The 57,671-nt window shown below is 60.9% G+C and carries 54 protein-coding genes, 1 tRNA gene and 1 pseudogene (2 of these 56 running past the window's edge); 25 read left to right on the top strand and 31 right to left on the bottom strand.

From position 1 onward, the window contains the following. On the top strand, window positions 1–716 hold the 3' portion of the coding sequence (locus tag N554_RS0104115) for an SDR family oxidoreductase (protein WP_029582316.1). 19 nt of this gene lie to the left of the window's left edge; 716 of the gene's 735 nt are visible here — the last part of the coding sequence; its start codon lies beyond the left edge, outside the window; the stop codon is at window positions 714–716. A 118-nt stretch (window positions 717–834) separates the two neighbouring features. Further along, window positions 835–1,581 (top strand): SDR family NAD(P)-dependent oxidoreductase, encoded by a 747-nt coding sequence (locus N554_RS0104110; protein ID WP_029582315.1) that lies wholly within the window; start codon window positions 835–837, stop codon window positions 1,579–1,581. An 11-nt stretch (window positions 1,582–1,592) separates the two neighbouring features. Here the strand turns inward: N554_RS0104110 and N554_RS0104105 are convergent, their stop codons facing one another. Next, on the bottom strand, window positions 1,593–2,492 hold the full coding sequence (locus N554_RS0104105) for a DMT family transporter (protein WP_029582314.1): 900 nt from the start codon (window positions 2,490–2,492) through the stop codon (window positions 1,593–1,595). A 97-nt stretch (window positions 2,493–2,589) separates the two neighbouring features. Between N554_RS0104105 and N554_RS0104100 the strand changes: the two genes are divergently transcribed. From N554_RS0104100 to N554_RS0104090, 3 genes are all read left to right on the top strand, one after another. Beyond that, the gene (locus N554_RS0104100) at window positions 2,590–3,495 is read left to right on the top strand and encodes a LysR family transcriptional regulator (protein WP_051677300.1); all 906 of its coding nucleotides are present in this window, start codon (window positions 2,590–2,592) and stop codon (window positions 3,493–3,495) included. A gap of 18 nt (window positions 3,496–3,513) precedes the next feature. Beyond that, a complete protein-coding gene (locus tag N554_RS0104095; protein ID WP_029582312.1) occupies window positions 3,514–4,200 on the top strand; it encodes a site-2 protease family protein in 687 nt (228 codons plus the stop codon). A gap of 61 nt (window positions 4,201–4,261) precedes the next feature. After that, window positions 4,262–4,666, top strand: coding sequence for a hypothetical protein (locus N554_RS0104090; RefSeq protein WP_029582311.1), 405 nt, complete (start codon window positions 4,262–4,264; stop codon window positions 4,664–4,666). A 37-nt stretch (window positions 4,667–4,703) separates the two neighbouring features. Here the strand turns inward: N554_RS0104090 and N554_RS0104085 are convergent, their stop codons facing one another. The 4 genes from N554_RS0104085 to N554_RS0104070 all read right to left on the bottom strand — a co-directional run bounded on the left by N554_RS0104085 (window position 4,704) and on the right by N554_RS0104070 (window position 9,660). Next, entirely contained in the window at window positions 4,704–5,498 is a 795-nt protein-coding gene (locus tag N554_RS0104085; RefSeq protein WP_029582310.1) for an energy transducer TonB family protein, read from the bottom strand. An 18-nt stretch (window positions 5,499–5,516) separates the two neighbouring features. Then, window positions 5,517–5,990, bottom strand: coding sequence for a TonB system transport protein ExbD (gene exbD / locus N554_RS0104080; protein ID WP_029582309.1), 474 nt, complete (start codon window positions 5,988–5,990; stop codon window positions 5,517–5,519). A 3-nt stretch (window positions 5,991–5,993) separates the two neighbouring features. Further along, on the bottom strand, window positions 5,994–6,968 hold the full coding sequence (gene exbB, locus N554_RS0104075) for a tonB-system energizer ExbB (RefSeq protein WP_029582308.1): 975 nt from the start codon (window positions 6,966–6,968) through the stop codon (window positions 5,994–5,996). Window positions 6,969–7,206: 238 nt separating this feature from the next. After that, window positions 7,207–9,660, bottom strand: a complete 2,454-nt coding sequence (locus N554_RS0104070; protein WP_081851097.1) for a TonB-dependent receptor — start codon at window positions 9,658–9,660, stop codon at window positions 7,207–7,209. 293 nt (window positions 9,661–9,953) lie between these two features. Here N554_RS0104070 and N554_RS40790 point away from each other — a divergent pair, with 293 nt between their 5' ends. Next, a complete protein-coding gene (locus N554_RS40790; protein ID WP_029582306.1) occupies window positions 9,954–10,190 on the top strand; it encodes a hypothetical protein in 237 nt (78 codons plus the stop codon). A 62-nt stretch (window positions 10,191–10,252) separates the two neighbouring features. Here N554_RS40790 and N554_RS0104060 read toward each other — a convergent pair whose 3' ends face one another. Next, on the bottom strand, window positions 10,253–10,714 hold the full coding sequence (locus N554_RS0104060; RefSeq protein WP_029582305.1) for a MarR family winged helix-turn-helix transcriptional regulator: 462 nt from the start codon (window positions 10,712–10,714) through the stop codon (window positions 10,253–10,255). A 144-nt stretch (window positions 10,715–10,858) separates the two neighbouring features. Here N554_RS0104060 and N554_RS0104055 point away from each other — a divergent pair, with 144 nt between their 5' ends. Together N554_RS0104055 and N554_RS0104050 are read left to right on the top strand one after the other, a co-directional pair. Then, window positions 10,859–12,031, top strand: a complete 1,173-nt coding sequence (locus N554_RS0104055; protein WP_029582304.1) for an efflux RND transporter periplasmic adaptor subunit — start codon at window positions 10,859–10,861, stop codon at window positions 12,029–12,031. Then, complete coding sequence (locus tag N554_RS0104050) at window positions 12,028–15,174, top strand: multidrug efflux RND transporter permease subunit (RefSeq protein WP_029582303.1); 3,147 nt, start codon at window positions 12,028–12,030, stop codon at window positions 15,172–15,174. Before N554_RS0104055 ends, N554_RS0104050 begins: the two co-directional genes overlap by 4 nt. Window positions 15,175–15,210: 36 nt before the next feature. Here N554_RS0104050 and N554_RS0104045 read toward each other — a convergent pair whose 3' ends face one another. Then, window positions 15,211–15,393 carry a hypothetical protein gene (locus N554_RS0104045; RefSeq protein ID WP_029582302.1) on the bottom strand — a complete coding sequence of 61 codons (183 nt, stop codon included), beginning with the start codon at window positions 15,391–15,393 and terminating at the stop codon, window positions 15,211–15,213. A gap of 202 nt (window positions 15,394–15,595) precedes the next feature. Here N554_RS0104045 and N554_RS0104040 point away from each other — a divergent pair. Continuing rightward, window positions 15,596–15,669: transfer RNA gene (locus tag N554_RS0104040), tRNA-Gln, on the top strand. A gap of 311 nt (window positions 15,670–15,980) precedes the next feature. Here the strand turns inward: N554_RS0104040 and N554_RS37835 are convergent. The 5 genes and pseudogenes from N554_RS37835 to N554_RS0104015 all read right to left on the bottom strand — a co-directional run. Then, window positions 15,981–16,133, bottom strand: a pseudogene (locus tag N554_RS37835) (SDR family oxidoreductase); the annotation flags it as partial. Window positions 16,134–16,146: 13 nt separating this feature from the next. After that, window positions 16,147–16,326 (bottom strand): RNA polymerase sigma factor region1.1 domain-containing protein, encoded by a 180-nt coding sequence (locus tag N554_RS0104035; protein WP_029582301.1) that lies wholly within the window; start codon window positions 16,324–16,326, stop codon window positions 16,147–16,149. A 158-nt stretch (window positions 16,327–16,484) separates the two neighbouring features. After that, window positions 16,485–17,744, bottom strand: coding sequence for an MFS transporter (locus N554_RS0104030; RefSeq protein WP_029582300.1), 1,260 nt, complete (start codon window positions 17,742–17,744; stop codon window positions 16,485–16,487). Window positions 17,745–17,951: 207 nt separating this feature from the next. Beyond that, a complete protein-coding gene (locus N554_RS0104020; protein WP_156041764.1) occupies window positions 17,952–18,149 on the bottom strand; it encodes a hypothetical protein in 198 nt (65 codons plus the stop codon). Window positions 18,150–18,221: 72 nt separating this feature from the next. Next, window positions 18,222–20,264: a protein-L-isoaspartate(D-aspartate) O-methyltransferase gene (locus N554_RS0104015; protein WP_029582298.1), complete on the bottom strand. Its 2,043-nt coding sequence runs from the start codon at window positions 20,262–20,264 to the stop codon at window positions 18,222–18,224. Between the two features lie 107 nt (window positions 20,265–20,371). Here N554_RS0104015 and N554_RS0104010 point away from each other — a divergent pair, with 107 nt between their 5' ends. From N554_RS0104010 to N554_RS0103980, 6 genes are all read left to right on the top strand, one after another. Continuing rightward, window positions 20,372–20,902 (top strand): hypothetical protein, encoded by a 531-nt coding sequence (locus tag N554_RS0104010; protein WP_245283514.1) that lies wholly within the window; start codon window positions 20,372–20,374, stop codon window positions 20,900–20,902. Between the two features lie 152 nt (window positions 20,903–21,054). Beyond that, a complete protein-coding gene (locus N554_RS0104000; RefSeq protein ID WP_029582296.1) occupies window positions 21,055–21,462 on the top strand; it encodes an Hsp20/alpha crystallin family protein in 408 nt (135 codons plus the stop codon). A gap of 8 nt (window positions 21,463–21,470) precedes the next feature. After that, window positions 21,471–23,873: an endopeptidase La gene (gene lon / locus N554_RS0103995; protein WP_029582295.1), complete on the top strand. Its 2,403-nt coding sequence runs from the start codon at window positions 21,471–21,473 to the stop codon at window positions 23,871–23,873. A 253-nt stretch (window positions 23,874–24,126) separates the two neighbouring features. Next, window positions 24,127–25,884, top strand: coding sequence for an ATP-binding protein (locus tag N554_RS0103990; RefSeq protein WP_029582294.1), 1,758 nt, complete (start codon window positions 24,127–24,129; stop codon window positions 25,882–25,884). Window positions 25,885–25,989: 105 nt separating this feature from the next. Further along, window positions 25,990–26,568, top strand: coding sequence for a peroxidase-related enzyme (locus N554_RS0103985; protein WP_029582293.1), 579 nt, complete (start codon window positions 25,990–25,992; stop codon window positions 26,566–26,568). 23 nt (window positions 26,569–26,591) lie between these two features. After that, a complete protein-coding gene (locus N554_RS0103980; protein WP_156041763.1) occupies window positions 26,592–27,098 on the top strand; it encodes an MgtC/SapB family protein in 507 nt (168 codons plus the stop codon). A 48-nt stretch (window positions 27,099–27,146) separates the two neighbouring features. On the opposite strand, the gene N554_RS0103975 is transcribed toward N554_RS0103980, so the two are convergent. Continuing rightward, complete coding sequence (locus N554_RS0103975; RefSeq protein WP_029582291.1) at window positions 27,147–27,773, bottom strand: ParB-like protein; 627 nt, start codon at window positions 27,771–27,773, stop codon at window positions 27,147–27,149. 377 nt (window positions 27,774–28,150) lie between these two features. Between N554_RS0103975 and N554_RS0103965 the strand changes: the two genes are divergently transcribed. The 7 genes from N554_RS0103965 (at window position 28,151) to N554_RS0103935 (ending at window position 34,022) form a co-directional block, all read left to right on the top strand. Next, complete coding sequence (locus tag N554_RS0103965; RefSeq protein ID WP_029582290.1) at window positions 28,151–28,498, top strand: protein kinase family protein; 348 nt, start codon at window positions 28,151–28,153, stop codon at window positions 28,496–28,498. Window positions 28,499–28,691: 193 nt separating this feature from the next. Beyond that, a complete protein-coding gene (locus tag N554_RS0103960; protein WP_002711294.1) occupies window positions 28,692–28,973 on the top strand; it encodes an acyl carrier protein in 282 nt (93 codons plus the stop codon). A 9-nt stretch (window positions 28,974–28,982) separates the two neighbouring features. Next, a complete protein-coding gene (locus N554_RS0103955) occupies window positions 28,983–29,456 on the top strand; it encodes a 3-hydroxyacyl-ACP dehydratase FabZ family protein (protein ID WP_029582289.1) in 474 nt (157 codons plus the stop codon). Further along, entirely contained in the window at window positions 29,449–30,657 is a 1,209-nt protein-coding gene (locus N554_RS0103950) for a beta-ketoacyl-ACP synthase (protein ID WP_029582288.1), read from the top strand. The genes N554_RS0103955 and N554_RS0103950 overlap by 8 nt, the downstream gene beginning before the upstream one ends. Window positions 30,658–30,684: 27 nt before the next feature. Beyond that, window positions 30,685–31,971 (top strand): beta-ketoacyl-ACP synthase, encoded by a 1,287-nt coding sequence (locus N554_RS0103945; protein WP_029582287.1) that lies wholly within the window; start codon window positions 30,685–30,687, stop codon window positions 31,969–31,971. A 96-nt stretch (window positions 31,972–32,067) separates the two neighbouring features. After that, on the top strand, window positions 32,068–33,090 hold the full coding sequence (locus tag N554_RS0103940) for a zinc-binding dehydrogenase (RefSeq protein ID WP_029582286.1): 1,023 nt from the start codon (window positions 32,068–32,070) through the stop codon (window positions 33,088–33,090). Next, window positions 33,090–34,022, top strand: coding sequence for a lipid A biosynthesis lauroyl acyltransferase (locus N554_RS0103935; protein ID WP_029582285.1), 933 nt, complete (start codon window positions 33,090–33,092; stop codon window positions 34,020–34,022). Before N554_RS0103940 ends, N554_RS0103935 begins: the two co-directional genes overlap by 1 nt. Window positions 34,023–34,163: 141 nt before the next feature. Here N554_RS0103935 and N554_RS0103930 read toward each other — a convergent pair whose 3' ends face one another. The 13 genes from N554_RS0103930 to N554_RS0103865 form a co-directional block, all read right to left on the bottom strand. Next, window positions 34,164–35,258, bottom strand: coding sequence for a polyamine ABC transporter substrate-binding protein (locus N554_RS0103930; protein WP_197033407.1), 1,095 nt, complete (start codon window positions 35,256–35,258; stop codon window positions 34,164–34,166). A 29-nt stretch (window positions 35,259–35,287) separates the two neighbouring features. Beyond that, the gene (locus N554_RS0103925; RefSeq protein WP_029582283.1) at window positions 35,288–36,451 is read right to left on the bottom strand and encodes an aminotransferase; all 1,164 of its coding nucleotides are present in this window, start codon (window positions 36,449–36,451) and stop codon (window positions 35,288–35,290) included. 7 nt (window positions 36,452–36,458) lie between these two features. Further along, window positions 36,459–36,785, bottom strand: coding sequence for a rhodanese-like domain-containing protein (locus N554_RS0103920; protein ID WP_029582282.1), 327 nt, complete (start codon window positions 36,783–36,785; stop codon window positions 36,459–36,461). A gap of 138 nt (window positions 36,786–36,923) precedes the next feature. After that, window positions 36,924–38,849 (bottom strand): potassium transporter Kup, encoded by a 1,926-nt coding sequence (locus N554_RS0103915; protein WP_029582281.1) that lies wholly within the window; start codon window positions 38,847–38,849, stop codon window positions 36,924–36,926. A gap of 118 nt (window positions 38,850–38,967) precedes the next feature. Beyond that, window positions 38,968–40,866 (bottom strand): potassium transporter Kup, encoded by a 1,899-nt coding sequence (locus N554_RS0103910; protein ID WP_029582280.1) that lies wholly within the window; start codon window positions 40,864–40,866, stop codon window positions 38,968–38,970. A gap of 156 nt (window positions 40,867–41,022) precedes the next feature. Continuing rightward, window positions 41,023–41,850 carry a flagellar motor protein MotB gene (locus N554_RS0103900; protein WP_029582279.1) on the bottom strand — a complete coding sequence of 276 codons (828 nt, stop codon included), beginning with the start codon at window positions 41,848–41,850 and terminating at the stop codon, window positions 41,023–41,025. Window positions 41,851–41,883: 33 nt separating this feature from the next. Then, entirely contained in the window at window positions 41,884–42,657 is a 774-nt protein-coding gene (locus N554_RS0103895) for a motility protein A (RefSeq protein WP_029582278.1), read from the bottom strand. Window positions 42,658–42,950: 293 nt separating this feature from the next. Beyond that, window positions 42,951–43,778: an SDR family NAD(P)-dependent oxidoreductase gene (locus N554_RS0103890; protein ID WP_029582277.1), complete on the bottom strand. Its 828-nt coding sequence runs from the start codon at window positions 43,776–43,778 to the stop codon at window positions 42,951–42,953. 24 nt (window positions 43,779–43,802) lie between these two features. Continuing rightward, the gene (locus N554_RS0103885; protein WP_029582276.1) at window positions 43,803–44,771 is read right to left on the bottom strand and encodes a Bug family tripartite tricarboxylate transporter substrate binding protein; all 969 of its coding nucleotides are present in this window, start codon (window positions 44,769–44,771) and stop codon (window positions 43,803–43,805) included. 129 nt (window positions 44,772–44,900) lie between these two features. After that, window positions 44,901–45,620, bottom strand: a complete 720-nt coding sequence (locus tag N554_RS0103880; RefSeq protein WP_029582275.1) for an RraA family protein — start codon at window positions 45,618–45,620, stop codon at window positions 44,901–44,903. A 156-nt stretch (window positions 45,621–45,776) separates the two neighbouring features. Then, complete coding sequence (gene pssA, locus N554_RS0103875) at window positions 45,777–46,652, bottom strand: CDP-diacylglycerol--serine O-phosphatidyltransferase (protein WP_029582274.1); 876 nt, start codon at window positions 46,650–46,652, stop codon at window positions 45,777–45,779. Window positions 46,653–46,736: 84 nt separating this feature from the next. Further along, window positions 46,737–47,435, bottom strand: coding sequence for a phosphatidylserine decarboxylase (locus tag N554_RS0103870; RefSeq protein WP_029582273.1), 699 nt, complete (start codon window positions 47,433–47,435; stop codon window positions 46,737–46,739). A 57-nt stretch (window positions 47,436–47,492) separates the two neighbouring features. After that, window positions 47,493–49,451, bottom strand: a complete 1,959-nt coding sequence (locus tag N554_RS0103865; protein ID WP_029582272.1) for an ABCB family ABC transporter ATP-binding protein/permease — start codon at window positions 49,449–49,451, stop codon at window positions 47,493–47,495. Window positions 49,452–49,667: 216 nt separating this feature from the next. Between N554_RS0103865 and N554_RS0103855 the strand changes: the two genes are divergently transcribed. Next, window positions 49,668–50,273 carry an LOG family protein gene (locus N554_RS0103855; protein WP_029582270.1) on the top strand — a complete coding sequence of 202 codons (606 nt, stop codon included), beginning with the start codon at window positions 49,668–49,670 and terminating at the stop codon, window positions 50,271–50,273. A 2-nt stretch (window positions 50,274–50,275) separates the two neighbouring features. Here N554_RS0103855 and N554_RS0103850 read toward each other — a convergent pair whose 3' ends face one another. The 4 genes from N554_RS0103850 to cysS all read right to left on the bottom strand — a co-directional run bounded on the left by N554_RS0103850 (window position 50,276) and on the right by cysS (window position 54,433). Beyond that, window positions 50,276–50,671, bottom strand: a complete 396-nt coding sequence (locus N554_RS0103850; protein WP_029582269.1) for a VOC family protein — start codon at window positions 50,669–50,671, stop codon at window positions 50,276–50,278. 136 nt (window positions 50,672–50,807) lie between these two features. Continuing rightward, a complete protein-coding gene (gene cimA / locus N554_RS0103845) occupies window positions 50,808–52,406 on the bottom strand; it encodes a citramalate synthase (RefSeq protein ID WP_029582268.1) in 1,599 nt (532 codons plus the stop codon). After that, complete coding sequence (locus N554_RS0103840; RefSeq protein ID WP_029582267.1) at window positions 52,403–52,915, bottom strand: GNAT family N-acetyltransferase; 513 nt, start codon at window positions 52,913–52,915, stop codon at window positions 52,403–52,405. The genes cimA and N554_RS0103840 overlap by 4 nt, the downstream gene beginning before the upstream one ends. Window positions 52,916–53,029: 114 nt before the next feature. Then, window positions 53,030–54,433: a cysteine--tRNA ligase gene (gene cysS / locus N554_RS0103835; RefSeq protein WP_029582266.1), complete on the bottom strand. Its 1,404-nt coding sequence runs from the start codon at window positions 54,431–54,433 to the stop codon at window positions 53,030–53,032. Window positions 54,434–54,705: 272 nt separating this feature from the next. Between cysS and N554_RS0103830 the strand changes: the two genes are divergently transcribed. Together N554_RS0103830 and N554_RS0103825 are read left to right on the top strand one after the other, a co-directional pair. After that, the gene (locus N554_RS0103830; RefSeq protein WP_029582265.1) at window positions 54,706–55,011 is read left to right on the top strand and encodes a hypothetical protein; all 306 of its coding nucleotides are present in this window, start codon (window positions 54,706–54,708) and stop codon (window positions 55,009–55,011) included. A gap of 153 nt (window positions 55,012–55,164) precedes the next feature. Beyond that, a complete protein-coding gene (locus N554_RS0103825; RefSeq protein ID WP_029582264.1) occupies window positions 55,165–56,310 on the top strand; it encodes a DUF2865 domain-containing protein in 1,146 nt (381 codons plus the stop codon). A gap of 96 nt (window positions 56,311–56,406) precedes the next feature. Here the strand turns inward: N554_RS0103825 and N554_RS0103820 are convergent, their stop codons facing one another. Continuing rightward, window positions 56,407–57,671 carry the 3' portion of an NAD+ synthase gene (locus N554_RS0103820; protein ID WP_029582263.1) on the bottom strand. The gene runs 493 nt beyond the window's last position, so the window shows 1,265 of its 1,758 coding nt (coding positions 494–1,758); its start codon lies off the right edge, out of view — the gene reads right to left on this strand; its stop codon occupies window positions 56,407–56,409.

Below are 57,671 nucleotides of genomic sequence, written 5' to 3'. Positions count from 1 at the left end.
GCAAACGCGCATTCGTGACCGCGGGCGCGGCTGGCATTGGCCGCGCATGCGCGATCGCCTTTGCGCGCGAAGGCGCCACGGTTTTTGCAACCGACATCGACGAAAAAGGTCTCGCGCCGCTTGCCAAAGAGGGCGTGTCGGAAGTGGCACGGCTCGACGTGCGTGATACCGCTGCGGTGGCGGCGATGGCGAAGCGCGTCGGCAAGATCGATATCCTGCTCAACGCGGCGGGTTTCGTGCATCACGGCACCGTGCTTGAATGTTCCGACGACGACTGGGATTTTTCGTTCGACCTCAATGTCAAATCGATGCACCGGACGCTGCGGGCATTTCTGCCGGGGATGCTGGAGGCCGGCCGCGGCTCGATCGTGAACGTTTCCTCCGCCGCAGGCGTGTTCAAGGCGGCGCCCAACCGCTACGTCTATGGTGCCACCAAAGCCGCGGTTGCAGCGCTGACTCGCGCGGTCGCTGTCGACTTCATTACCAAGGGCATCCGTTGCAACTGCATTTGCCCCGGCACCATCGAGACGCCGTCAATGCTCAACCGCGCCGCCGCGGCAGGTCCTGGGGGCCGCGAGATGTTCATCAGCCGGCAGCCGATGGGGCGGCTTGGCACGGCGGAGGAGATCGCTTCGCTCGCGGTCTATCTCGCCAGCGACGAGAGCGCGTTCACGACCGGCGTCGCGCATATCATCGACGGCGGCTGGACGCTTTAGACGGAAAGAACCCTCATCCTGAGGAGCGGCGTCTTCGCCGCGTCTCGAAGGATGAGGCCGCGCTGCCCTCATGGTTCGAGACGCGCGCAAGGATCATAAACCGAAAGGATCTTACCCCATGAACAAGATCGATCTGAGCGGCCGATGCGCTGTCGTCACTGGCGGCGCGCAAGGGTTTGGGCGCGCGATCACGGAGCGATTTATAGCCTCCGGCGCCAAGGTCGCGATCTGGGATCATGACCAGACGCTCGCCGAGAAGACGGCGAAAGAAATCGGTGCCGGCGTCACCGCGTTTAAGGTCGATGTTTCCGATCTTGCCGCGGTCGAAAAGACGCGAGACGCAACGCTCAAAGCATTCGGCAAGATCGACATCCTCGTCAACAATGCCGGCATCGCCGGCGTCAACAAGACGGTGTGGGAAACCGACCTCGATGAATGGCGCAAGGTCCTGCGCATCAATCTCGACGGGCCCTTCATCTGCTGCAAGGCGATCGTGCCCTCGATGGTCAAGCAGAATTACGGTCGCATCGTCAACATTGCCTCGATCGCCGGCAAGGAAGGCAACCCCAACGCCGCGCATTATTCAGCGTCAAAGGCTGGCTTGATTGCGCTGACGAAATCGCTCGGCAAGGAACTCGCCGGATATGAGATCGCCGTCAATGCGGTGACCCCCGCCGCGGCCAGGACCGCGATCTTCGACCAAATGACGCAGCAGCATATCGACTTCATGCTGTCGAAGATTCCAAAGGGACGTTTCGTTCTGGTGGAAGAGCTGGCGGCGATGGTGGCGTGGCTGGCCTCCGAAGACTGTGCCTTCTCCACCGGCGCGGTGTTCGATATTTCCGGCGGCCGCGCGACGTATTAGTCAAGCGTCGCTCAAGATAGTTGCGTTGCCGGTTTGGGACGCCGGCTCGCCGTCGTCGCGATCCAGATGCCTATGAAAACCGTCACGATGCCGCCGACGAGATTCCAGCGCAGGGGTTCGTGGAGCAATGCAGCGCCAACCAGCGACGCGGTGATCGGATTAACGGTGACGGAGATTGCCACGCGGGTCGGCGTCGTGCGCTCCAGCGCGAACGCCCACAGGTAAAACGTAAGCGCGCTGCCGAAGGCGCCGAGATAAGTGGCAGCCAGCCATTGCGGAATCCCGAAGTCGGCAACAGGCGCAAAGCTGCCGTGCCAGCACGATATCAGGATGAGGCATGCAGCGCCGACACCCATGGACATGGTGGTGAAAGCAATGGGGCCGGAGCGACCGATGAACGGCTTGGACCAGATGCTGTAGAGCGCCATGCACAGGGCGGCGCCGACCATGAGAAGATCGCCGCGCCAGGCGCCCGGCGGCGCAGCGGCCAGCCCCGACAGAAGCGCGATGACGACCCCAAGCATCGCGATCAGGACCCCGACGGACTTGCGCGCCGTCAGGGCTTCGCTGCCCAGTACCGCGCCGACGACCATTGTCAGCAGCCGAAGGGTCGACAAGGCGAGCGCGCCCCGTGCTGCCGTGGTGAAGATCAGCGAGGCGTTGAACAGGATCGGGAACAGGCCAAAATACAGCACGCCCAATCCCGCCACACCGGACCAGTCGCGGCGCGCCGGCCAGCGGCCGCCTTGCAAAAGCGCCACCGGCAGCAACAGCAGAAAACCGATGCCGAACCGGAAAGAACCGATCGCAAGAGGATCAATCGCGTTCACCAGATAACGTGTGGCGCCGATCGAGGTCCCGCCGAGGCCGCTCGATAGTACCGCGGCCAATACACCCCAGCCCTCTCCCATTCCGTCAGTCCTCACTTTTCCAGCTTGCGCGCGAGGATACGGGGGCGCTACTAATCAAGAAATGGAATTTACTTGATAAAGAAAATAACGTTTCGTTATGAATGTGCCCAGCCTTGACCCGGAATTGTTGAAGGCTTTTGTCGCGGTGGCGGACCACCGCTCCTTCACGCGCGCCGCCGCCACGCTCAACCGGACCCAGTCGGCCGTGAGCATGCAGATCAAGCGGCTGGAAGATCGCCTCGGCGTAGAGCTGTTCAGCCGGACCAAGGCGAACGTCGATTTGAGCGCTGCGGGCGAAGGGCTGCTCGGATACGCTCGACGTATCCTGACGCTGAACGAAGAGGCTGTCGGCAGGCTGGCCGAGCGCAAGGTCGAAGGCGTGGTCCGCCTCGGCGTGATGGACGACTACGGCACCTTCATCGTTCCGCCTTTGCTGGCAAACTTCCTCGCCGGTTATCCGCGAATCCATGTCGAAATGGAGACGGGGCTCACTTCTTCGATGCCGGCCCGGCTTGGCGAAACTTATGACCTCGTCATCGCCATGCATCCGGAAGGACGTGGCGATGGTGAATTCCTGCGGCGCGAACAAGCGGTCTGGGCGACCGGCCCTTCGCAGGCCATCGAGGAGTTGGAGCCGCTGCCCGTCGCGCTCTACCCGCAAGGCTGCCTGTTCCGGAAATGGGCGATCGAGGCGCTCGACGCGGCCAAGCGACCCTGGCGACTGGCTTTCGTCAGCCACAGCCTCGCAGCCGTCGAGTCGATCGCGGCGCAGGGTCTCGCTGTGACCGTCGTGAAGGCCGGTACCTTTCCGCCGAAGCTGCGTCCCCTGTCGGATCGCGACGGCATGCCGCGACTGCCGGCTGCGGACATCTGCCTGCATCGCGCCGCCAACCTGTCACGGGCAGCCGCGCTTCTCGCGGATCACTTGCGAACGAACATCTCGAAGCGTCCTGATGAGATGTTGTTAGGGCGCGCAGGTGATAGCATCGCCCGAGTGGCTTGAACTGAGCGGGATGGTCTATTGCCCCTAAACATTTCCCTTTACGACGTGTCCGTCTGGGTGCTGCCGCTGGTGATCGCCATCACCTTCCATGAGGCAGCCCACGGGTTCGTGGCGCGCCACTTCGGCGACAACACCGCCTGGGAACTGGGCCGGGTCAGTTTCAATCCGCTCAAGCATATCGATCCGTTCGGCACCCTGGTGTTGCCGGCAATCCTGTTGCTGTCCCACTCGCCCTTTCTGTTCGGCTACGCCAAGCCGGTGCCGGTGAATTTCCGCGCACTTCGCAACCCACGGATCGACATGGTCTGGGTGGCGCTGGCCGGACCTGCCACCAATATTATCCTCGCTTTGTTCGCGGCCTCGGCGTTTCATCTCCTCGGTTTTATCCCCGCGAGCGCGGCGCAATGGCTTGCCGACAACCTCAAAAACGCTGTCGTCATCAATGTCGTACTCGCGATCTTCAACATGCTGCCAATTCCTCCACTCGACGGCGGGCGGGTCGCGGTGGGATTGCTGCCCAAGGTGCTGGCCTACCCGCTGTCCCGGCTGGAGCCGTACGGGTTACTGATCCTGATCGGAATTCTGATCGTTCTACCCTTGGCGGGTTCGCAGTTCGGTCTAAATCTTGATGTTATTTCGGCGATACTGCGGACATCCACCGGCTACGTGATCCGGCTGCTTCTCCTGGTAACCGGCAACGCCTAGTCCAAACGCAAAGAAACGCAAGGGAAAAGGCTTGGGGGTCATCTTGATCAAAGCAGCCGACATGTTGATCGCGCGACGTGCCGATACCAGGGCCAGGGCGGATTTTGCGACTTGGAAAATGATGGCCAAGCTGAACGGCACCTCCTCCTTGCCTGCTGAGGCCCAGAATTTCCTTGTCAGATACAAGGCGCTTCTCAAGGAGATGCCGGAGCCGGAGGCAACCGAGGCCACCATCCAGCTCATTTACAGAAGTTATTACGGTGAAATGGGCGGGGCTGGCCCACCGCCCGATATCCCCGCTCATTCGAAGTCTCAGGTCACCGACAATGTGACGGCCTTCAAACGTCCACCAGCGCGACGGCCCAAAACGGCGAGCAGTTCGAACGCAAAGCCCCGGCTTCCCGTGGCGCTGATATTCGCCTGCCTCGTCGTCGTATATGTCGGGATTCGATATCTTCTGCAGTGAGGCGAGCGCCGGTCAGCGATAGTTCCTGCCACTGAATTCAGCTCCGCCCCTTGATCCGGAAAATCACCGGCAGAGTGAAGTTCAACCCCTCATCGGCGACCAGCGGCGGCGGCTGCGGTACCGGATCCGAGCGCCGCACCATCGCGAGCGCCGCCTCGTCGAACGCCGCGTCGCCGGACCCTTTAGCGATGCTGGCCGAGAGAATATGACCCATGCGGTCCAGCGCGAAGCTGACGAGGATCTCGGCGCTCTTTTGCGAGCGCTGCGCCGGATAGCGCTTGTGCTTGTCCAGATGAGCGATCAGCTCCTTCTGCCAGGTCGCACGCATGCGCCGCAGGCTTTCTCCGGTGCCCTGTGCGGGGGCGACCGAACGTGGCCCTTGCTGAATGGCTTCGGAGCTCGGTGTCGCGGTTGCCTCCGCCGCAACGGATTCCGTTGAAGCGGAAGTTTGCACGGCGGCAATTTTCGGATCGTCTTCCTTGGGCTTGTTCGAATCGTTCGGCGCCACCACCCGATCGGGATCGTCGGTCTCGGTGGGTACGTCCTTCGGCAGCTCGGTCGCCTTGACCTCGGCCTTCTGCTCGGAAAGCGCGGGCGAAGCGACCGAAGCATCGGTGTCCGGACCGGGCGGCAGATCAGTTGCTTCAAGACGAGGCGACATCAGCTCGAGCCCGATCTCGATTGCCGGCGCGCCGAGAGATTCATCGAGATCGTCGGTCTGCAAATGCGAAACCGCAAGCGCGCCGCCACCGATGTGAAGCGCGAGCGCGCCCAATGCGGCAAGGACCCATAGCCGTCGGGAAGGTTTTTGCTCGGTGTCGAGGTCGGGCATCTCGCTTAAGTCAGTCGCTCATGGTTTTGGGTTTTCAGACGCTGACGGCGGCACGGAGGTATCTGGAACGCCCTCCAGCGCTACCAGCTTGATCTTCGCGTAGCCTCCCGCACGCAGGATTTCCAGCACGTCCATCAGCTCGCCATAGGGCACGCCGCGGTCGGCACGCAGGAAGATAAAGCGATCCTTGCTGGCGTCGGCCATCGCATCGAGCGAGCGAACCAGATCGACGCGTTTGACCGGAGTTTCTCCGATAGCCACCGCGAGATCCGGCTTGATGCTGACATAGGTCGGCTTGTCCGGCTTCTTCTGCGGGGTCGCGGTCGAGGACGGCAAGTCGATCGGCAGATCGACGGTCGACAGCGGCGCCGCCACCATGAAGATAATCAGCAGGACGAGGATGACGTCGATAAAGGGCGTGACGTTGATCTCGTGCGTTTCCGAGAAATCGCCGTCGTCATCAGTCTCGGTGTCTGCGATTGAAGCGCCCATCGCCTACTCCGCCGCGCGCGAATGCGAGCTGCCGTGGGTGCGGTCGAGATCGCGCGACAGCAACCGCGCCGCGGCGCCCGACGAACGGCCGACCAGCTCGAGGTAACCCTTCGTCACGCGCGTGAAATGATTGTAGATGATCACGGCCGGGATCGCCGCGGCAAGACCGAACGCGGTGGCGAGCAGCGCTTCCGCGATACCCGGCGCAACCACGGCAAGATTGGTCGTCTGCGATTTCGAGATGCCGATAAAGCTGTTCATGATGCCCCACACCGTGCCGAACAGCCCGACGAACGGCGACGTCGCGCCGATAGTTGCAAGCAGTCCCATGCCAAGCCGAATCCGTCGCGCTTCGCCGCGCACGATTTCGGCAGAGCTCGATGCTGCCCGTTCCTTGATGCCCGCGTCGCTGGAGATTCCCGCCGATAGCCGCGCCTCGCGCATCGCGGCAGCCAGCAGGGACGACAACACGCTTTGTTTGGCGCCCAGCGCGAATTGCGCCTCGGCCAGCGATCTTGCATCGCTGATCGTGCCGAGTGCCGCGCGCAGCTTGCGCTGAATGACGGACAATTCGATCATTTTGGCGATGAAGATGGTCCACGTCAGCAGCGAGGCGAAGGCTAGGCCGATCATCACAGCCTTGACCAGAACATCCGCCGACAGGAACATCGACCACGGCGACAGTTCGCGTACCGCCGCCGCCGTCGATTTCAGCAATCTGCTTTCGCTGGAGCTTGCGGTCGCATCGGAGGCCGCGGGAGCCGTAGCGGACGGAGCGGCCGCCGGCGGTGCCGGGACCTGCACCGCGGGTGCGGCTTGCGCCGGGTTCGCCGGCGGCTGCGACGATTGTGCGGCCGGCTGGGCCACCGGCGCAGGTGTTTGCGGCCGCGGCGCGACAGTTCCCTGCTGAGCAATCGCAGCCGAAGCCGACGCCACGACAGTCAACGCGGCCAACAACTTAAGAATCGATCTGAACATCGTCACGCTTATCCCTCGCCTCGGCAGCAACCGAGTCTGTGGTAGTGCTGTTGACCGTTTCAAGGTCATCTCGCCGAAGGCGCTCGATAACAGGCCAATCAGCCTTATCAAGGCCTCAATCAGGTCGCGAGCGTGACATGGCGTACCATGCCCCGGCGCCTGAAAAAAGACGCTAGTCGTGCAGCTCACGTCTTCGGCATTGCCGGACGCAAACCGCCCTTCACCTCGGTTTCGGCACTCAGAACTTGGCGAACGCAGTGAGGCGGAACGCACGCGGCTGACCCGGCGAAATATTGTTGTTGCCGTCGGCCGTCGCCCAGTAGCCCTTGTTGAAGATATTGTCGACGTTGAGCTGCACCCGCCAGGTCTCGTTCACCTGCGCATAAAGGGCCGCATCGACACGGACGAAGCCGGGCAGTCGGACACTGTCGTCCGAGGAGGCAAAAGAATCCGAGAAATAGATCACGCCAAGTGCCGCCGCCCAGGTCGGGTTGATCTGGTATTTGTTCCACAGCGAGAGCTGACTGTAGGGAACGAGCTGCACACGGTTGCCGGCAACGATCGGCGGCGTCACGCCCGGCGCGGTCAAATCGTTTGCGATGCGCGCGTCGGTATAGGCATAGCCGAGCACGGATTTCCATTCCGGCGTGATATAGCCGGTCAGCGCGGTCTCGAAACCGCGGATAGTTTGCGAGCCGCCGGGGATAGACAATCCGGCCCCGATATTAATCGGTACGTTGGCGCGAAGGATTTGATAGGCCGCCGTGGTAAACAGTAGCTTTGGATTGATGTTCCATTTCGCGCCGATCTCCGTGCTCTCAAACCTTTGCGGCTCAAGAATGATGGTGCTGGGATTCAATGCGCTGAACTGATCGCCCGAGGCCGGCAGATACGAAACACTCCAGGCCGAATACAACGACACGGTATCCACCGGCTTCACGATCACGGCGGCGCGCGGCGAGATAAAGTTGTCGACCCTGGTGCGTGTAATGTTGGTATTCTGGTCGAGCGCCGTCAGATCGAAACTGTCGTAACGCGCGCCGACCAGGAATTGCAGCCAGCGTGTCACTTCGATCTGGTCCTGCGCATAGCCAGACGCGATGTTGAGCCGGTATTTGCTGTTGGCGTCGCTGGCAATGTGGTTGAAGGTGAGCGGGCCGAAATAGGTCGGATTGAACGGATTGACGATGACGTAGGGCTGGCCTCCGTTGGCAGGGAATTGTCCGCTGTCCCGCAGCGACAGGCCGGTCTGACGGCCGAACTCGGTGCCGAAAGCGACGGTGTGCCGCACCGGACCGGTGATCGTCTTGTAGACAAAGTCGGTCTGGTTGAAGGCGTTTTCGCGCGGCGTATAATTCTGGTACGCGTTCAGGGAAAGCTGCGTTTGATCCGGCGTCACCGCTCCGCCGCCGGCCGAGGCCGGTGCGCCTGTGCCACCAGGATAAACGTTGCGGTATCCTCTGTTGTAATCGGCATAGATCGATCCGTTCCGGACGGTCAGGCCGTTACCGAAATCATGCTCGATCACGGCCATGGCGGTCTGCACCTCGACCTTGGCGCTGTTATAGATCGGACTGCCAAAGAAGGTCGTGAGGCCGCCATTCGGCGCGAACGGCGTGGTTGGATTGAAGCGCGTTGCGCCGCCCGGAAGCCCTTGCGAGGGGTTGCCGCGATCGGCCAGGCGGAAGTCGTGATAGAATTCGTAGCTCAGCTTGACCTTGGTATCGTCCGTCGGCTTCAGGGTCACTGTCGGGTTGATGCCGTAGCGTTCGAGGTGACCGAAGTCGCGAAAAGTATCGCTGCCCTCGTAGAAGGCATTCAGACGCACCGCGACGTTTTCGTTGACGGCCTGGCCCGCGTCCAGCGCAACGCGCCGATCGGCGTAGGATCCGGTCTGCATCGTCGCTTGGTAGAATCGCGTGCCGTCGGCGTCCTTGAGCGTGCGGTTGACTAGTCCGCCGCCGGCGCTGCGCCCGAAGGTCAGGGCGCTCGGTCCCTTCACAATTTCCAGACTCTGCGTGTTGTAGAGGTCACGGAAATATTGGACGTCATCGCGAAATCCGTTGACGAAGAAATTGGCGCTGGAATCGACGCCTCGAATGACGAGTTCATCGCGATTTCCCTCGCCCTGATGGATGGCGACGCCCGGAACGTAACGCGTGACGTCGGTGAGGCTTTGAAAGCCCTGATCGCTGATGAAATCCTTGGTCACGACGGAAACCGACTGCGGAATATCGACCAACGGGGTGTTGGTCTTGGTCGCAATCGAAGTACTGTTGGCGTAGACGCCGACCGTGCCGGTACGCGCGTCCTGCGATACGCCGAATGCCTTTGATGCGGCCTGCGGCGCGGGGTTTCGCGCGGCTTGCGCCGGGCGCCGCTGCACGGCGCGAGCGGCACGCTGGGCGGGCGCGCTGCTGGCGCGAGGCTTCGCTTCGGGCTCTGTGACCTGAATAGGCGGAAGCGTCGCCCCCGTCTGCCCTTGTTGCGGGGCCGTTTGCGCTCGCGTTTCGGTCAAGGACAGGAGGCCGAGGGCGACATAGCTCGCCGAAAACAACGCCGCCCGCAGCGCAACGGCCCTCGAAATCTTTCGACCCCGATTGCGGTCCAACTTGTTGCCGACCGAGTTGACTGTTCCGATGTTGACTGTTGCGATCGAACGCAACGATCCAAGTGCTTTTGACTTGGTCATCCCACGCTCCTGACCGAATTCTGCTTCTGTCAACGAGATGCGGCGAACTTTTCCAGCGGCGTGGTATCGAGCGAAAAAATTCAGGTCAATGCGATTGCAGCATTGGGATTTTTGAATCCATCCAAATCAAAACGATTCTAAATCGTAAGTTTGAAATCGTTCTAAGAATATTTTTGAAAGGTTCTAAACCGAATGCAGGAAATGCCCGTATATCAGGCATTTCTCTGTTCCCGCATCGTCGGCCGATCAATCCGCGCTGAGCGGATTCATCAGCGAAAGCAGCTCGTCGACGTTTGCTGCGCCGTCAGCCGCACGCGGTCGGTGTCATCCATGCCGGCGACGTTGACGCCTTTAACGACGGCTTTGACCTGGTCGCGGAAGTCGGTGAGAAATCGCAACGGATCATGCGTCCGTTCAATTCATCGGTCATGGGCTCCGAATGGTTGCGCCCCCGCGACGGCGATGATGCTCGGTGTGAGATGAACGACATGCCGCGCGGTTACAACGACGTCGCCGGTGGTGCGATTTAGAACGATCTTGTCCGCCGTCGCTGATCGACCCGGAACGGACGCATGCATTGCGGCCGATCAGATTACTTGATCGCGATGTCGGCCGGGGTCTCGCCAGCACCCTTGATGCGCTCCTTAATGTCCACCAGCGTCCTGAGACTGGTCTCGATCGCGTGCGCAGGGACGTCTCGCAGAACGTCGCTCGCAATGGCGTCGCGCAAACTATCGAGATCATCGACGAGTTGACGGCCGCTTGCCGTCAGAAACAGCTGGTTGGCGCGTCGGTCGCGAGGATCGGGGCGTCGCTCGAGCAGAGCGTGCTCGACAAGACGGTCGAGCAGGCGCACCAGGGAGATCGGCTGCAGTTCCAGCACATCGGCCAAATCGACCTGCGATAGTCCTTCCTGCTGCCGCAATCGGAACAGTACGATCCACTGCGCGCGCGTGGTGCCGCGGCCCTTGGCGCGATGATTGATGTAGTTGCGCAGCAGGCGCGAGCTTTCCACAAGTTGGGCAATCAGCTGCCGTTTCAGATCGAGGGACATGAGCTGCTGCATCCTCAAAGGTTTCGAAAAGTTTAGAATCTTCAAGGCATAGTATGTGTACACATTAAGTGCACGAGTATTATATCTACGAACTCCGGGAACCGTTTTGAAGGCCCCTACTTATTGTTGAGCCCATGAGTTCACATGACCAAGTCACGGACTATCCGTTGGGTATTGCTGACCGCCGCCGTCTGTTTGCTGGGCTATTTCGGCTGGCAGAGATTTCACGACCCTGATGGAACGGCGAAGTCAGAAAGGGCTCAAAAGCAACTCACCGGCCCAGCCGTTCGCGTCACCATCGCACCGGTCGAGAAAGCCGATTTTCCGGTCTATCTGACCGGGCTAGGGACGGTTCAGGGGTTTAATACCGTGGTCGTCCGGACTCGCATCGACGGCCAGATTGAAAAAATCGCGTTTCGGGAAGGCCAGCTTGTCAACCAGGGCGACCTGCTCGCCCAAATCGATCCCAGGCCGTACCAGGCAGTGCTGGATCAGGCCAAGGCCAAGAAGGCTCAGGACGAGGCCAATCTCGCCAACGCCAAACTGGACTTGCAGCGCTTCACCAGGCTCGGCGAATTCGCGACCCGCCAACAGACCGACACCCAGCGTTCCACGGTTGCGCAATTGACCGCGCAGCTTGCGGCCGACGATGCGACCATCTTCAATGCGCAAACTCAAGTCGACTATACCTCGGTCAAAGCGCCGATTTCAGGCGTCGCCGGCCTGCGGCAGGTCGACGTGGGCAACATCGTCAATGCCTCGACGCAAACCGGAATTGTGACGATCGCCCAGGTCGAACCGATCGCGGTGATTTTCACGGCGCCGGAGGACCAGCTGCCGTACATCAGCGAAGCGCAATCGAAAGAGCCGTTGAAAGTGATCGCGCTGACGACGGACGGCAAGAAGACCCTCTCCGAGGGGCATTTGGCCGTCATCAACAATCAAGTCGACACGACAAGCGGGACTATTCGCCTCAAGGCGGTGTTCGACAATAAAGACCACGCGTTGTGGCCGGGCCAATCAGTTTCGACGCGGCTCCTGGTGAAGACGTTGAAGGAAGCCACAGTGGTTCCCGACGACGCGATCCAGCACTCGACCAATGGCCTCTACGCCTATGTCGTCAATCAGGACAACAAGGCGGAGTTCCGCAAGGTCACGGTAAGCCAATCGATCGACGGACGCTCGGTGGTCGATGACGGCCTGTCACCCGGACAGCAGGTGATCACCGGAGGCCAGTACAAGGTTCAGCCTGGCACCCTCGTCAGCACGGCGGTGGCGAGTTCGGATGCGGCGCAATCCAAGGTCAAGCACGAATGAGCGAGGGCATTTCCGCACCATTCATTCGCTATCCGATCGGCACGTCGCTGTTGATGGCCGGCATTCTCTTTGTCGGTCTCGTCGCCTACCCGCTGCTGCCGGTCGCGCCGCTGCCGCAGGTGGATTTCCCAACCATTCAAGTCACCGCAACCCTGCCGGGCGGCAGCCCCGAAACCATGGCCTCCTCGGTGGCGCAGCCGCTGGAGCGGCAGCTCGCGCAGATTCCCGGCGTGGCCCAGATGACCTCGACGAGCTACCTGGGAACGACGGCGATCACGATCCAGTTCGACCTCAACCGCAATATCGACGGCGCCGCTAACGACGTGCAGTCCGCCATCAATGCCGCCAGCGGCCAATTGCCGAAGAACCTTCCCTCACCGCCCACCTACCGCAAGGTCAATCCGGCGGATTCGCCGATCCTGCTGTTGTCGGCGACCTCAGATACCCTGCCGCTCACCACGGTCAGCGACGCGGTCGACGCCCAACTCGCGCAACAGATCAGCCAGATTTCCGGCGTGGCGCAGGTCACGATCGGCGGCCAGCAAAAGCCGTCGATCCGGATCCAGGTCGATCCAGCCAAACTGGTCGACAAAGGTCTGTCACTTGAGGATGTGCGTGCGCAAATCGCGATTGCGACGGTCGACAGTCCGAAAGGCAATATCGACGGCGCAACCCGCGCCTACACGATCTACGCCAACGATCAGATGCTGGAGGCAAAGGACTGGAACGACGTCATCATCGCCTATCGCAATGGCGGCCCCTTGCGGATCCGAGACATCGGCCGGGCCGTTACCGGACCGGAAGACGCCAAGCAGGCGGCCTGGGCAAACGGCAAGCGCGGCGTGTTCCTGGTGGTCTTTAAACAGCCCGGCGCCAACGTCATCGAGACGGTGGACAAAATAAAATCGCTGCTGCCACGACTGGTGACCGCGATACCGCCGGCAATCAAGATCGACGTCATCAGCGATCGCACCCAGACCATCCGCGCCGCCGTCGAGGACGTTCAGTTCACGTTGCTGCTGACCATTGCGCTCGTCGTCATGGTCATTTTCATCTTTCTGCGCAGTTTCTGGGCAACCGTCATTCCAGCGGTAACCGTGCCGCTCGCGTTGCTCGGCGCCTGCGCCTTGATGTGGGCGTTCGGCTATACCCTGGATAACCTGTCACTGATGGCGCTGACCATCGCCGTCGGTTTCGTCGTCGACGATGCCATCGTCATGCTCGAAAACATCACCCGCTATATCGAAGAGGGCGAGAAGCCGCTTGCCGCGGCGTTCAAAGGAGCCCGCGAAATCGGGTTTACGATCGTGTCGATCAGTATTTCGCTGGTCGCCGTGCTGATCCCGCTCTTGCTGATGGGCGGCATCATCGGACGCCTGTTCCGCGAATTCGCAGTCACGCTGGCGATGACGATCTTCGTCTCCATGGTAGTGTCGCTGACGCTGACGCCGATGATGGCATCGCGTTTCCTGCGCCCGCACGGCCAAACTCAGCACGGCCGGCTTTATCAATTGAGCGAGCGTGCATTCGACGCGATGCTGCATGCCTATGAGCGCGGTCTCGACCTTGCCTTGCGGTGGCGATTTACGACGCTGATGATTTTCTTCGCGACCCTGGGATTGTCGGTCTATCTGTTTGTCATCATTCCCAAAGGATTTTTCCCGCAACAGGATACTGGCCTGATCACCGCCACCTCCGAGGCCGGGCAGGACATTTCCTTTTCCGCCATGAAGCAACGGCAGGAGGCGCTTGGCAAGATCGTGCAGGCCGACCCCGATGTCGCCAGCGTGGCGATGGCGATCGGCGGCAGTGGCCGCGCGGGCAATAATGGCAGTCTGTACATCACCCTGAAACCGCGCGATGAACGTAGCGCATCAGCCCAGCAGATCATTGCCCGCCTCCGCCCCAAGCTTGAAAAGGTCGAGGGCGCCCGCCTCTACATGCAGGCGGCCCAGGATGTGCGGCTCGGTGGCCGGCCGACGCGGACGCAGTTCGAGTTCACGCTGCAGGATGCCAACCTTGCCGAGCTGAACGAATGGGCGCCGAAGATTCTCGCCAAGATGCAAACCTTGCCTGAACTGCGCGATGTCGCGACCGACCAGCAGACGCAGGGCACAACGCTTGAGCTGAAGATCAATCGCGACACCGCATCGCGCTATGGTATCCAGCCGCAGGTGATCGACGACACGCTTTACGACGCGTTCGGCCAGCGCCAGGTCACCCAGTATTTCACGCAGCTCAACAGCTACCACGTGATCCTGGAAATCCTGCCCGAGATGCAGGGCAACATCGACACGCTCAACAAGATCTATGTCAGATCCCCGACGACGGGTGCTCAGGTGCCGTTATCGACGTTCGCGACCTGGACCAGCGTACCGGTCCGTTCACTCTCGATCAGCCACCAGGGCCAGTTTCCGGCAATCACGATCAGCTTCAACCTGGCGCAGGGCGTGGCCCTTGGACAGGCCGCCAACGCCGTTCAGAGCGCGATGGTCGATCTCGGCGCGCCAGCCACCCTTAACTCAAGCTTCCAGGGCACTGCACAGGCCTTCCAGCAATCGCTCGGCACCGTGCCGCTGCTGATCCTGGCGGCGCTTGTGGTCGTCTATCTGATCCTCGGCATTCTCTATGAAAGCTACATCCACCCGCTGACAATTTTGTCGACATTGCCCTCGGCAGGCATCGGCGCGCTGGCGATATTGATGGCGTTCGGATTCGACTTCAGCCTGATCGCGTTGATCGGCATCATCCTCCTGATCGGCATCGTCAAGAAGAACGGCATCATGATGGTCGACTTCGCGATTTCGGCCGAACGCGACGAGCATCTTCCGCCTCTCGAGGCGATCCGCAAGGCGGCGGTGCTGCGGTTTCGCCCGATCATGATGACGACGATGGCGGCCTTGCTCGGCGGCGTGCCGCTGATGCTGGGTACCGGCACCGGATCGGAAATCCGCCAGCCGCTCGGCTACGCGATGGTCGGTGGCCTGATCGTCAGCCAGGCGCTGACGCTGTTCACAACCCCCGTTGTCTATCTCTATCTCGACAGGCTTTCCAATGCGTTTGCCGACTGGGGACGCGCGAAGAATGTCGAAGACGAACAGAGGGCGACAGAGCGCGGCTCTATCAAGGAAGCCGCCGAGTGACTTGGCATCGACCGCATACCGGCAGATCCGCGGGCCTTACGCGTTCGATCGCATCAGCGGCCGATGTCCGCAGCATGAGACGTCGAAGCCGTTAGCGGAATACTGAGATGAACTCGTCGCCGAATTGAATTCGCGGGTGTCGATGGCGGAAACGTCTGCTTCGGCGCCGAATGCGAAGCACACCAAGCGGGCAAAACGAAAATCCAGTTCTTTGTGCATCCGCGCTCCTGCGCCAACCGCTATATATGCATATGCTTGACCCGCGCCGCATGGTTCCTCCGCAAGAGCCCAGCGCCGCGCGCTTGCCAAGATCGGGATCGAGCGAGTAGAACGGCACCAAGCCTGACGGGACCTGCAAATTCCCGTCGCAGGCACTTGTTCAACATAATCCTGTAAGTCATTGGATTTGCTGATCAATTATTGGGGAATGGTGTAACGGTAGCACAACAGACTCTGACTCTGTTTGTCTAGGTTCGAATCCTAGTTCCCCAGCCAGAATTGGATAAACACTAAATATCTTGTGAAATCAATATTTTACATCTGGGCGCAAAGGAGTGCGTACCCAACTGCGTACCCATGACCCCTGTTTTCGTAACGTGCTTTCGCAAGAAGTCATATGGTGGCTGCGGGGGTGCCATGTCACAATCGTCCCGACTCAGGTTCTGGGTTTGAGCGCCGATACCAAATTTAAACATGCGCGGTGACCGGGCCTGTCCCGGTCATTCACGTCGTTACGCGATGCAAGGGAGTGGATGCCCGCGACAAGCGCGGGCACGACAGCGCAAAGATCGCGCCAGGTTGCGCGGTTACAGCGCGCCGCCGTCGAGCAGCAGGTTCTGCCCTGTGATGAAGCCCGCATGCACGCTGCACAGAAAGGCGCAGGCAGCGCCGAACTCCGCTGGATCACCGAAGCCGCCGGAGGATGCTCCTTGCGCGCTGCTCGTCGCAGCCTGCCGGGGGCGTTAGCTCGTTTCAACCGTCCTCGACGATGTGAATGCCTCGCTCGGACAGCCGGTTGAGAAGGGTTTCAACCTGCTCGGTCGTGAACGTAGGGTTCGGAAGAAGGGCGTTGAGCTTCTCGAACGTGAGAGTGCCGGTCGTGTCAGCGGCCTCAGACGCTCTTCTCACGGCTTCTTCTACTTGCTTGTCCATGGGCCTCTCCGAGATGCAACTCTCATAATCGCGAACTTAATTCGATCTGGCGGCCTCCGACCAACGAGGTCGATTTCGATCAGGGCGTCGTAGGCGAGACCAGCGGCATTTCTCGCCAATCTGGCGCTGACCATCGCGAATAGGGATGACGCCCGTCCTTACTTGGCGTTCGCCGGCGCGTGCAGATGCCATAGATCCGCGCGCCAGTGCAGCACGATCGCCAGCATCAGCGCGAGACCGGTGGCCGCGTAGAGCGTGCCGGTGGCCGCAAAGCCGATCTCGCCGATCAGGCTGCCGGCCGCCAGCAGGCCGAGCGGCAGGCTGTAGATCGCGAGCATGCGAACGCCCATCACCCGGCCGCGGAAATGCTCGCTCGCCGTCCGCATCAGGATCACGGCGATCGAAATCATCGCCAGGCTTTGCGAGAACCCGGCCAGCATCAGGCAGGCAATGGCGGACGGCACGCTTTGCATTTGCGCAAATACCAGAAGGGTCGCGTACCACACGACAGTCGATGCGATCATGAGCCGCGCTACGCGGATGCCGCCAATCAGGCTCAGGAGGATTGAGCCGACCAGCGAGCCGATCGCGAAACTCGCCGACAGATATCCAAGTCCGGCCTGGTTGGTACCGTAGATCTCGCGTGCGATATAGGGCAGCAATCCGTTGGATAAGGGATATGCGGTGAGATTGGCGAGAAACGCGATCCAGATCGCAGCGCGCATGCGCGGCGTGGTCCAGACATAGGCCATGCCTTCCTTCAAGTCGCGCATGGATGAGCGCCCCAGCACGCTATCGGCTGCTTCATCGATGGGATGCGGTTTCGACGGCGCCACGACGCAGAGGGTCAGCAGCGTACTTGCGATGTAGAGGCTGACGATCGCTACATACGCAGGCCCCATGCCGAGCGCTGCGAACAAGCCCACGCCGCTCAGCGCACCCGCAATGCGCGCAGTGTCCATCGTGGTTCTGGAAACGCTGATCGCGCCGATCAATTGATCATGCGGCATGATGGTGGCGACCAGTGCGCCGCGCACACCAATATCCGACAGCCGAACCAGACCCATGATCGCGACGATGATGAGGACATAGAGCGGGCTCAAATAACCCGTCAGTGCCAGCGCCATCAACGTGCCCGACAGCACCGCGTAGGTCGCACGCATCATGGCGAGCAGGTCGCGGTGACCGATGCGGTCGCCGACCACGCCCAACATCGGCGCAATCAGCGTCCCAATGTAAGAGAGCGAGGCAAACAACGTCAGCAGCAGCACCGATCCGGTCTCGACCAGTACATACCAGCCGAGAATGAGCGTCTCCATTTCGAAAGCCCAGGAGGTGAGCAAATCGGCCGGCCACTGGAAACGGTAATTCCGGATGCGGAAGGGAGCGAGCGCAGAAGCCCGCGCGGGCTCGCTCAAAATTCGATGCCGCGGTTCATCGCGTTCCACCCTGCCCTGTTTCTTATTATTTATTCCGGCTACTTATTCCGGAAAACGATTTCCCCGCGCTTCCTTAAACGTGGATACAGCGTTGATATTGCTTGTGTCAACGACGATGGGCGCCGGCGTGCTGCCCATGCCGGAATGGCGACGCGCTCTGCGACAGTCGCCCGTTCGAAGGCGCCCTTATTCCTCGAACACGGGTGGATCGGGCGGCTCGATGCGCTCGATCGCCTGATTTTCATCAGCGGGAATTTCGCGCTCGACCTCGACCTGCTCGTTCTCGATCAGGCCCGGCGCTTCGTCGGTCTGCTCCGAAGGGGAGTTACGGCGGTTTCGCGGAGGCGCCGTTTCAGAACCATTCTTTGCACTGGAGTATCGCAATTTGCCTCCCACCGTTTGGTTCGCGTAGATCTGCTCTTGAGTTGCAACGCCGCATCTGCGCTTCCTTTTGCATCAAACCCCGAACGGATAGGTATCCGGAAGTCCGCTGGCTTCGGACGTATCCAGCGGTGTCACCGCGTGGGTATCGTCGAACCAGATATATTCGTCGAACTGCTGCGGCAGGTTGGCCCGGAAATAGTGGCTCGCCATCTCGGTTTCGGGCCGGTAGATCACGCCGATCGCTCGCTCAAGTCGTTCCTTGCCGAGACCTTTTGGACCGCATAAATCACCGCGGCCGCGCAGACCCAGCATGAAACGCGAAAGCCCGGTCGCGTGGCATACCTGCTCATAGCTGTTGGGAAGCGATGGCCGGACGCTTTTGACTTCCATCGGACCATCCCATACGGATGCCGCGGCAACGGTCCCGCTATGGGTGCCAAAGCCGACCAGATACGCCTGATCACCGAACTCCTCGCGGCAGAGCTGACCGATATTGTGCTCGCCGCGGGCAGCCATCTCGGTCGCGCCGGCGTTACCGACATGGGAGTTGTGCGCCCACACCACAGCCTTACTGCCCGCGCCATAGAACGCCAGCAGGTTCCTCAGAGTTTCGAACATGTGACTATCGCGCAAATTCCACGATGCACGCGAACCGTAATACATGATCCGATAATAGCGCTCAGCATTCGCGACCAGGCGAGCATTCTGCTCGGCGTCGAGGAACCGCTCGCCGTCGCGCTCGGCATAGGCCCGACGTTTTGCCAGGAGATCGGTCAGCGTACGAATCACTTCGGATTCGCAAGTAGGAAAGGATCCCGTCAACGCGGCATGACCGTAGGTCGCGGGATCGCGCTGCCACGGCGTCAGGCAACCGTAGCGTTCGCGGGCGACTTTTGCCGACCCCGGATCGACTTCGTCGAGATAATTCAGAACGGATCGGATTGAATCATAGAGGCTGTAGAGATCAAGCCCGTGAAAGGCGACACGCCTGCCCCGTTCCACCATAGCGTTGTGCTCGCGCAACCAACTCACGAAATCGCGCACCTCGGTGTTTCGCCACATCCAGGTGGGAAACCGTGCAAAGGCGGTCCATTCGGACGGCGAATACTCGAAATGTCGCACGTAACGATCAACCCGTGCAGCGTCCGGCCAATCCGCCTCGATCGCAATAAAGCGAAAGCCTTTTTTGACGATCAAGTCGCGGGTGATGTGTTCGCGCATCCGGTAGAATTCGGACGTGCCGTGGGTCGCTTCGCCGAGCAGCACGATGCGCGCTGAACCGATACGTTCCATCAGTGGATTAAGATCGGCCGTCTCGATCGACGGGAAAAATTCCGCCGCTTCGGGAAGGTTCCGGACCAGCGCCCCCTCATCGGGAGAAACCGGCCGCCGCGCCCGGCGAACATACGCGCGGCCCTCTTTGTTCGCGGTGTCCCACCCTTCCTCTCCGATCAAGGGAACGAAGCGGACATCTGCGATATCTTCGCTGCGATATTCGCTTGTCGAGATGCGGGTGACCCGGACCAGTTCCTGGGCGTGCTGGTCTGCGCCGACCGGGATCACCAGCCGGCCTCCAATCTTCAGCTGCTCCTTAAGGGATTCTGGAACCTGCGGTGCGCCGGCTGCCACGACGATGGCGTCGTAGGGCGCATATTCCGGCCAGCCTCGGGTGCCGTCGCCATGCAGGACATGAACATTGTCGTAGCCGAGATCGGCCACTGTCGCAGCCGCCTTATCGGCGAGCTGGCCGAGACGTTCGACCGTGTAGACGTCGGCGGCGATTACCGACAACACCGCGGCGGCGTAGCCGGACCCGGCGCCGATCTCGAGGACTTTCTCGTCGCCCTTGAGCATCAAGGCTTCCGCCATGAAGGCAACGATGTAGGGCTGCGAAATCGTCTGGTCCCCGTCGATCGGGAGCGGCGTATCCTCGTAAGCGAACTCGTGAAGGTTCTTCGGCAGGAACAGTTCGCGCGGCACCTTGCGCATGGCGTTCAGGACGAGTTCATCGCGCACGCCGCGCGCGATGATATCCAGCTCGACCATCTCGGCACGGAGCGAAGCGAACGGTATCGGCTCCCCGAAACGACTTTCCTTCGACGCCGGAGATTCCATGGCGGCGACTCCCGCATCTCAACTCAAAATGGGGGCGAACGAAGTATCTACAACAGTCCAAAGTGAAATGACCGACTTACGATCATGTGACGAGCAGCCGGGCCAACTTGATCCTTGTCAATAGCGTTGACCCGTTATGTTGGTACGCTAACCCGATGGTCAAGCGTACCGATGCATGGAACACCCGCTCCACCATCAGCCGATGGGCGCATGTGCTTGAACGGATTGGGCTGGCCCTGACTGGGGGCTCGTGCGGACTGTTCGTTGCCGCATATATCGCAAGGGCCGACATCGACCTAATTGGTTCAGCTGTGGCTGTCTTGGCCATGATGCTTTACGGAGCCGCCGGCTTCTATCTGGGAATTGATTTGCCCCCTGCTCCTCCGGATCACCGGTTGCGCCTTCCTCGGCGACACGGACTTGGTTCCAGAGCGGATGTCGTGGAACTTCTCAGCGCTGCCGGTACTTTCCTCGCTGCGGTGGCGACGGTTGTCTCCGTCTCCAGCATTGTCATGGATGAGACGGCCCGCGCGAGCACTGCCATCCTGATCGGTTTCGGCTGGGCGATCGGCGCTACGATGCAAATCGCGGCCGGCATCATCGCGCGAATGCCGGTAGGTGACTCCGCCACATCCTAGTCATGCCGGCCGCATCCGTCCGCGTTGGCCCTGATTGACGGGATAGCGCAAGGGTAGAAATATGCCGGTGATCGCAGAGAGATGCTCTTGCATTCGCGCCCCGGGTGGCGCGAAGCCGGCCGTTTCAAAATTCAGCAAACGCGAGACAGCACATGTCAAGAAAAGATCCCGTCAATTGGATGTTGTCCGAGGCGATCGACTCGCTTGCACGCGCCGAACGGTTGCACCGGCAGTTTTTCAGCTTGCAACCGACGGCTAGCTCGCGAGAGCCCAGTTGGGAGCCACCTATCGACGTGCTGGAGACCGAGCGCGAGGTGCTCATTTTCGTAGCCCTGCCCGGCGTCGACCCTGATCAGGTCGAAGCCGCGATCGAAGATGGAATGCTCATCATCAGCGGACGCCGTGTGCTGCCTGCCGAGCTACAAGATGCCCGGATTCACCGGCTTGAGCTCCCACAAGGCCGGTTCGAACGTCGCATCCTCCTGCCCACGGGGCGTTATGTTGTCAGCCGCTTCGCGTTTAATGGCTGCGTTGGGCTGCGCCTGTCAAAATCCGCGTGAGGGTTGCCATGTCAGCAATCAGCGAACCACCCGCTTCAGTTTCCTCCCACGCCGGCGCTCCAACAGAGTCTGTCCCTATCCCCAAGGATGCGCTGATCATCGTCCCGGTTCGCAATACCGTGCTGTTTCCGGGGGTTGTGGCTCCCATTACCGTAGCGCGGCCGAAATCGATCGCCGCAGCACAACAGGCGTTGCGCGAGCAACGCTCGATCGGGATTTTGCTGCAGCGAAACGCCGAGGTGGAGGATCCGGGTCGCGACGACCTTTATCGGATTTGTACCATCGCCAACATCGTGCGTTACATTACCGGCCCGGATGAAACGCATCACATCATCTGCCAGGGCGTTCAGCGCGCCCGCGTTCTCGACTACCTTCCCGGCACGCCATTTCTAGCGGCTCGGGTTCTGCATATTCCGGAGCCCACGACAAGTTCGCCCGAGATCGAGGCGCGATTCCTGAATTTGCGGAGACAGGCTATCGAGGCGATTCAATTGCTTCCTCAGACGCCGCCGGAGCTCATTGCCGCGTTTGAGGCAACCACTTCGCCAGCGGCTCTTGCCGATCTCGCGACGTCCTATATGGACATCAAGCCGCAGGAGAAGCAGGAGATCTTAGAGACAATCGACCTCTCATTAAGAATGGAGAAGGTGTCGGCTCATCTGGCGGAGCGGCTGGAAGTTCTTCGGCTGACAAATGAGATCGGCCAGAAGACCAGAGCCGCATTCGATGAGCGCCAGCGCGAAGCAATCCTTCGCGAGCAGATGGCGACCATTCAGCGCCAGTTGGGAGAGGGCGACGGAAAGGCGCAGGAGGTCGCGGAGCTGAATGAGGCTATTGCAAAGGCCCAGATGCCGCCTGAGGCGGAAAGCCAGGCGCGCAAGGAAGTGCGTCGCTACGAGCGAATGCCGGAGGCGGCTGCCGAAGCAGGCATGGTCCGCAGCTACCTCGATTGGTTGATCGATCTGCCTTGGAGTCTGCCGCCCGAAAAAACCATCGATATCCCGGAGGCGCGCCGCATTCTCGACGAAGATCATTTCGGCCTGGAGAAGATCAAAAGCCGGATTGTCGAATATCTGGCCGTGCGAAAATTAGCGCCACAGGGCAAAGCACCGATCCTCTGCTTCGTTGGCCCGCCCGGCGTCGGCAAGACGTCGCTCGGGCAGTCCATCGCGCGCGCGATGGATCGGCCATTTGTCCGCGTCAGCCTGGGCGGCGTTCATGATGAGGCAGAGATCCGAGGCCACCGGCGGACCTATATCGGCGCGCTGCCCGGCAACATCATTCAGGCCATCAAGAAAGCGGGATCGCGCAATTGCGTCATGATGTTCGACGAGATCGACAAGATGGGACGCGGCATTCAGGGCGATCCGTCGGCCGCGATGCTGGAAGTCCTCGATCCGGAGCAGAACTCGACGTTTCGCGACAACTACCTCGGAGTGCCATTCGATCTTTCGCACGTCGTATTCATCGCAACCGCCAACATGCTGGACACGGTTCCTGGACCATTGCAGGACCGCATGGAGATCATAAGCCTGCCGGGTTACACGGAGGATGAAAAGCTTGAGATTGCGCGGCGTTATCTGGTTCGCCGTCAGCTTGAGGCAAACGGTTTGAAACCGGAGCAGGCCGAGATTGAGGTCGAAGCGCTCAGACTCATCATCAGGGGCTACACCCGCGAAGCTGGCGTGCGTTCCCTTGAGCGGGAAATTGGCAGGGCATTGCGTCGTGCTGCCGTGCAGATCGCCGAAGGCAGCTCGAACAAGGTTACCCTCACCGTAAAGGACCTCACCGCCGTTCTCGGCCCGCCGCGTTTCGAAGGTGAGATCGCCATGCGCACCAGTGTTCCTGGTGTCGCGACCGGACTGGCGTGGACGCCGGTCGGCGGCGACATTCTCTTTATCGAGGCGACCCGCGTCCCCGGAAAAGGAGCATTGATCCTTACCGGTCAACTCGGCGACGTGATGCGTGAGAGCGCACAGGCGGCGCTGACGCTGGCGAAAAGTCGCGCCTCGCAACTCGGAATCGAGCCCTCGCTATTCGAAAAGAGCGACATCCACGTCCATGTTCCCGCCGGCGCCACGCCGAAAGACGGCCCGAGCGCGGGCGTCGCGATGTTCACGGCGCTTGCCTCCCTGCTCACCAACCGCACGGTGAGAAGCGACACAGCGATGACCGGCGAAATATCACTGCGGGGTCTCGTGCTGCCCGTCGGCGGCATCAAGGAAAAAGTCGTCGCCGCCGCCGCTGCCGGCCTCGCCAGGGTGATGCTGCCCGCACGCAACCGGCGCGACTTCGATGAAATCCCGCAAGGTGCCCGCGACAAGCTGGAATTCATCTGGCTCGATCGTGTTGACGACGCGATTGCCGAAGCCCTGGAAGATGGCAGACACGCGGACGTGGCCGCCAAGTGACAGCGTGATCCCGCGGCTCGCGGGCGGCTCCTTCTGTCTTGGTAAACCAGAGGTTAAGCGGAACACGACGTCGCTCCGATGGAGGACGCAGAAAGCGCCGGTTTTCCAGCAAAATCGCCGATCACGATCGGCCGGCGGGCCTCAGCAAAGTGCAATTCTGGCAAGGATACCGCGGATTTGAAAGATCAGGACTCCCCCTGGTTTAACCGTTTCTCCAGCCACCCTACTGCATAGTGATGATCCAATTGGTGACATGCCGGGTTCAACTACTGTGACATCGTTCGGACGTGTTATTTCGGTGCGCGGCTCCCTCGCCCGGGTCGGACTGCTGGCGGCGAGCCAGTTGAGTCTCTCGGAGGTGCGCGCAACCGTCGGCCGGTTCGTCAGCATCCGCTGCGGAAGTTCCACCATCGTCGCCATGATCACCGAAGTATCATGCGAGAATTTGCCGACGTCCGATCTCTACTTTGCCAGCGCCTCGGTGGATCTGCTCGGCGAGATCCTCGGCGGACCGGAGCGCCCAAAGTTTCAGCGCGGCGTCACCAACTATCCAACAATCGGCGATGCCGTCGACCTGATTACCAACCAGGATCTTCGCACGGTCTATGCACCCGTCGGGTCGGACCAGATCAATGTCGGCACCCTGCAGCAGGATCCCTCCGTCACCGCCTATGTCGATGTCGAGGAGATGCTATCCAAGCACTTCGCGATACTTGGTTCTACCGGCGTCGGCAAATCGACCGGCGTGTCGCTGCTGCTCAACGAAATTCTCAACGCACGGCCGAGTTTGCGGATTTTCCTGCTCGACGTTCACAACGAATACGGCCGCTGTTTCGGCGAACGCGCACTGGTTCTCAATCCGCGCAATCTGAAGCTGCCGTTCTGGCTGTTTAATTTCGAAGAAGTCGTCGATGTGCTGTTCGCGGGCCGGCCCGGGGTGCCCGAGGAACTCGACATCCTTGCCGAAGTCATTCCGGCGGCCAAGGGAATCTATACGCAGTACCAGAACGCCGACCGGGTTGGCTTGAAGCGCATCGATCCAAAGGCGGGCGGCTATACCGTCGATACGCCGGTTCCCTATCGCCTGGTCGATTTGATTTCGCTGATCGACGAACGCATGGGCAAGCTCGAGAACCGCTCATCGCGCATCATCTATCACAAGCTGAGTTCACGCGTCGAGACCGTGCGCAACGATCCGCGTTACACCTTCATGTTCGACAACGCCAATGTCGGCGGCGACACCATGGCGGAGGTCATCAGCCATCTGTTCCGGCTGCCGGCCAATGGCAGGCCGATGACCATCATGCAGCTGGCCGGCTTCCCCGTCGAGGTCGTCGATTCCGTCGTGTCCGTGCTGTGCCGTATGGCGTTCGACTTCGGGCTGTGGAGCGACGGCGTCTCGCCGCTACTGTTCGTCTGCGAAGAGGCGCATCGCTACGCCTCCGCCGACCGCAGCATCGGTTTCGGGCCGACGCGCAAGGCCGTCTCGCGCATCGCGAAGGAAGGCCGCAAATATGGCGTCTATCTCGGCCTCATCACGCAGCGCCCCGCCGAGCTCGATGCCACCATCATTTCCCAGTGCAACACACTGTTCGCGATGCGCCTTGCCAACGATCGCGACCAGGCGCTGTTGCGCTCGGCGGTCTCGGATGCCGCGGCCAACCTCTTGTCATTCGTCCCCTCGCTTGGAACCCGCGAAGTGCTGGCTTTCGGGGAAGGCGTGGCACTTCCCACCCGGCTGCGCTTCAAGGAAGTGCCGGTGCATCAATTGCCGCGCGGCGAAGCCACGATTTCAACGGTGCCGTCGGTCGCCGCCGGCCACGACATGCACTTCGTCGGCGCGGTGCTCGAGCGCTGGCGCGGAGCCACCTCGCATCGCGACGTTGCCAACGATCCCGGTGCCAACGAACGCCCCGCCGCGCGTACAATGTCGGTCGAAGCGCCGATGTTGCAGCCGTCGATGGGCCTCGATCCCGACCGGTTTTCGCTGCTGAAAAAGCCACTGCGCTGACGGTTCAAGTCACGGGCACCTTACGCGGGCGCGCTTTGCGCAAATGCGGCCATCGACTATGGTCTCGGGTCACCGCATCACGCGGCCCGACCCGGAACCTCATCTATGACGCAGCCGACCGCCAAGCGCTTTCCGACGCCCACCCTCGACAAGCTGCCGGACGATATCCGCACCCGCCTGCTCGCGGTGCAGGAGAAATCCGGTTTCGTACCGAATGTCTTCCTGACGCTGGCCTATCGCCCCGACGAATTTCGCGCGTTCTTTGCCTATCACGATGCCCTGATGGAGAAGGACGGCGGCCTGACCAAGGCCGAGCGCGAGATGATCGTGGTTGCGACCAGCAGCGCCAACCAATGCCAGTATTGCGTGATTGCGCATGGCGCGATCCTGCGCATCCGCGCGAAGAATCCGCAGATAGCCGACCAGATCGCCGTCAATTACCGCAAAGCCGATATCACGCAGCGCCAAAGAGCCATGCTCGATTTCGCCATGAAGGTGAGCACCGAGGCGCACACAATTTCCGAGCAGGATTTCACTGAAATTGCCGGCCACGGTTTCAGTGACGATGACATCTGGGATATCGCCGCGATTTCGGCGTTCTTTGCTCTGTCGAACCGGATGGCGAACGTCACCGGCATGCGCCCGAACGACGAATTCTATATGATGGGGCGTCTGCCGAAGTAAGGCGCTCTCAGGCAGAGGAGGAAATCGTTTTGCTTGATTGGCCCGAGATCGTGCTGCGTCTTGGCGTCGCCACATTCGCGGGTGGCCTGATCGGCCTTAATCGCGATCTTCAAGGCAAGCCGATTGGCCTGCGGACGCTTGGTGTCGTGGGTGTTGCCACGGCCATGGTCGTGATGCTGGCGGATCTATCCGGGGACCCTGCGAAAATTTCCGACGCTACCAGCCGGGTCATTCAGGGAGTTCTTACCGGCATCGGCTTTCTTGGCGCCGGCGTCATCGTCCGCGCAGAACATGATTTTCGAGTTCGTGGACTCACTAGCGCCGCTTGTACCTGGTTCGCGGCTTGCGTCGGTATCGCCTGCGGCGTCGGGCAATGGCGGATCGTCGTGGTCGCCCTCGCGATCACGTTCACGCTTCTCATCGCAGGCGGCCGGGTCGAGCGCTGGCTGCATCGCACGCTCGGCGGTAAGGACGATCCGGCGCAGAACGCCTCCACTTCTGTTTCGCCGGTGGATACGCCGCCGACCTAGTGTGACGCTCCAAGGGTGCGACCTACAGATTCAATACTACGGTCGCCGCTAATCGTCCGACAAGGGTCCGCACCAGCCGGGCAAATAGACCGCGTCTTTGCTTTTCGCCAGAGCCATTGCTTTCTCAGTGGCCTTCTCGAAATCAATTTCCACACTCTTGCGCGAAATTTTCCTGCGCAGGAAATCGGCCCACAGGAATTCGCTGAACGGAGTTGTATCCTTCGCAAAGCCGCCGACGCGTCGCAATTCGCCTGCCAGACTGCGGAAGGGATCGTCCTTGAGGTCCACCACCGATTTGGGAACGTCCCTGAAGCGTCGGCGTTCGCCCTTGGCGTCATACGGATAGATCCACCTGCGATTATCGAGCACGCCCCAGAACGCGTCACGATCGACCATGGTGAGGTCGGCGATGATGCTGACCAGAATATCCTTCACGCCTTCATCGTGGAGCGCGCGCGCCAAGTGATGATGATCGACGATATAGTGGCGCCTGTCCGGTCCCAGAACCACGGGGATCATATGTTTGCCCAGAAGCTCGGCCTGCTTTTTCTTCGACCTTTGTTCCCTCCAGCGCTTGCGTTTCTCCTTAACCTCTCTCATCCCGACGGTTATCTGGGTCGGATGTAGCGAGAGGATTGGAATCGGGTGAAGGATCGGTTCGCGCGTATTCGCCATGAGTTGAAACCCTTTATCTGACAGCCAAAATCCCTCGGAATTGGTCCGGTTACGCCATGACGGCGTAGGCGACCAAATGCCTTCGCCCCAGCGCTTTAGATAAATAGCCAAAAGCCAGAACGAACGAAGAGGCAGGGCCGACATCAGCCTCACGGCATAGGGCTCTCACGAAAGTTTTACGATCACCGGACATTCGTTTTGGGCACCGCGAGGCCGCCGATATCATCGGCAGCTCGAAAAACGGTCGGCATGGCATCGCCTGCGGCAGGTTTCATTGTGTACGGGATAGACTATCGCATCCGTGCCATACCAACATTTTCCTCGGCACGCGTCGGGAGCGTGCTAAATAATGTGGCCATATCCCGGAGCTGGCAGCAGTGAAAATCCAGCAGCCCATCGGGTCGGAAGAAGAGCACCGCGTGCTCAAGTTCCGGCCGCGCACCTTGGCCCACCCCCCGGGTCACCGGGGAGATTTAGGCGACCAGGCTTCTCAGAACGACCCTCAGCAGGAGCCGAATGATCTGTCACGCTACGAGCGAGACCGGAATGAACCGGACGACTTTCGCCGGCGCATGCTGGCGAACGTTGCGGCCTTCGCTTTTACCGTTGCGCTGACGGCGATCGGAATTTGGCTCGCCATGAGCATCGCGGATCTGCGCAACACCCAGGATTGCGTGCTGATGGGACGGCGCGATTGCGCACGCATTTCCACGCCGCATTTCTAGCAGTTTGAGGCGAGATCGGGCCCGTTTGCCGTTTGAATCCAATTCGCCCTGCATCGCCCGCCTCCATTGAACTCAGGGCGGCGCTCCGATATACGGGCAGTCGACTCTGGATCGCGGATGGGGCATTCCGGGGCGCCGCGCCCGCCCGCCGTGCCGTCCAAGAATTTATCTCCAATATATCAAAGGCTTAGTGATGTCCTCTACATTCGATCAGGTCGCTACTATTATCGCTGAAACCTGCGACATACCGCGCGACACGATCACGCCGGAGAGCCACGCCATCGACGATCTGGGGATCGACAGCCTCGATTTTCTGGACATTGCGTTCGCGATTGACAAGGCGTTCGGGATCAAGTTGCCGCTGGAAAAATGGACCCAGGAAGTCAACGACGGCAAGGCGACAACTGAACAGTATTTCGTCCTGAAAAACCTCAGCGCGCGAATCGACGAATTGGTCGCCGCCAAGGGCGCGTAAACGCCCGTCATGAATCTCGAATATTTCCATCTCATTGACCGCATCGCCGACCTCAATGTCAGCAACCGCACCATCACGGTCGATGCACAGGTTCCCACGGCAAGTACGATCTTCGAGGGTCACTTTCCGGGGTACCCATTGATGCCGGGCGTGCTGTTGATCGAGGCGATGGCGCAGACATCGGGCTGGCTGCTGATTGCGCTGATGAAATTCGAGCGCATGCCGTTTCTGGCCGCGGTCAAGGAAGCCAAAATGCGGGGTTTCGTCACCCCCGGGGAGACCTTGAAAATCGAAGCCAGCATCGTTCACGAAGGTTCGGGCTTCGCCATCACGTCTGCAAAGGTCAGCGTCGGTGGTGAATTGAGATGCAACGCGACGATCACGTTCCGTCACGTCCCTTTCCCGAATCCGGATCTGCGCGGGTACATGGAAGCCATGGCCAAGCGCATCGGCTTTCCGGAGCAGGCCATCGCCCATGATTGAGACGAAACCTTCGAGCCCGGGATCGACGGAAGTCTGGATTACCGGCATTGGACTGGCCACCTCGCTCGGCGAGGGGCTGAATGCGAACTGGGACGCGCTCAATCAGCGACGCATCAACGTCGATGAGAAGAACTTCGCGCCATACATCGTCCATCCCTGGGCGCAGGTAAACCTCGATGCGCAGATCCCGAAGAAAGGCGACCAGCGCCAAATGGAAGCCTGGCAACGTATCGGGACATATGCCGCCGGGCTGGCGCTGGATTCGGCCGGCGTCAAGGGCAACCAGGAAATCCTCGGACGGATGGACATGATTGTCGCCGCCGGCGGTGGCGAACGCGATCTTGCGGTGGACTCCAACATTCTGAATTTGGAAGCGAGAGGTAACTCCGCTCCCGGCTTTCTCAACGAACGGCTGATGAACGATCTGCGGCCGACGCTGTTCCTGGCGCAGCTTTCGAACCTGCTCGCCGGCAACATCGCGATCGTTCACGGCGTAACCGGATCGTCGCGCACCTTCATGGGTGAGGAAGCCGCGGGCGTCGACGCGGCAAGGATCGCGCTCGCACGTATCGCCGCCGGACAGAGCGACATCGCGCTGATCGGCGGTTCGCAAAACGGCGAACGCAAGGATCTCCTGGTTCTCTATGAATTCGGCGATTTCAACCTCAAGGACAGGTTCGCCCCGGTTTGGGCCCGCCAGACAAGCGCCGGCTTCGCGCTTGGCTCTGCCGGCGCGTTTCTCGTCATCGAATCCAGGGCGCACGCGGAAGCGCGCGGCGCAAAACCCTATGCGCGTCTGACCAACGTCGTCGCCGATCTGGCGCATCGCAAACATCCGGGCGAAGTGACGGCGACGCTGGAAAAGCTGTGGTCGAAGCTCGGCAAGCTCGACGACAACGGCGCCATCATCACCGGCGCGACCGGGGCCGAACCGGTCACATCGGAAGAACGGGCATTCCTGAGCGGGCATCCGGATTTTGCGGTGCGGGCTACCGGCACGATGTTCGGTCACACCATGGAAACCCAATTTCCGCTGGGACTGGCCTTGGCAGCGCTTTCAATTTCACGCGGCGCGCTGTTTCCGCCCAACGATTCCACGGGGCTGGAGATTGAAATGTCCAAGCCGCCGTCCCAGATTGTGGTCGTCGGGGCCGGTCACTGGCGGGGCGAAGGCATGGCTCTGGTCGAAGCGATCAGGTAGGCACGGCGCTGGAGCGGCGGGGGTAACATGACAGCTACGCGCGATAAATTCGGAAGACCGGTTGTCGTCGTCACCGGCATGGGCGTCGTGACATCGCTCGGCTCCGGCAAAACCGATAATTGGACAAGACTCACCGCGGGCGAATCCGGCATTCGGACTATTACGCGCTTTCCGACCGATGGCCTGAAAACGACGATGGCTGGAACGATCGATTTCGTTCCGGTCGAGCCTTTTTCCTCGACCGATCTTTCGGAGCGCCTTGCCGATATCGCCACTGAAGAAGCCATCGCGCAATCCGCGATCGGGAGCAAAGGCGATTTTCCCGGGCCGCTGTTTCTTGCCGTCGCTCCCGTCGAGGTCGAGTGGCCGCAACGGCAGGAACTTGGGCGCGCGATCGGGCAGTCATTGCAGACGGACGTCAATTATGACGCTATCCTGCGGGTCAGCGGCGGCGGAAGATACACGCAATATCACCGGCGCTTCCTGTTCGGCTCGGTGGCGGACCATCTCGCCGAGACGTTCGGCACCAAAGGTTCGCCAATCTCGCTTTCAACCGCATGCGCATCCGGCGCCAGCGCCATCCAGCTCGGCGTCGAGGCCATTCGTCGCGGCGAGGCGGATGCCGCGCTCTGCGTTGCAACCGACGGATCGGTCAATCCGGAAGCCCTGGTCCGTTTCTCGTTGCTGTCGGCGCTATCGACCCAAAACGATCCGCCACAGGCGGCGGTGCGGCCGTTCTCGAAGAACCGCGACGGTTTCGTGATGGCGGAAGGCGCCGGGACGCTGGTACTGGAAAGCTATGAAGCAGCCACCGCGCGCGGCGCGAAAATCCTCGGCATCGTCGCCGGCTGCGGCGAACTCGCCGATTCATTTCACCGCACCCGCTCCAGTCCCGACGGCAAGCCGATCATCGGATGCGTACGCAATGCGTTGTCAGATGCCGGCGTCGTCGCCGACCAGATCGACTACATCAATGCACACGGCACCGGCACGCCGGAAAACGACAAGATGGAATATCTGGGCATCTCGACGGTGTTCGGCGAGCGCGCCAAGCAAATTCCGGTGTCATCCAACAAATCGATGGTTGGCCACACCCTCTCCGCGGCCGGCGCCGTCGAAGCCATATTTTCGCTGCTGACGCTCGAGCACCAGCGGATTCCGCCGACCATCAACTACGATGTTCCGGACCCGGCGATTCCCTTCGACGTAGTCCCGAACAAGGCGCGCGATGCCCGCGTCACCGCCGTGATGTCGAATTCGTTCGGCTTCGGCGGCCAGAACGCCACGCTGATTTTGACGCGTGAGCCGGTTTAACCGGCGCTCCTTCCAATGTCGACGATTGACGTCATCGGGCTATCAGGCGATACGCACGCGATCGGAAATCCTTCGTCCTGCCGGAGAAACGGCGTTATGCGTGCGCTCACTCTTGTCGCCGACCGTCAGCTGGTGGTCGCGGAGATACCTGCCCCGCCACCTCCAGCCGCAGGCGAAGTACAGATCCGAGTGAAGGCGGTGGCGCTCAATCACATTGATGTCTGGGGCTATCGCGGCATGGCGTTTGCGAAGCGGAAGCTGCCGCTGGTGGTCGGCGCGGAGGCCTCCGGCGAAATCGCCGCCGTCGGCGAAGGCGTCACGCGGTTCAAGCCGGGACAACCGGTCGTCATGTACGGCGCCCTCACCTGCGGCGTCTGTCGTGCCTGCGAGGAAGGCCGCGACAATCTCTGCGAAAACGTCGCGGGCATCATGGGCTTCCATGTCGACGGTTTTGCGCGCGAATATATGAACCTATCGGAACGGCTGGTGATTGCAGTGCCAGCCGGCGTCAGCGAACGCGACGCAGCCTGCGCGCCGATCGCGTTCTCGACGGTGCAACACATGCTGTTCGACAATGCAAACCTGCAAGGCGGTGAAACCGTTCTGGTGCATGCCGGGGGCTCCGGCATTGGCACCGTCGCCATCATGATGGCCAAGGCGATCGGCTGCACCGTCATCACCACGGTCGGCGATGATTCCAAGATCGACGGAGTGAAGGCACTCGGCGCCGACCACGTCATCAACTATCGCAAGGACCGCTTCGAGCACGAGACCCGCAGAATCACAAAAAAGAAGGGCGTCGACGTGGTGTTCGAGCACGTGGGTGCCGACACGTTCAACGGTTCCCTGCTTTGCTTGACGCGTGGCGGCCGGCTGGTGACCTGTGGCTCGACCTCCGGACCGACCACGACGCTCAATCTGATGCAGTTATTTCAGCAGCAATATCGCATCTTCGGGTCGTTCGGTGCGACGATGCGCAATATTGCGGAAAGCCTCGACAAGATGGCCGGCGGGATGCATCCGGTGATCGACACCGAAGTGCCGATCGAAGACGTTGCCCTTGCGCTGAAGCGCATGGAAAGCCGGCAGGTGTTCGGCAAAATCGTCGTTGGCTTCTGATGCATCCGCTGCTGCTGCGCACCAGGGCCCGACTTCGCGACGCGATCAAGCCGCTCGGCGAAGGCGCCGTCGGTGCATTGACGGTTGGAATTCTGCGCACCACCCGCTACTTCGATCCGATCAAGACCGCTAACCTGTTCGGCCGGATCGCCCGCCTGATCGGGCCAATGATGCGCGAACAACGCATCGGCCGCGCCAACTTGACCGCAGCATTCCCGGAGAAATCACCCGAGGAGATCGAGACCATTCTCACGGGCGTCTGGGACAATCTCGGTCGCGTCGGCGCTGAGTTCGCGCATCTCGATCACATCTGGGAGCATGATCCCGCGCATCCCCAAGATAGCCGCATCGAAATCCCGCCGCGCACCCATGAGTTGTTTGCGCAGCTGCAGCTCGACGGCAAGCCCGCGCTGATCTTTGCAAGCCACCTCGGCAACTGGGAGATGCCTGCGCTGGCTGCCGTCGCGCACGGGCTGGACGCAGCGATCCTCTATCGGCGGCCGAACATCGCCTCCGCCGATCGCATCATCCAGGAGATCCGCGCCGTCAAAATGGGCACGCTGATTCCGGCCGGCCGTGATGCGCCGTTCAGGCTTGCGGAAGCTTTGCAGAAGGGCCAGCACGTCGCCATGTTGGTCGACCAATATCTTACCAACGGCGTTGAGGTGACGTTCTTCGGCCGCAAAACCAAAGCCAATCCCATGCTGGCCCGATTGCTGCGGCAGGTGGAGTGTCCAATTCACGGTGCCCGAATTATCCGCCTGCCCGGCCATCGTTTTCGCGCTGAAATATCTGAGGAGGTAAAACCGGTGCGTGATGCCACGGGCCAAATCGACATTCAGGGCACGATGCAGGCGATTACCTCGGTGATCGAGGGCTGGATTCGCGAATACCCGGATCAATGGCTGTGGCTGCATCGCCGCTGGCGATGAGCCCTAGCCTATCATTTCGTCGCGGGGAGCGTCAGCGACGAAGCAACCCAGTTATTTTCATCGTTCGCGATTTCTGGATGGCTTCGCGGAGCCTGTCATCGGGCGCGCATTCGCGCGACCCGTTGGCTCGCAATGACGGCGTCACCGTCCCGTCTTCACCCGCGTCCAGAGCCGGTTGATGATCCGCTGTGTGGCCGGGTCGTGCGCGGTGATCACGAACAGCTTCTGCAGTGTCGCCTCATCCGGGTAGATGTTTTTGTCGTTGAGGATTTTCGGATCGACCAGCTTCTGGCTTGCCAAATTGCCGTTGGCGTAGGACAGAAATTCGGAATTCTTTGCCGCGACCTCGGGCCGATAAAGGTAATTGATCAGCTCGTAGGCCTCCGCGACGTTCTTCGCATCGGCCGGAATCGCAAGATTGTCGAAAAACATCTGCGCGCCTTCTTTCGGGATCGCATAGCCGATCTCGACGTTGTTTTTGGCCTCCGCCGCGCGGCTTCGCGCCTGCATGATGTCGCCCGACCACCCCACCACGAAGCAAATCTCGCCGGTCGCCAATGCGCTCAGGTATTCCGACGAATGAAACTTGCGGACATAGGGTCTGATTTTCACGACGAGATCGGCAGCCTTTTCCAGGTCCGCCTGTTTGGTCGAATTCGGTTCGAGCCCGAGATAGCTCAATGCCGCCGGAAAAATATCGTCGGCGGAATCCAGCATGTGAATGCCGCAATCTTTGAATTTGGCCAGGTTCTCCGGCTTGAAGACGATATCCCAGCTGTCGATCCTGGCATCTCCGCCGAGAACTTTTTGCACCGTCTTGACGTTGTAGCCTATGCCGGTCGTGCCCCACATATAATTGGCGCCGTACTGATTGCCGGGATCATAGGTGGCCAGCCGCTCGGTGACTGCCGGCCAGGCGTTGGCGAGGTTGGGCAGCTTCGACTTATCGAGCTTCTGGAAAACACGCGCCGCGATTTGACGCTGCAGGAAATAACCGGTGGGAACGACAACATCATAGCCGGACTTCCCGGCCAGCAATCGTGTCTCCAGCGTCTCGTTGGCGTCAAACGTGTCGTAGACGACCTTGATGCCGGTCTGCTTGGTGAAGTCTTCGAGCACGCCCGGCGCGATGTAGTTGGACCAGTTGTAGAAATTGACGGTGCGCTCCTCCGCATGCGCGGGCAGCGAAAGCCATGCCAATATCGCAGCGATCGCGGCAACGAATCGAATTTGCATGCAAGTCTCGCCGTGCATCATCTCAACCTTTATCGGCGGTGCACCGCGTCCGACAGGCGCTCCAGCGCGGTGTCGAGGGTGGCATCTTTCTTGGCGAAGCAAAAACGCACGACCGATGTCACCGGATCCTTTTCGTAGAAGGCCGACACCGGGATGGCCGCGACCTTGTAGTCAGTCACAATGCGCTTGCAGAACGCCTCGTCGGTTTCGTTGAGGCCGAGCGGCGAAAGATCGACTGTGAGGAAATAGGTGCCTTGTGAGCGAAGAACCGGGAAGCCGATCTTCTCCAATCCCTCGGTGAGACGGTCGCGGCTTCGCGCTAGCTGCTTGCGCATGTCGAAAAAATAATCCTCGGGCTTGCCGAGCCCGTAGGCGACCGCGACCTGAAGATTGGGCGCGGTGGTGAAGGTCAAAAACTGGTGTACCTTCGCAGCGACCCGCAACAGCGGCGGCGCGGCGCAAACAAAGCCGATCTTCCAGCCGGTTAGCGAAAAAATCTTGCCAGCGGAGCCGACCTTGATGGTGCGTTCGCGCATTCCCGGAATGGCAATCAGCGGAATGTGCTTCCGGCCGTCGAAGATCACATGCTCCCAGACCTCGTCGCAGATCGCGATCGTATCGAACTCCTGACAGAAGCGCGCCAGCAGCTCAAGGTCCTCGCGCGGATAGACCACGGCGGCAGGATTGAGCGGATTGTTGAAGAGGACGGCCTTGGTCTTGTGATTGAAGACACTTTGCAGCGCCTCCTCCGTCAGCCGCCAATACGGCGGTTCGAGGCGCACCAGGCGCGGGATGCCGCCGGCCTGGCGGATGATCGGCAGGTAGGAGTCGTATACCGGCTGGAAAACAATGACCTCGTCGCCAGGTTCGACCACGGCAAGAATCGCGCTTGTCAGCGCTTCGGTGCCGCCTGAGGTCACCATCACCTCACTCGTGGGATCGAGCACGAGGCCGTGCCAGCGCCCGTAATGGGCCGAGATCGCCTGGCGCAATTCCGGAATACCCATCATCGACGGGTATTGGTTGTAGCCGTCCATGACCGCATCCGCCGCCGCGCGGCGAATGTCCTCCGGGCCGGGATCGTCAGGGAAGCCCTGGCCAAGATTGATGGCGTTGTTGTCGCGCGCGAGTTGCGACATCGCCTCGAAGACCGTGACGGGAAGGTCCGCAAAGACCTTGTTCATGGAAGTCATGGAACGGTCAGCCGCCGCTCTTGGTCGGCAATCCCGCGGCCTTCCAGGCCAGCATGCCGCCCGCAAGATGCTTGTCGTAGGCCAAGCCGGCGGCTTGGGCGGCCAGCGATGCCGTCACCGACCTTTTCCCGGAGCGGCAGGCAAAAACCACCTGCTTGCCGTGGGGGTCTGGAATTTCCTTCGGGTCGAAACTCGAAAGCGGAACGACGACCGCCCCCGGATAGGCTTCGACAGCCACCTCGTTCGGCTCGCGGACGTCGACAAGAAGAAAGCCGCCCTCCGCCATCCCCTTCGATACGTCTTCCGGCGTCAAATCGTGAACCTGGTCCGCCACTCACATCCTCCAACGATCCATTGTTACGAGCGAATTCAGCGAATTACGGATACCGATTGCTCGCCTTCAGCGCCAACCTCGCCTCTCACGCGACGAAAATCAAGCGCCAGAAGCCGATTAGCGAAACACCTGAAGATTTTAGATGGTCACCTGCGTTCCCACCTCGACCACCCGTCCGCTCGGAATTTGAAAATAGTCGGTCGCATCGTTGGCGGTGCGGCTGAGCGATATGAAAAGGTGATCCTGCCAACGCGGCATCCCGGAATGGGCGGCGGGTTTGAGCGCACGCCGCGACAGGAAGAACGACGTCGACATGATATCGAATTGCCAACCGAGCTTACGCGCGATCGCCAGCGCTTTCGGTACGTTAGGCGACTCCATGAATCCGAACCGCAGCGTGACCTTGGAGAAGGTCTCGCTGATCTGTTCCAGTCTTACCCGCTCGGACAGGTCGATCCGCGGCGTTCGCGCGATCTCAATGGTAAGGATGACATTTTTCTCGTGCAGCACTTTGTAGTGCTTCAGACTGTGCAGCAGCGCGGTCGGTGCGCTGACGGGATCGCTGGTCAGGAATACGGCGGTGCCGGAAACCCGCTGCGGGGGCCGCTTCTCCAGCATCGCCACCAGATCGGCTAGCGGAAACTCCAGCTTGCGGGATTTCTCAAACAACAGCCGGCTGCCCCGCCGCCAGGTGTACATCAGCAGCATTACGACGGCCCCGAGGGCCAGCGGCACCCAACCGCCCTCGAATACTTTCAAAAGGTTCGCCGCGAGAAACGTCAGATCGAGAAACAGAAATGGAGCAATCAGCGCCGCCGCCGCGAGTGGCGACCATCTCCAGACTTTCCAGATGACGACAAAGCCCATCATCGCCGTGACCACCATGGTCCCGGTCACGGAAATGCCGTAGGCCGACGCCAGCGCACTCGACGAGCGGAACATCAATACCAGCAGCATCACGCTGATCAGCAGCAGCATGTTGATCCGCGGGATATAGATCTGGCCTGAATGGGCCTCCGACGTGTGGCGGATCTCAAATCTCGGCAGCAGACCGAGCTGAATGGCTTGGCGCGTCAAGGAATAGGCGCCGGTGATCACGGCCTGGCTCGCAATCACGGTCGCTGCCGTGGCGAGGCCGACCATCGGTATCAGTGCCCAATCCGGAAACATCAGGAAGAACGGGTTCTCTATCGCTTTCGGATCGGCGATCAGCAGTGCGCCCTGCCCCAGATAGTTCAGCGCCAGCGACGGCAGTACCATGGCAAGCCAGGCGGTCTGGATAGGTCGTTTTCCAAAATGCCCGAGGTCGGCATATAGCGCTTCAGCTCCGGTGACTGCGAGAAACACGGCGCCGAGCGTCACGAACCCGATGATGCCGTGATGGATCATGAACGAGACGGCATAAAAGGGATTTAGCGCAAGCAGGACTTCGGGCTGTCGCATGATCGGGGGAACCGCCGCGATCGCGATGACGGCGAACCAGATACACATTACCGGCCCGAAGAAAGCGGCGACGCGCGCCGTGCCGCGCGACTGCACCGCGAACAGCGCCAGCAAAATGATCACCGTCAGCGGCACGACATACGGGTCGAACGCCACGGTGACGAGTTTGATACCTTCGATGGCGGAAAGCACCGACAGCGCCGGCGTGAGCACCGCGTCACCATAAAACAGCGCGCCGCTGATGATTCCAAGCAATACGATTGCGCCGGCGCGATGGCCGACCGCGCGTTGCGCAAGCGCCATCAGCGCCAGCGTTCCGCCCTCGCCGTTGTTATCCGCGCGCAGCAGAATGAGGACGTATTTCAGCGTCACCACGATGATCAGCGCCCACAGGATCAGGGACAAAACGCCGAGCACAGCCTGCGGATTGACGCTGCCTGCGTGCCCGCTGGCCGCCACGACGGCTTCGCGCAATGCGTAAAGCGGACTGGTGCCGATGTCGCCGTAGACGACACCGATGCTGCCGAGCATGAGAGCCTTGAATCCCGCAGTGGAATGGGCTTCGCCATGCCCATTGGCCGCCGGCGTTTCCGCGGCGGGCGTCACGACATCGCTGATCATGGGAGTGGCCTCAAAAATGCTTCACGGGACAATGGCGAAGCGAAGCGCATATAGCCCCGCGTGTGGGGCATAGCCTAGTCCGGTTTGGATGCCAAGCCATGCAGAAATGCATAAATCCTTAGATGGTGACCTGAGTTCCGACTTCGACAACACGCCCGGTTGGAATCTGGAAATAGTCGGTGGCGTCGTTCGCCGAGCGGCTCAGCGCGATGAACAGGTGATCCTGCCACTTCGGCATTCCAGACTGCGCGGACGGCTTCAGCGCGCGCCGCGACACGAAGAACGATGTCGCCATGATGTCGAACTGCCAGCCGAGCTTCCGTGCGATCACCAGCGCCTTCGGCACGTTCGGAGATTCCATGAAACCGAAGCGCAGCCGGACGGTGGAAAATTTATCGCTGATACTTTCCATCCGGACGCGCTCGGCTACGTCGACGCGCGGAGTCTGCGCGGTTTCGATGGTCAGGATCACATTGTGCTCGTGAAGCACCTTGTTGTGCTTGAGATTGTGCAGCAGCGCCGTCGGTACGAAACTCGGGTCGCTGGTCAGAAAAACCGCCGTGCCCCTCACGATGTGAGGCGGCCGCTTTTCCAGGCTCTTGATCAGATCCGCAAGAGGAACTTCAATCCGCCGCGTCTTGACAGTCAGGATCGCGACACCCCGGCGCCAGGTCCAGATCGTGATCGCCATGACAAGGCCGAACAGCAGCGGCACCCATGCGCCTTCGAGCAGTTTCAAGAGATTGGCGCTGAGGAAGGTCATGTCGACCACAACGAACGGCACAATCACCGCCGCGACGGTAGCTGCGCGCCAATTCCACAATTTCCAGATCACGACGAAGCCCATGATGCCGTCGACGACCATGGTGGTAGAAACGGCAATGCCGTAGGCCGAGGCTAACCCGCTTGAGGTGCGGAACAACAGCACCAGCAGCAATACGCCGATCAGCAACAGCCTGTTCACACGCGGCAGATAAATCTGGCCTGCATGCGTTTCAGAGGTGTAGCGGACCTCGAAGCGCGGCAGCAGGCCGAGCTGCACCGCCTGACGCATCAGCGAATACGCCCCCGTGATCACCGCCTGGCTCGCGATCACGGTCGCCGCGGTCGCCAGGACGACCAGGGGCAGCACCAGCATCTCCGGAACCATCCGATAGAACGGGTTTTCAATCGCCGCAGGATTGGCAAGCACCAGCGCACCCTGACCGAAGTAGTTGATCAGAAGCGCTGGCAACACGAAATAAAACCATCCGGCCTGGATCGGCTTGCGTCCGAAATGACCCAAATCCGCATAGAGCGCCTCGCCGCCGGTCACGACGAGAAATACCGCTCCCAACGTCACCAATCCGATCGTTCCGTGGGAGAGCAGAAATTGAATCCCGTACCAGGGATTGATCGCGGCCAGCACCGACGGATCATCGCTGATATGGACAAGGCCCATCACCGCGATCGTGGCGAACCAGACCACCATGACCGGCCCGAAGGCCGATGCGACGCGAGCCGTGCCGCCGCTCTGGACCGAGAACAGCACGACCAGGATCAAAACCGTCAGCGGCACCACATAGTGTTCAAGCGCCGGCGCCACGAGCTTGAGACCTTCGACCGCGGACAGCACCGAAATCGCCGGCGTGATCATGGAATCGCCGATGAACATCGAAGCGCCGATGACGCCCAGCGCCAGCAATGGCCAGCTTCTCCGGCCCAATGCACGCTGACCGAGCGCCATCAGCGAAAGCGTACCGCCCTCGCCGTTATTGTCGGCGCGCAGCAACAGCAGAACATATTTTGCGGTGACGACAATAAAGAGCGCCCAAAGGATGAGCGACAAAACACCGAGCACGATGACCCGCGATACCGGTTGGCCTTCCGCTGCCCGGGCGACAGCCTCGCGAAACGCATACAGCGGGGAGGTTCCGATGTCGCCAAAGACCACGCCGATACTTCCCAGCGTCAGCGCCCAGAAGCCAGTCGTAACCGGCCCCTCATGGGCTTCGGATGATGTGACGCTGGCAGTCATGATGATGGAAGAACGCTTTGTCGGTTGCTTTGATCCGGACCGGCTATCGACGCTTTCCTGGAAGCCATGTCAATCGATCGAAATAGCACCGATGACGATGCAGGGCTTGCGCGCAAAGCGATGACGTATGAATGGTAATATAGTAGTACGACAGAATTACGGCTTGAGGCCGGGCGGCAGCGGCGGATCTTCACGCATCAGCGTGATGGTCACGCGTCGGTTCGATGACAGTGAGGGATCGTCGGGAAACAGCGGCTGGCTGTCGGCTTTTCCGGAAACCGCAAAAATGTGGGCTGGCGGCAGGCCTTCTCTTTCGAGAATCTGGCGTACTGCGTTAGCCCGATCCGCCGAAAGATCGAAAGCGCCGTAGTCGCTTCGTGTCGGGATCAAGCCTGCCGCGGTGTGACCGACGATCGAGATCCGCAGCGGCGTCGCCTTCAGCGGAGCCGCAAGTTTCTGAATGAGCCGGCGTGTGCGATCGTACGGAACCTTCGAGCCATCGGGGAACATCGAACGGCCATCCTGGTCGACGATTTCCAGGTTAAAGCCCGCTTTAGTTTCCTCAAACATGATGTGCTTTGAAATTTCGGTCAGTTCCGGCATGTCCTGCAAGGCCTGCCGCAACGACGCCGAGGCGAGCGCGAATTCACGATCGATTTTCAGGCGGGCGCCGGCAGCGAGGCTCCGCTCCTGCTGATCCGGGGTTGGCGTATTGGATGCTTCCTCCGGCGGAATGTGCGCCGCGTTCTTCAGCTTCGGTCTTGTCGGCAGGCCATCGGATTCGATGACGCCGGTATAACGCCCTTGAGTTACGCCGAACGCCTCCCGCATCGAGCCTGCGACGATCTTCATCTTTTGCTGGTCCTGATTGGAAAAGGCGACCAGCATCACGAAGAAGCTCATCATCAAGCCCATGAGGTCGGCGAAGGTTACGAACCAGCCGTGCCCTCCGGCATGTCCAGCGCCGCGTTTTTTCTTGGCCATCGCTTGTTTCCCGGACCGACGTGACCAGCCCGATCAGGCCGGTACCGGCTCGCCTTCTTCCTGGCGGTGTTTTTCCGGCAAGTAGGCCAGCAACATTTCCCGAACCAGCGTCGGGCTTTTGGAATCCCGGATCATCAGAATGCCGTCGATGATCAGGGTGCGATTGGTTTCCTCATCGAGTAGTTTGCCATGCAGCTTGTCGGCGATCGGCAGGCAGAACAGGTTGGCGATCAGCGCGCCGTAAAGCGTCGCCAGCAGCGCGGTCGCCATGAACGGACCGAGTTTCGAAGGGTCGGTCATGTTGGCAAACATCTGCACCATGCCGATCAAGGTGCCGATCATGCCGAACGCCGGCGCGCAGTCGCCGATGGCGCGGTAGATTTTCCCGCCTTCATCGAGATGCATCAGGAAGTTATCGCGGTCCCGTTCGAGATTGTCGCGAATGAATTCGAGATCGTAGCCGTCGGCGACGTAACGAATTCCCTTGGCGAGGAACGGTTCGTCGGTCTCGACCTTTTCCAGGCCGACCGGTCCCTGCTTGCGCGAAATCTCCGCGATGCGGGCAAGTTCGTCGACCAGATCACGCGCGGACAGCCGGCTCAGCGTGAAAGCAAATTTCGCACCGAGCGGCAGTCCGTGCAAAATGGCGCTGAGCGGAAAGCGGATCATGGTGGCGGCGATCGATCCGCCGAAAATGATGATCATCGCATGTTCGCTGATGAACATGTGCAGGTCGCCACCCATGAAAATCATCATCAACACGACAATGATGCCGAACACGAGCCCAATGCCCGTCATGATATCCATGGGAAACTCCAACGCGTACGCGAACGACCGGCCATCCTGGACGGTGGCGCGGCCCATTCCGGACCGCGCAATAGGACCCTACGTCCCTCGCCATTAAAGACGCGTTACCGAATTTGGTAGGCATAACAATTGGTTAACAAAAGACTAGGGCCCCGTTTCGATCGAATCGAAACGGGCTCTGGATTCTTGATTTGACGCGTTTTCTTGACGCGAGCCGGGCACCGCTTCGCTTGAAAACGCTCTAGATTAGTCGGAAAGACCATGTACGCGGGTCGGGCGGATGTTCGACGGTGTCAGGCGGCGGTCAAGCCCGTGAGTTGAAGGCTTAGAGCGCGCAAGCGGTTGCGGGCAGCCTCATCATAGGCCTGCGGATTGGCTTGGGATTGCTGCATGCCGTTGAAGAATAGCCCGGTCTTGCCCGCCACATCGTCGCCAACCGCAAGATGCAGAATAGCCTCGCCGCCCTGCTCGACCGTGCTGACGGGTGTGATGCCGCCCTCGCGCACCATGGTGGTGTTCATGTAGGTGGCGGGATGCAGCGCGTTTACCGTCACACCCGAGCCCTTGAGTTCTGCGGCAAGATCAACGGTAAACATGATCTGCGCGAGCTTGCTCTGCGCATAGGCGCGCGTGCCGTTGTAGTCTTTGGTCAGCATCACATCGTCGAAATCGATCGGATGTTGGCCGAGCGAAGCGACATTGACGATACGCGACGGCGCACTTGCCTTTAACAGGGGAAGCAGCAGGCGAGCCAGCAGAAATCCGGAGAGATAGTTCACGGCAAACCGCAGTTCATGTCCGTCTGCGCTGGTCCGCCGCTCGGTCCCGAGCGTCCGTGATCCGATCCCTGCATTGCTGATGAAGACGTCGAGCCGGTTGTGCTCGGCAGTCACCGCTTGCGCGAGCTGCCGCACATCCGCAAGCGACGACAAATCGGCCGGATAGAAGATTGGGTCGCCATGGCCTCGGGCGCGTATCTCATCGGCAAGGGTTTTAGCGCGCCGCTTGTCGCGGCCATGGATCAGGACTTTTGCACCGGCCGCGGCCAATTTGGCGGCGACGTAGCGGCCGACGCCATCGGTCGAGCCGGTGATCAATACCGTCTTGCCATCCATCTTCATTTGAAGGCACTTCCGCCCTCACCCTCACTGCGCCTGCGCACCGATGCCGGCAGCCTTGATGATCGGCCACCATTTGTCGATCTCGGCTTTTTGAAAAGCCGCTAATCCTTCCGGCGTCTGCTGCTCACGCGGAGCGACATCGAGCCCCAACTCCATAAACCGCTTCTGCACGGCCGGATCGGCAAGCGCTTCGACGGTCGCGGCATTCAGCTTGGCGATGATGTCCTTCGGCGTACCTTTCGGCGCGAAGAAGCCGAACCAACCGGACATGTAAAGTCCGGGCACACCGGTTTCGTCGGCGGTCGGAATGTCCGGCATCGAGACCGAGCGCTGCGGCGACAGGTTAGCGAGCGCCTTGATCTTTCCGCCGCGAACCTGTGGCAGCGCCACCGCGCCTTGCACCACCAGAAGATCGACCTGGCCGGAGATGAGGTCGGTCATCGCGGGGCCCGCGCCGCGATAGGGAATCAACTGCACTTTCTGTCCGGTGAGTTTCTCGAAGGTGACGCCGCTGACGTTTGCCGCCGCATTCTGGTTGACGAAGTTGATCTTGCCGGGGTTTGCCTTCATCCAGGTGACGAGGTCTTTCAGATTGTCGGCCGGAAGATCCTTTTTGGCGACCATCAGCTGCGGATTGTTGGAAATCAGCGCGATCGGCTCGAAATCCTTCTCCAGGTCGTAATCGAGCTTATAGATAATACTGCCGACATGGGTGTCCCACTGGCCGATGTCGATCGTGTAACCGTCAGGCGCAGCGCGCGCGACCCGGCCGACCCCGATGCTGCCGCCGGCCCCGCCGATGTTTTCGATGATGATCGGCTGGCCGAGCAAGGCGCGCATGCGCTCAGCCATGATACGGGCGGCGGCGTCGGTCGATCCGCCCGCCGGGAATGGAACTACCAGCGTTATTTGACGCGACGGATAGCTCTGCGCATGCGCGCCGGCGATGCCGGCGACGAGTATCAATGACAGCGCGACCAGCAATCTTCTCATGACTCTCCCCCTGAAAAACAAACCCGTTTGTCAACCGTTGCGATTAGAAACCCGAAAATATTCGTATGCAGTCCACGTACCGCTGGAAGAACACCGCCCAATTTTCATTCGAGGCGCTCGCCTTCTTCGTCAGTGGATTTCGGCCGAGCGGGCCAGCGCCTCTTTCAGCTTTTCCAGGGTAAATGACGGGCTGCGGGCAATTTCAAGAATTGGCGTCTCGCGGCGGCCACAGAGCTCAGCCGCATCCGGCAGCTTCGCGGCGATGTCGAGCGGGATGACCACGGCGCCGTGACGATCGGCGTGAATGAGATCGCCGGAGCGCACCGTCATTCCGGCCACCCGAACTTCGCCGCCAAAACTATCGGCATGAACGTAGGCGTGAGACGGTCCGATCGAGCCTGCAAGCGCCTGGAAGCCGGGCGCCCATTGCGGGATGTCGCGGATTGATCCGTCGGTGATCACGCCGAGACAGCCAAGCGCCTTGTGCACCGAACTTTGAACCTCGCCCCAGAAAGCGCCAAATCCCACGTCTGGGCCATCGATGTCCTGAATGACGTTGATGCGCGGCCCCGCTCCGGTGCCGACATATTCGTAATAGGCGATCCGCCGTTTCTGCTGTTCGGCGGCCGGAAGACCGGAAGCGAGGACCGAGCGGATCGTCGTCGTGCGCGCATATCCGACCATCGGCGGCAGATCGGGAAAAGGACATACCAGCGGCTTGGTCGTATAGCCGATCAGACGACGTTCCGGCGCGACGATTTCCAGCGCGTTGCAGATCGTCGGCGTGTCATAGCGCCCCAACGCTTCAAGAAGTGCAGCAGGCAGCAGCGCCTTAGTGGAATTCGTCACGGCGTTTCTCTCCAGTTTTTTATGGGCTGGCCATTGTTTGAAGGCGGCCTAGGATCAGCCATATACCCGAGTTTGGGACCCAACCCAACTCGGCGAGAACTCATGGCAGATATCTTAGTCTAAGAGATGAAGTTGCCGGCCCGTCGAACAGTCCGCTCAATTCAGCCGCGCCGGCCGATCGTCCTGTTCGGATTCGCTGACCGCTGCGAACGGTGTCGCCGGACTTGACGAAGCGACATCGGCCGGGGTTGCGGACGGCACGGCGGCGGCGCGCGCGTGGTCGCGATAAGACTTCCATCCGGCCGGCAGGCTCAAGAGGTAGAGCACCGAACCCGCCGACAAAATGTGCCAGGGATAACCGATCAACAGCGCTATGAAGAAGATCACGGAGACGAAAACCGGCAACACCATTTCCGGCGGCACCCGCATGCGAACGGTTTTGCCGGAAAACACCGGCAGGCGCGACACCATCAGGAACGCGATCAGCAGCGTATAGAACGCCGTCAGCATCGCCGGCGGTTTCGGCAGACCGAGGAATCCAAGGTAGATCGGAAGCAGCACGGTGATGGCGCCGGCGGGCGCCGGAACGCCCGTGAAGTAATTAGCCGCAAAGGCGGGCTTGTTCGGATCGTCCATGGTCGCGTTGAAGCGTGCAAGCCGCAGGCCGCCGCTGATCGCGAAAACCATCGCCGCGATCCAGCCGCCGTTGTGCAGCTCATTCAACTGCCAAGAGTACAGGATCAGACCCGGTGCGACGCCGAAATTGACGAAATCGGCGAGGCTGTCCAGCTCCGCCCCGAATTTCGACTGGCCCTTGATCATGCGCGCCACGCGGCCGTCGAGCCCATCGAGCAGGGCTGCAAAGACGATCGCCGCCACCGCCAATTCCATCCGCCCTTCGGTGGACAGGCGGATCGCCGTCAAGCCCGCGCAAATCGCGAGCAAGGTGATCACGTTGGGCACCAGCATCCGCACCGGGATCGGACGAAACCGGCGGCGGCGCATTTCGGGATTTTTGGGGTCGACAGGCATCTGCATGGCAGGCCTACATATAGCAGGCACCGGCCCATTCCGCCAATGTGGCGGTCGGCCGACCCGGTTCGGCCGCCTGGATGGTTAATCGGCGCGGTAAGTTCGTCCGCCATCGCCAAGCCTGAAATCGGCCAGGACGGTCTCCCCGGCGACCGCGGTCTGGCCCTCGGAGACCAGCGCTGTGGTGCCGTCGGGCAGGTATACGTCGAGACGCGATCCGAAGCGAATCAAGCCGAAACGCTCGCCGGCGCCGATCGTCTGTCCTTCGCGAACGAACGATACGATCCGCCGCGCCACCAGCCCGGCGATCTGGATCACCCCGATGCGCCCGTTCGGAGTGGAGATCACAAGCGAGTTGCGCTCGTTGTCTTCGCTCGCTTTATCCAGGTCGGCATTGATAAAGGTGCCCGGCCGATACGCGATGCGATCGATCCGTCCCGCCACCGGACTGCGGTTCACGTGGCAATTGAACACGCTCATGAATATCGAAATACGCGGCAGCGGCTTGTCGCCGAGACCTAGTTCGGCCGGCGGCAACACCTGCGTCACCATCGAGATCCGCCCGTCGGCCGGCGCCACCACAAGGCCTTCGCGCACCGGCGTCACCCGCGCCGGATCGCGGAAAAACAGCGCACACCAGATCGTCAGCAGCGTGCCGAGCCAGCCAAGCGGCGTCCAGATCCAGAACAGGATCAGACTAGCAAGCGCAAAGGCGCCGATAAACGGATAGCCCTCTGGGTGGATCGGCGGAATTTGTGCGCGGATAGAATTGGCAATCGACATCGATTTCACTGATCTGTTGGCCACTCACCCGTGGCGGGAGAGGAAATTATGTTTCGGTCATTCGGCAGCCGCTGGCGTCACCAGCGCGTCGTCGACCGGTGGCGGCACCCGGTTCGGCGCTTCGTTCTCGTCGGCAATCCGCGCCAGCTTCTCCCGCGCCTCTTGAGCCTCGCGCTGCCTGTTCCACATACTGGCATAAAGTCCGCCGCTTGCCAAAAGCTGCCCGTGCGTCCCGCGCTCGGCGATACGACCCTGATCCAGGACGATGATTTCGTCGGCGGCCACGATCGTGGACAGCCGATGCGCGATCACCAAAGAGGTGCGGTTGCGCGACACCCGCTCCAGCGCATCCTGAATTTCCTGCTCGGTATGGCTGTCGAGCGCCGAGGTTGCTTCGTCAAGCACCAGGATCGGCGGCGCCTTGAGCACCGTGCGCGCGATCGCGACGCGTTGCTTTTCACCACCGGATAACTTTAAGCCGCGCTCGCCAACCTGGGTCTCATAGCCTGTCGGCGACATGCGAATGAAGCTATCGATTTGCGCCAGCTGTGCCGCCTGTTCTACTTCGGCGTCGCTGGCATCCCAGCGGCCGTAGCGGATGTTGTAGCGGATGGTATCGTTGAACAACACGGTGTCCTGCGGCACCATGCCGATCGATGCCCGCAGCGACGCCTGCGTGACGTTTCGGATATCCTGACCATCGATCAGAATCTTGCCGCTTGAGACGTCATAGAGGCGGAACAGCAGGCGGGAAATGGTCGATTTGCCCGCGCCGGACGGACCGACAATCGCGACCGTCTTGCCGGCGGGCACCTCGAAACTGAGCCCTTTCAGGATCGGGCGTTCGGGATCATACGAAAATCGCACATCCTCGAAGCGCACGCTGCCTGACGACACGATCAACGGCTGGGCGCCGGGAACATCCTTGATCTCCGGATTCCGCGACAGAACGCCAAACATCTTTTCGATATCGATGATGGCCTGCTTGATCTCGCGATAGACCATGCCCATGAAGTTCAGCGGCTGATAAAGCTGAATCATCATGGCATTGACCATGACAAAATCGCCAACCGTATTGGTGCCGTTGCGCACGCCGATCGCACACATCAGCATGATGGCGGTCAGACCGATCGTGAAGATGATCGCCTGCCCGGTATTGAGAACCGCAAGCGACGTATAGGTTTTCACGCTGGCGCGCTCGTAGCGCTCCATCGAACGGTCGTAGCGCGCGGCTTCGCGCTCCTCGGCACTGAAATATTTGACCGTCTCGTAATTCAGAAGCGAGTCGATCGCCTTGGTGTTCGCCTCGGTGTCGGAGTCGTTCATCTTGCGCCGAATCTCGATCCGCCATTCGGTGGCGAGATAGGTGTAGTACATGTAGATCACGACCGTGATCATGGTGGCGAGCACATAGCGCCAGTCGAACTGCCAGAGCAGCACGGCCATCAGCAGCGACACCTCGACGATGGTCGGGACCAGTTGCAGAATCACCATCCGCACGATGACTTCGATGCCGAGACGGCCGCGCTCCAGCACGCGCGTCAGCCCTCCGGTCTTGCGCTCCAGATGAAAGCGCAGCGACAGTTCATGCATGTGGACAAAGGTGAGATAAGCGAGCTTGCGCACCGCGTGCATCGCCACGCGAGCGAAAATTCCGTCGCGCCACTGGGTCAGGACCGCCATCAACACGCGGACGGCGCCGTAGCTTAAGGTCATGATCAGGGGCGAGGCGATCAGCCACATCGTCCAGTTCGACGGTTGCACCGGCGCGGTATCGGCGCCGGTGAGCGCGTCGATCGCCCATTTGAACGTGAACGGCACCAAGAGCGTCGCCAGCTTGGCGACCAGCAGCAGCACCATCGACCAGGCCACACGCATCTTGAGATCGGCGCGGTCGCTGGGCCAGATGTACGGCCACAGATGTACCAGCGTCCCGATCAGAGTCGCCCGGTCGATGGATTGGTGAGAGGGAGGCAGCGCTTCGCCGGCACTCCGGGACGAATCGGTGTGAGCCATCAATTAGGTGCCTGGAGCAAATCGTTGCGCGGCTCCGCTGTCGCGCGTGTCTGTTCGTTCATCTGCATGGTTCCCGTCATATACAGCGTCTGAACGCCGCCTGCACCTGACGGCAAGTAATTCTTTGACGATTTCGCGGCATTTGGCGATATATTCAGCTGGCTTTGCGAATCGGATAGGCTTGACGCCTTTACGCTGCAGTGCCACATGCTCGAAATGGTCAAGATCAAAACTGTCTGCGTTTATTGCGGCTCCGGCCCCGGTACAAATCCCCATTTTATCGAAGCTGCCATCGAACTGGGTAAGGTTCTTGCCGAGAACCGCATCCGGCTCGTCTATGGCGGCGGCTCGATTGGGCTGATGGGCGCGGTAGCTACATCCGTCCTCGATCACGGCGGCACCGTCACCGGCATTATTCCGGATTTTCTCACCTCCCGCGAACATGCCCTGAAGCGCGTTCAGGAAATGATCGTCACACCCGACATGCACGAACGCAAGCGGCTGATGTTCGAGCGTTCCGATGCATTCGTGGCGCTGCCCGGCGGCATCGGCACGCTGGAGGAGCTGGTGGAGCAGCTGACCTGGCAGCAACTTGGCCGTCACACCAAGCCGATCCTGCTCGCCAACATCGACGGCTTCTGGGAACCGCTGTTTGCACTGCTCGCGCACATGCGTGCAACGCAATTCATTCGAGCTTCTCTGGCGGTGGATATTCTCAAAGCCGAACGGGTCGAGGATATCCTGCCGCGGTTGCATGCCGCCGCGGCCCGCGCGCCGGAGGGCACAGAAGAGCTGGCGCCTGAAATGGCGCGCCGGCTGTAGGCTTATCGCGGCGCCTCTGGATCGTCGCTTGGGAACGTCACCGCCTCGATGCGATTGCCGTCGGGGTCGATAACGAACGCCGCGTAATAACGCACCCGATCGTGCGGGCGCAGGCCTGGCGCGGCATCGGATCGGCCGCCGGCGTTCAGCGCCGCCAAATGGAACGCGTCGACCTCGCCGGCCGATTTCGCCCGAAGGCAGATGTGCACGCCGCTGCCCGGCGCGACCGGGGTCATATTTGCGCGCAGGTTGATCCAGAACTCCGGATAGCTCTTGCCGAAACCGACCGCCGCGGGCCGTGTAACCAGGCGTGACAGACCGAGCGGCGCCAGCGCCAGTTCATAGAAACGCCCGGCGCGCTCCAGGTCCCTCACGCCAACCGAAACATGATCGATCATCCGAGATTTCTCCCGAGTCGCGTGAAGAGAGTATCAGATGTCAACACGTCACCCCGGGCGCGCGTTAGCGCGAATCCGGAAATCTCGAAATTCCGGATAGGGTCTTGCGGACCATTCCGGAATGACGGAATCGATGTCAGGTCGGCGCGCCTGATTTCACCAGCTTGTAGATCACCGAATCCATCAGCGCCTGAAACGACGCGTCGATGATGTTGGGCGACACGCCGATGGTGGTCCAGCGCTCGCCCTCCTCGTCTTCGCTCTCGATCAGCACCCGCGTGACCGCTTCGGTACCACCGTTGAGGATACGCACGCGGTAATCGATCAGCTTCAGGCCTTCGATGTACTTCTGGTATTTGCCGAGATCCTTGCGCAGCGCGACGTCGAGCGCGTTGACGGGGCCGTTGCCCTCGGCCGCCGAGATCAGCCGTTCGCCGGCGACATCGACCTTCACCACCGCCATCGCAACGGTCACACGCTGGCCGTTGGCATTGTAGCGCTGCTCGACATTGACATCGAATTGTTCGACCCGGAAAAATTCCGGCACCCGGCCGAGCGTGCGCCGCGCCAAGAGATCGAACGACGCGTTAGCAGACTCATAGGCATAGCCTGCGGCTTCGCGGTCCTTCAACTCCTCGACGAGACGGACCAGCTTCGGGTCGCTTTTCTCGTAGGGAATGCCGGCCCGATCGAGTTCGGCGATCACATTCGAGCGGCCGGCCTGATCGGAAACCAGCAGCTTGCGGTGATTACCGACCGCTTCGGGCGACACGTGTTCGTAGGTCTGCGGATCCTTGAGCACGGCCGAAGCATGAATGCCGGTCTTGGTGACGAACGCGCTCTCGCCGACATAGGGCGCGTGGCGGTTCGGCGCCCGATTGAGCATGTCGTCGAGGCTGCGCGAAACCTTCATCAATGTCGCCATCTTTTCCAGCGACACGCCGATCTCGAAAGCATCGCAAAATTCGCTCTTGAGCCGCAAGGTCGGGATCAGCGAACACAGATTGGCGTTGCCGCAGCGTTCGCCGAGCCCGTTTAGCGTACCCTGGATTTGCCGCACGCCCGCGCGCACCGCGGCCAGCGAATTGGCAACCGCCTGCTCGGTGTCGTTATGGGCGTGAATGCCGACGTGATCGCCGGGAATATGTTTCACCACCTCGGTGACGATGGTCTCGACTTCGTGCGGCATGGTGCCGCCATTGGTGTCGCATAACACCACCCAGCGCGCGCCGGAATCATAGGCTGCCTTGGCGCAGGCAAGCGCGAATTCGGGGTTTTCCTTGTAGCCGTCGAAAAAATGCTCGCAATCGAGCATGACCTCCCGGCCGGCGGCTTTGGCGGCCTTCACGCTGTCGCGGATCGAGGCCAGATTCTCCTCGTTGGTGGTCTCCAGGGCGACCCGTACCTGATAGGCCGACGACTTCGCGACAAAACAGATTGCGTCGGCTTTGGCTTCCAAAAGCGCCGCCAGCCCCGGATCGTTGGAGGCCGAGCGCCCCGGACGCCGCGTCATGCCGAACGCCGTGAAGCTCGCGTGACCGAACTTCGGCCGCTTGGCAAAGAATTCGGTATCGGCCGGATTCGCACCGGGATAGCCGCCCTCGACATAATCGATGCCGAGTTGGTCGAGCATCTGCGCGATCAACTGCTTGTCATGCAGCGTGAAATCGACGCCGTTGGTCTGCGCACCGTCGCGTAGCGTGGTGTCGAACAGATAGAGCCGTTCGCGGTTCATTTCGGACCTCCCGGCGCAGCGCCGTCGGCCAGCGTCTTCTGCATCGTGGTGTTGGCAAGCCATTCGCCGTTGATCGTCACGGTGTTGCGCTGCTTGGCGACATATCCGCGCTTGGAGAAAAACTCCTGCGCATTGTCGCTGGCATCGACGGTAAGACTCTTCACGCCGCGTCCGCCGGCGAGTTTTTCCAGCGCCTCGCACAGCATCGATGCCACGCCCTGCCGGGCGGCGCTGGGGTGAACGTAGAGCATGTCGATATGATCGGCGCCCTTTAGCGCGGCAAACCCGACCGGCGCATTCCGCAGCGTCGCGATCAGCGTGAGTTCGCCGGCAAGACGCTTGCCGAATTGTTCTTCGTCGTCCGCGGCGCTCGCCCAGGCTTCCTGCTGCGCTTCGTTATAGTCGTCGCCGGTCAGTTCCTCGATTGAGGCCACGAAGATCGCCGCCAACACCGGCGTATCCGCCGCAAGGAATGGTCGCAAAGCCGGCTTGGGCAGCGTCTGTCCCATCGCTTCAAAATACCCCAAATAGTTTTAGCGCAAGCACCACGGCTGCCGCGATGACGACCCATTTGAGAACGATGTAATAGCGCCAATGCTTTGGGAAAGGTGTGTCAGGGCGGCTCATCGCGCAATCTCCCATGTGGTGCCTTCCTTGGAATCCTTGATGACGACACCCATTGCAGCGAGTTCGTCGCGGATACGATCGGATTCCTTGAAGTCTTTTCGCGCACGAGCGGCGGTACGATCTGAGATGAGACTATCGACTTTTTTCATGTCGATCCCACTCGCTTGCTGTTTCCGGCTCTTCCATTGCGCCGCACTCTCGGACAGGAAACCGAGAAACCGCAAGGAAGCAGCAAACTCGCTGCGGTCTCGGTCGTTTCCGGAAGCCGCGTTGTTCCGCAGACTGTGCAACAAGGCGATCATCTGCGGCGTGTTCAAATCGTCCGACAGCGCTTCGACAACAGCGTCAGATGGCCGTTCGCCCTTCACATCCGCGGCGACCCAATACCAGTCGTCAAGTGTCTTCGCGCTTTCTTCCACGCCCTTCAGCGTCCAGTCGATCGGCGATCGGTAGTGCGTCTTCAGCATGTTGAGACGCAGCACTTCACCTGGCCAATCGGCCAGCAAATCCCTGATGGTGACGAAATTGCCGAGGCTCTTCGACATCTTGTCGCCTTCGACCTGCAGGAAGCCGTTGTGCATCCAGACATTCGCCATGCGACTCTCGTGGAAAGCGCAGCAGCTTTGCGCGAGCTCGTTCTCGTGGTGCGGAAAAACCAGATCGATGCCGCCGCCATGGATGTCGAACTGCTCGCCGAGATGTTTCCAGGCCATCGCCGAGCACTCGACGTGCCAGCCCGGACGGCCCTCGGCCTTGATCCCTGACGGCGATGGCCATGACGGTTCGCCCGGCTTCGACGGCTTCCACAGCACGAAATCGGTGGCATCGCGCTTGTAGGGCGCGACATCGACGCGCGCGCCCGCGATCATCTCATCCAGCGAGCGGTTGGCGAGCGTGCCATAACGCGGCAAAATCGAATTCGCCGCATTCATCGCCTGTGGCGAGAACAGCACGTGGTCTTCGGCGACATAGGCAAAACCGCCCTGCACCAGCTTGTCGATGATGGTGCGCATTTCCGCGATATGCTCGGTAGCGCGCGGCTCGACCGTCGGGCGCAGGCAGCCGAGTGCATCGACATCGTCGTGAAACTGTTTTTCGGTCAGTTCGGTGACTTTGCGAATAGCTTCGTTCAGCGGCAGGCCGGGAAAATCCCGCGCGGCACGGTCGTTGATCTTGTCCTCGACGTCGGTGATGTTGCGAACATATTTGACGTGATCGGCGCCGTAGAGATGGCGCAACAGCCGGAACAGCACGTCGAACACAATCACCGGGCGCGCGTTGCCGATATGGGCGAAGTCGTAGACCGTGGGTCCGCAGACATACATGCGCACGTTTGCCGGATCGAGCGGCACGAATGGCCGCTTTTCCCTGTTCAACGTATCGTAGAGGCTCAAATGCATGGATATCCCGTCCCTTGCGGCCGGGCGTCCAATGATCTCACGTGAGAAAAGACGGCCTCAGCCAGCGAATCGCTAGCTCATAATCTCGCGGCAAATGCCGCAAATGGCGAGGAAACCGTTCATGTGGAATACCATGGGCCAGCTGAGGGGATTGCGTCAAGTGCCTCAGAAAAGCCTGCTTGGGGCACCAAACGGCCCGCCCCGCCATGGTTAATCATTGTTAATGTTTCGGGTTTATCGAATGAGGCTGGTCCCCTCGTTCTCGGTGCACAATGCGATCCCCATCAGCACTTTTGGCCTGTGTGCTCCTGCTCGCCACCTCGGCTGCGCGGGCCGATAGCCGCGTCTTCATCATCGCCAACCAGGCTGACAGCTACGGTATCGACCAGTGCCTCGCCAGGGGCGAAAAATGCGGCGCGCATGCCGCCCGGTCCTATTGCCAGTCGCGGGATTTCGCCCAGGCCTCGGCTTACCGGCGCGTCGAGCCAGATGAGATCACGGGGTCGGTCCCCACCGCAGGTGAGAGCTGCAATCATGCCGGTTGCAGCGAATACGTCGCAATTACCTGCCAGCGCTGAATCGTCTGCCCCGCAAGATCGCGGGCGGCCGATCCGCCACATCGGCGCCCCGGAAACGACGTGACGATGCCCCGAGAAGCGGGTATGTGAAACCGCGTTGGCCGTGCCTCCCGGCTTTGCAGCCTTTGCGCGGAATCCTTCTAATGGCCGGATATGCCTGAAACGCTGATGACTGCCCTCTCCCGCTGCATCCTGGCCTGCGCTGCGCTACTTGGCGTAAGCGCGCTGAGCGTTGACGCCTGGGCGCAGAATCCGCCCGGTGCGCCGCCACAGCAACAGGGACCGGCCGTCAATCCGATGTGCCTGCGGCTGGAAGCGCAACTGGCGACCATCGACCGCGGCAGCAGCGGCGACCCGGCCAAGGACGACCAAATCCGCCGCTACCAGGAGGCGGCTGCCAAACAGCAGGGTGAGCTCGATCGCGTCACGTCGCAGGCCAAGCGGATGGGCTGCGACAGTTCCGGATTCTTCTCGCTGTTCAGCGGCCAGTCGGCGCAATGCGGTCCGGTCAACAACCAAATTCAGCAGATGCGCGCCAATCTGGATCAGATCACCACCAGCCTTGAGCGGCTGCGCGGGGGCGGCTTTGCCGGCGCCGATCGCGAAAATCAACGCCGCTCGGTCCTGCTGGCGCTCGGGCAGAATAATTGCGGGCCGCAATATGCCAACGCGGCGCGCGGCCCGGGCAGTTTTCTGGAGAATCTGTTCGGTACCAACAACAATCCAGCCCCGCTCAGCGCCGACCTCGGCCCGCAATCCGGCACCTATCGCACGGTCTGCGTCCGCTCCTGCGACGGCGCTTACTTCCCGATCTCGTTCGCCACCGTGCCCGCCCGCTTCCCCGATGACGAGAGGACCTGCAAAAATCTCTGCCCGGCGGCGGAGGCGACGCTCTTCACCTATCGCAACCCCGGCGAAGACATGAACCAGGCGGTGTCGATCAACGGCCAGCCCTATTCGTCGTCTCCGAATGCGTTTCGCTACCGTCAGGAGTTCAATCCGTCTTGTGCCTGCAAGGCTGCTGGCCAGACCTGGTCCGACGCACTGAAGAGCATCGACGACAAAGCCGCCGCCGAGCAACAGGGCGACATCATCGTCACCGAAGAGAGCGCGAAGAAGATGTCGCGTCCGCCGTCGAAGACAGCTCCCGCCCCTGCCAAGAAGGGTGCTGCGCCCGCAGGTACGACAGCAAGCACGCCGGCCTCCGACGCGCCGGCAGAACCAGCGCCTTCAACCGGTACCGCATCGGATAGCAAGCCGATCCGTTCGGTGGGTCCGACCTTTATCCCCGCGCGCTAGGTTCTGATTCTCATCTCGTTTGAGCATGATCTCCGGGCAGGCGCTTCGCGTGGTCCGGAGGAAAACCGGTCCCGCTTTTCCGGATCATGCTCTCACCTATCCGTCAAACGCTTCCGCCGATCCGCGGCTCGCGCGCGCCACCAGCTTGTCGTCGGGTTTGGGCAGCCCTTCGCCCATATCGCGAAAGCGATTGGTGATGGGATAGCGGCGGTCGCGGCCGAAATTCTTCTGTGTCACCTTGACACCCGGCGCGGCCTGCCGCCGCTTGTACTCGGCGACGTTGAGGAGGCGATCGATCCGCGCCACTACCTCGCGGTCAAACCCCGCGGCCACGATCGACGCCAGCGGCTCCTCCCGCTCGACCAGCCGTTCCAGGATCGCATCGAGCACCCCGTAGGGCGGCAACGAATCCTGATCGGTCTGGTTTTCGCGCAGTTCCGCGGTCGGCGGCCGGGTGATGATGTTGACCGGAATGACTTCGCCGGATGGGCCGAGCGCGCCGTCCGGCTTCCATGAATTGCGCAGGCTCGAAAGCCGAAACACTTCGGTCTTGTAGATATCCTTGATCGGGTTGAAGCCGCCGTTCATGTCGCCATAGAGCGTGGCGTAGCCCACCGACATTTCCGACTTGTTGCCCGTGGTGACCACCATCGCCCCGGTTTTGTTGGAGATCGCCATCAGCAGCGTGCCGCGTGTGCGTGCCTGCAGGTTCTCTTCGGTGATATCGCGCGGCAGGCCGGCGAAGATACCAGATAAAATCTCTTCAAAGCCGTTCACCGCCTGCGCGATCGGCAGCACCTCATAGCGGATGCCGAGCTTGCTCGCGAGTTTTGCTGCGTCATCGAGCGACACCTGCGCGGTGAACCGGAACGGCAGCATCACCCCGCGAACGCGCTCCGCCCCCAGCGCATCGACCGCAATCGCCGCGCACAGCGCGGAGTCGATGCCGCCGGATATGCCCAACAGCACGCCGGGAAATCCGTTTTTCCCGACATAGTCGCGCAGCCCCAGCACGCAAGCCGCGTAGTCGCCCCTGTCGCCATCGACGACGGGCGACACGGGTCCGCTGCAGCGCCAGCCGGTGTCAGTCTTGATCCAGCGCAACGTCGTGATGTTTTCTTCGAAAGCCGGCAATTGCGCCGCCACCGAAAGATCGGCATTCAACGCAAACGATGCGCCGTCGAATACGAGCTCGTCCTGTCCGCCGATCTGATTGAGATAGATCAGCGGCAGCCCGCTCTCGGTGACGCGCGCCACCGCGATCGACAGCCGCAAGTCGTTTTTGTCCCGCGCGTAGGGCGAGCCGTTCGGCACGACCAGAATTTCCGCACCGGTCTCCGCCAGGCATTCGACGACGTTTT

This window comes from Bradyrhizobium sp. URHD0069 (assembly GCF_000701345.1).
Taxonomy (GTDB): domain Bacteria; phylum Pseudomonadota; class Alphaproteobacteria; order Rhizobiales; family Xanthobacteraceae; genus Bradyrhizobium.
Note: the sequence above shows the minus strand (reverse complement) of the source record. Positions and strands in the feature narration are given on the sequence as shown.

Bases quoted from the DNA above. Each gene is read 5' to 3' on its own strand.
- N554_RS0104110 (WP_029582315.1), top strand. From the start codon at position 835: ATGAACAAGATCGATCTGAGCGGCCGATGCGCTGTCGTCACTGGCGGC.
- N554_RS0104105 (WP_029582314.1), bottom strand. From the start codon at position 2,492: ATGGGAGAGGGCTGGGGTGTATTGGCCGCGGTACTATCGAGCGGCCTC.
- N554_RS0104100 (WP_051677300.1), top strand. From the start codon at position 2,590: ATGAATGTGCCCAGCCTTGACCCGGAATTGTTGAAGGCTTTTGTCGCG.
- N554_RS0104090 (WP_029582311.1), top strand. From the start codon at position 4,262: ATGTTGATCGCGCGACGTGCCGATACCAGGGCCAGGGCGGATTTTGCG.
- N554_RS0104085 (WP_029582310.1), bottom strand. From the start codon at position 5,498: ATGCCCGACCTCGACACCGAGCAAAAACCTTCCCGACGGCTATGGGTC.
- exbD (WP_029582309.1), bottom strand. From the start codon at position 5,990: ATGGGCGCTTCAATCGCAGACACCGAGACTGATGACGACGGCGATTTC.
- exbB (WP_029582308.1), bottom strand. From the start codon at position 6,968: ATGTTCAGATCGATTCTTAAGTTGTTGGCCGCGTTGACTGTCGTGGCG.
- N554_RS0104070 (WP_081851097.1), bottom strand. From the start codon at position 9,660: ATGACCAAGTCAAAAGCACTTGGATCGTTGCGTTCGATCGCAACAGTC.
- N554_RS0104060 (WP_029582305.1), bottom strand. From the start codon at position 10,714: ATGTCCCTCGATCTGAAACGGCAGCTGATTGCCCAACTTGTGGAAAGC.
- N554_RS0104055 (WP_029582304.1), top strand. From the start codon at position 10,859: ATGACCAAGTCACGGACTATCCGTTGGGTATTGCTGACCGCCGCCGTC.
- N554_RS0104050 (WP_029582303.1), top strand. From the start codon at position 12,028: ATGAGCGAGGGCATTTCCGCACCATTCATTCGCTATCCGATCGGCACG.
- N554_RS0104045 (WP_029582302.1), bottom strand. From the start codon at position 15,393: ATGCACAAAGAACTGGATTTTCGTTTTGCCCGCTTGGTGTGCTTCGCA.
- N554_RS0104035 (WP_029582301.1), bottom strand. From the start codon at position 16,326: ATGGACAAGCAAGTAGAAGAAGCCGTGAGAAGAGCGTCTGAGGCCGCT.
- N554_RS0104015 (WP_029582298.1), bottom strand. From the start codon at position 20,264: ATGGAATCTCCGGCGTCGAAGGAAAGTCGTTTCGGGGAGCCGATACCG.
- N554_RS0104000 (WP_029582296.1), top strand. From the start codon at position 21,055: ATGTCAAGAAAAGATCCCGTCAATTGGATGTTGTCCGAGGCGATCGAC.
- lon (WP_029582295.1), top strand. From the start codon at position 21,471: ATGTCAGCAATCAGCGAACCACCCGCTTCAGTTTCCTCCCACGCCGGC.
- N554_RS0103990 (WP_029582294.1), top strand. From the start codon at position 24,127: ATGCCGGGTTCAACTACTGTGACATCGTTCGGACGTGTTATTTCGGTG.
- N554_RS0103985 (WP_029582293.1), top strand. From the start codon at position 25,990: ATGACGCAGCCGACCGCCAAGCGCTTTCCGACGCCCACCCTCGACAAG.
- N554_RS0103975 (WP_029582291.1), bottom strand. From the start codon at position 27,773: ATGGCGAATACGCGCGAACCGATCCTTCACCCGATTCCAATCCTCTCG.
- N554_RS0103960 (WP_002711294.1), top strand. From the start codon at position 28,692: ATGTCCTCTACATTCGATCAGGTCGCTACTATTATCGCTGAAACCTGC.
- N554_RS0103955 (WP_029582289.1), top strand. From the start codon at position 28,983: ATGAATCTCGAATATTTCCATCTCATTGACCGCATCGCCGACCTCAAT.
- N554_RS0103950 (WP_029582288.1), top strand. From the start codon at position 29,449: ATGATTGAGACGAAACCTTCGAGCCCGGGATCGACGGAAGTCTGGATT.
- N554_RS0103945 (WP_029582287.1), top strand. From the start codon at position 30,685: ATGACAGCTACGCGCGATAAATTCGGAAGACCGGTTGTCGTCGTCACC.
- N554_RS0103940 (WP_029582286.1), top strand. From the start codon at position 32,068: ATGCGTGCGCTCACTCTTGTCGCCGACCGTCAGCTGGTGGTCGCGGAG.
- N554_RS0103935 (WP_029582285.1), top strand. From the start codon at position 33,090: ATGCATCCGCTGCTGCTGCGCACCAGGGCCCGACTTCGCGACGCGATC.
- N554_RS0103930 (WP_197033407.1), bottom strand. From the start codon at position 35,258: ATGCAAATTCGATTCGTTGCCGCGATCGCTGCGATATTGGCATGGCTT.
- N554_RS0103925 (WP_029582283.1), bottom strand. From the start codon at position 36,451: ATGACTTCCATGAACAAGGTCTTTGCGGACCTTCCCGTCACGGTCTTC.
- N554_RS0103915 (WP_029582281.1), bottom strand. From the start codon at position 38,849: ATGATCAGCGATGTCGTGACGCCCGCCGCGGAAACGCCGGCGGCCAAT.
- N554_RS0103910 (WP_029582280.1), bottom strand. From the start codon at position 40,866: ATGACTGCCAGCGTCACATCATCCGAAGCCCATGAGGGGCCGGTTACG.
- N554_RS0103900 (WP_029582279.1), bottom strand. From the start codon at position 41,850: ATGGCCAAGAAAAAACGCGGCGCTGGACATGCCGGAGGGCACGGCTGG.
- N554_RS0103895 (WP_029582278.1), bottom strand. From the start codon at position 42,657: ATGGATATCATGACGGGCATTGGGCTCGTGTTCGGCATCATTGTCGTG.
- N554_RS0103890 (WP_029582277.1), bottom strand. From the start codon at position 43,778: ATGAAGATGGATGGCAAGACGGTATTGATCACCGGCTCGACCGATGGC.
- N554_RS0103885 (WP_029582276.1), bottom strand. From the start codon at position 44,771: ATGAGAAGATTGCTGGTCGCGCTGTCATTGATACTCGTCGCCGGCATC.
- pssA (WP_029582274.1), bottom strand. From the start codon at position 46,652: ATGCCTGTCGACCCCAAAAATCCCGAAATGCGCCGCCGCCGGTTTCGT.
- N554_RS0103870 (WP_029582273.1), bottom strand. From the start codon at position 47,435: ATGTCGATTGCCAATTCTATCCGCGCACAAATTCCGCCGATCCACCCA.
- N554_RS0103865 (WP_029582272.1), bottom strand. From the start codon at position 49,451: ATGGCTCACACCGATTCGTCCCGGAGTGCCGGCGAAGCGCTGCCTCCC.
- N554_RS0103855 (WP_029582270.1), top strand. From the start codon at position 49,668: ATGGTCAAGATCAAAACTGTCTGCGTTTATTGCGGCTCCGGCCCCGGT.
- N554_RS0103850 (WP_029582269.1), bottom strand. From the start codon at position 50,671: ATGATCGATCATGTTTCGGTTGGCGTGAGGGACCTGGAGCGCGCCGGG.
- cimA (WP_029582268.1), bottom strand. From the start codon at position 52,406: ATGAACCGCGAACGGCTCTATCTGTTCGACACCACGCTACGCGACGGT.
- N554_RS0103840 (WP_029582267.1), bottom strand. From the start codon at position 52,915: ATGGGACAGACGCTGCCCAAGCCGGCTTTGCGACCATTCCTTGCGGCG.
- cysS (WP_029582266.1), bottom strand. From the start codon at position 54,433: ATGCATTTGAGCCTCTACGATACGTTGAACAGGGAAAAGCGGCCATTC.
- N554_RS0103830 (WP_029582265.1), top strand. From the start codon at position 54,706: ATGCGATCCCCATCAGCACTTTTGGCCTGTGTGCTCCTGCTCGCCACC.
- N554_RS0103825 (WP_029582264.1), top strand. From the start codon at position 55,165: ATGCCTGAAACGCTGATGACTGCCCTCTCCCGCTGCATCCTGGCCTGC.